Raw genomic sequence first — 43918 nt, 5'->3', positions numbered from 1 at the left:
TTATCCCCACCCACCGCCCATGGCCCGGGCGTGTTTTGCCCGGGGGTGACAGGGGGCCGGGGGCGGTTGTGGCGTGGCCCGGCCGCGGGGCCCCCCCCCGGGGGGGCCCGCCGGGTCCGCAAACCAGGCGGACCGCCGCGGCGTGGCGGGTTCAGCGCGGCTCTCGGGGCAGGCCGAGGGCGCGTTCGGCCACCACGTTGCGCAGCACCTCGTTGGCGCCGCCGGCGATGGTGTAGGCCCGGGCATACAGAAAGGCGTCCTGCCACCAGCCGTTGTCGGCCGCCCCGGGGTCACCCTCGACGAGAACACCGTCCGGGCCCTGGAGAGCGACGCCGGTCTCGGCGGCGGCGAGATTGGTCTCGCTGAAGAAGATCTTCACCAGCGGGGCGTCCGCGGGGTCCTCCGTACCGTGCACCATGCGGGACTGTGCGGCCTTGCTCATCAGGTCCGCGACATGGATGTCGGTGGCCAGGGCTCCCAGTCGCTGGCGCACCGCGCCGTCCTGGAGCGCGGGGCGGCCCGCGAACCGCGCGCCGTCCGCCAGCTCCAGCAGGTCGTCCAGCTGGCGCAGCAGATCCGCGCCTCGCGCGGCGACGCCGCTGCGCTCGTGACCGAGACTGGAGTTGGCGACCCGCCAGCCGTCGTTCACCTCACCGATGACGCAGTCCGCCGGAACACGGACCTGGTCGAGGAAGACTTCGTTGAAGTCCTCGGTACCGGTGATCTCGCGCAGTGGGCGGACATCGACCCCGGGGGTGTTCATGTCGAGCGCGAAGGCGGTGATCCCGCGGTGCTTCGGGGCGTCGGGGTCGGTACGGGCCAGAAGGTAGCCCATGTCGGCGTACTGTCCGTTGGTCGTCCAGACCTTCTGGCCGTCGATGACGTACTCGTCGCCCTCCCGGCGGGCGCGGGTGGCCAGGCCGGCCAGGTCGCTGCCGGCGCCCGGCTCGCTGAAGAGCTGGCACCAGATGTGCTCGGCTGAACGGATGCGGGGAAGGAAGCGCTGCTTCTGCGCATCGGTGCCGAATTCGATGAGGGCGTTGGCGGCCAGCGGCCCCGCGCCGATCGGGTCCCAGGTGCGGGCGCGGGCGATCTCCTCAGCGACCACGAAGGCCTGTTCGAGACTGGCGTCCGGCCGGCCCCCGTACTCCTGCGGCCAGTCCGCACCCAGGTAGCCCGCCTCGAAGAGAGCGGCCGTCCAGCTCCGGATGGCGGGGATCTGTTCCGGCTCGGGCGCCCGTACGCCGGTACGGTGCTTGACGCCCGGCGCGCGCTCCGCGATGAAGGCACGCACACGGTCCCGGAAGGCATCCAGCTCCGGAGAGGTTTCGAGCCGCACCACAGGCCTCCGTCTCATTCGATCCGGTGAAAAGCATTCCCACAACAACGGTAAATCAGTTATACCATAGGGGGATGATCTCGGGACGGAAAGGCGAGTGCAGTGGATTTTGAGCCGAGCGAGGAGCAGGTGATGCTCCGGGACGTCTCCCGGAGCGCACTGAAGAGTCACGCCACCCCCGAGCAGGTAAGGGCGATGGGCGGCGACATCTTCGCCGAGGACGGCGAGTTGTGGCGTCTCGGCGCTGAGCTCGGCTGGCCGGGACTCGTGCTGCCCGAGGAACAGGGTGGAGCCGGCCAAGGGCTGGCCGAGCTGTGTGTGGTGGCCGAGGAGCTCGGCCGGGCCGCGGCGCCGGGGCCCTTCGTGCCCAGCTCCCTGGTCGGGCTCGCGCTGGCCCGTGGCGGCTCGGCCGCCGTGTGCTCCCGCATCCTGCCGGCCCTGGCCGACGGGTCCGCGTCCGCCGCCTGGGCCTTCGCCGAACCCGGCGGCGGGTGCACCCCCGACACGTTGACCACCACGGCGGTCAAGGACGGCGACGCCTATGTGCTCGACGGCCGCAAGACCTCCGTGCAGGACGCCGGAGCGGCCGGCTGGCTTCTAGTCACGGCCCTTCTGGACGACCGGCCCGCTTCCTTCGTCGTCGAGGCCGGCACCGCTGGTGTCTCCGTCCGCAGGCAGCAGGTCATCGATGAGACCAGGGCCTTCCACGAAGTGCGTCTGGAGCGTGTGCGGGTTCCCGCGGACGGACTGCAGAGCGGTGGTCCCGCCGGCGTACGGGCGCTGTACGACGCCGCGATCACACTGACGGCCGCCGACGCCCTCGGAGCAGCCGATGCGCTGCTGGACATGACCGTCGACTACGTCAAGGTGCGCCGGCAGTTCGGCCGTGCCATCGGCAGCTTCCAGGCCGTCAAGCACAAGTGCGCCACCATGCTGATGCAGGTCCACGCCGCCCGGGCGGCGGTGCACTACGCCGCTATGGCGTGGGACGCGGGCGATCCCGGTTCGTCACGGGCGGCCTCGGTGGCCAAGTCCTTCGCTTCGCAGGGTATGAGCCAGGTCGCGGGCGAGGCGCTGCAGACCCACGGCGGGATCGGCTTCACCTGGGAGCACGATCTGCATCTCCTCCTCAGGCGCGTGAAGACCGACGAGCTCCTTTACGGGGGCTCCGCGGAGCACCGGGAGCGCCTGTGCGCGCTGCTTCTCGCGGACCGCGCGGAGGCGGCGCCCGCAAGGGCCTGACACGCTCCGGCCCGGAGTACGACGACGGCGGCTCCTGTACACGGTGGTCACACACCGTGCACAGGAGCCGCCGTCGTCGTACGTCCGGCCGCTCGCATGCGCCGGACGGCCGGGGCTCCGCCGGACGTACGGGGCGTCAAAAGACCCGGGAGTCCGCGGCCAGCCGGCTGACCACATGCCGGCGTATGAGCTTGCCCGTCGGCGTCCTGGGCAGCTCCTCCCAGCACGCGACTCGGTCCGGGGTCTTGCTGCCGCGCAGCGTCCCGCGTACGAAGTCGCGCAGTTCCTCGCCCTCCACATCGCTGCCCGGCCGGATGACGACGGCTGCCTCGATCCGCTGCCCCCACTCGTCGTCCGGCACACCCACCACGACGGCGTCCAGGACCGACGGATGACGCAGCAGGACGTCCTCGATCTCCGCCGGGGCGATGTTCTCCGCGCCCCGGATGATGGTGTCGTCGACCCGGCCGCCGACGAAGAGATAGCCGTCCTCGTCCATGTGACCCTGGTCGCGGGTGTCGAACCACCCCTGCTCGTCCGTGAGACGGCCGGCACCCGCGTACTCGGCCGACACCTGCTCACCCCGTACGCAGATGAAGCCGGTCTCGCCGGGTGCCGCCGGTTCGCCGTCGGGACCGCGGACCTGGACCTCGACAGCGGGAAGGACGCGGCCGACCGAACCGAGCCTGGCTCGCACGGCGGGGTCGTCACTCGCCAGCGCCGTACGGTGGTCCTCGGGGCCGAGGACGGCGATGGTGGAGCTGGTCTCGGTCAGTCCGTAGGCATTGACGAAGCCGACGTCCGGCCAGTTCCGCAGGGCGCGTTCGATGACGGGGGCCGGCATGGGCGCGCCCCCGTAGGCCAGGGACCGGAGGCCGGGCAGCGGTGTTCCCTGGCCGGCCTCGACGATCCGGGCCAGCATGGTCGGGACGACCATCGCGTTGGTGATGCCCTGCTCGCGGACCGTCTCCAGCCACTGCTGGGGCGTGAACCGCTCCAGTACGACGGTTCGGCGGCCCGCGTAGAGATTCGTCAGGACGTTGGCGACCGCGGCGATGTGGTACGGCGGGACACTGACCAGTGCGGCTTCCTCGGCCTCCGCCCCGGCGAACTCCACCGATCCCAGGACGTAGGAGACCAGGTTGTGATGGCGCAGCAGGACGCCCTTGGGTTCCGACGTGGTGCCGCTGGTGTAGATGACCACGGCCGCGCCCTCGTCGTCCTGCGCGTCGCCGTCGAAGGCGGCGCCGCCGGCGGTGGACTCCAGCCACTCCGCGGGGGTACGCGCCGGAATGCCGGCCCGCTCCAGGGCGTCGGCCTGTTCGGGTGCGGCGATGCCCAGGGCCTTGGGATGGTTGGCGAGCAGGGAGTCCAGTTGTTCCCTGCCGAGTCGGTAGTTGACCGGGACCAGCGGAACGCCGGCGCGAGCGGCCGCGAAGAGCGCGACCGGGAACGCCGGGCCGTTGACGTCCAGGTAGATCACGGCGTCCGCGTCGGCCGCCCGGATCGCGGCCGCCCCGGCGGCTGCGCGGTCCCGGAGCCCGGCCGCGGTGAGGCCGTCCTCGTGGCGCCCGACGACCACGCGGTCGCCGAAGCCCTCGACGGCCATGTCGAGCAGCATCGTCACATTCATGCGGGTGGCTCCTGTCCGGCGACCGGGTCAGTCGGATGCGGGGAGCGCCTTGGCGCCCTTGACCGGGAGGGGGTTGCCGTCGACGGCGAGGCTGCCCTTGCCCGGCTTCGTGCAGAGCAGCTCGATGCCGAGCTCGTCATCGGCGTAGCGTTTGCCGAGTTGCGTGCCGTCCATCTGTGCGGAGTCGGCGGTGCCGGGCGCGGCTCCGCTCTTCGGGTCCGCCATCTCGGCGCCGCCGCAGGTGATCGTCACTTCCGTCAGGGGAGCACGCACCACGATGACGGTCGTGTCGTCGACGGTGGAGGAGAGTGTCTGTCCGACTCGTGGTTTCACAGAAGCTCCTTCGCTTCGATGGATTCCTTGACCAGTTCCAGCAGTTCGACCCTGCTCACCTTGGACGAGGGTGTCCGCGGCAGTTCGTCGGCGATGACGATGTGCACCGGCACTTCGTAGGGCGTGAGCGATTCCCTGCAGCAGGCGACGAGTTCGGCTGCCGGCGGTCGCTGCGCTCCGGCCCTGAGCTCGACGGCTGCCACCGGCACGTGTCCCAGACGGGCGTCGGGGAGGCCCGCGACAGCGGCCTCCTGCACTGCCGGGTGACGCTCCAGCGCCTTGCGCACCTGGTCGGGCTGGACCTTGAAGCCGCCTCGGATGATGGCGTCGTCCGCGCGGCCCTCGATCCAGACGAAGCCGTCGGTGTCGACGTGGCCCAGGTCGCTCGTGCGGGTCCACACGTCGCCGCCCAGGGAGGACTGCACGGTGCGGACTTCCAGGTTTCCGGTCTGCCCGTCGGGCAGCGGGACGCCGTCCGTGTCCACGGCCCGCATCTCCACTCCGGGCACGGTACGGCCCGCGCTGCCCGCCTTGCTGTCCCACCACTTCTCGTGCATGGGCAGCGTCCAGGTGGCGACGGCTCCGGCGAACTCGGTGGCCCCGTAGGTCATCAGGACCCGGGCGCCGTACGTACGGAAGAAGCGTTCGGCCAGCTCCGGCGGGCAGAACGCCGTACCACAGGTGATGACCCTCAGGCTGGACAGCTTCTCCGGCTCCACACCCGCGTCCAGCACGGTACGCAGGGCGGCCGGGACCAGGCCGGCGGCCGGTGGCCGGTGACGTTCGATGACGCGGACCCAGGGGTCCAGGGTGAAGCGGGGCAGCAGCGCGATGCGCCGGCCCGCGTGCAGCGCGGACACCGCGCCCCAGAGTCCGCCGATGTGCACCAGTGGCGTGGAGACCACACTGAGCCCCCTGCGCAGCAGGACGCCTTCCTTGGGGACCTGACCGCTGGAGTGGATCGCGGCGTCGAACTGCGTGTCGTTCAGCCGTACCCGCTTGGGCGGTCCGGTCGTGCCCGACGTCAGCATCTCGATGGTGACGCCGGGCGCCTGCCCGGATCCCCGCGGAGCGGTGCCGCCGGCCTCCTCGACGGTGCCGTCGGGACCGAGCCGGAGCGCGAGCCCCGTGCCGGTGACCGCGTCGAGCACCCCGGGACGGTTGAGCACGTCCGGCGAGCCGATGACGACGGGGGCACCGCTGCGGGCGATGTCCGCGGCCAGCCGCTCGGGCGGCTGGAGCGGGCTCAGGGTCACCACGCACCGGCCGGTGGCCAGGATCGCGATGAGCGCGCCCACGTGCTCCGGCCGGTTCTCCAGGACCAGGCCGACGCGAGAGCCCTCGCCCATCGACGCGCCGTCGAGTTTCCGGTCGAGCCGGCGTGCGAGTGAAGCGAGCGCACCCCAGGTCCACCAAGCATCCTCGAACTCCACGGCCTGGGCTTCCGCCGGTGCCTTGCTCAGCAGTTCGGCAAGACGACTGCGAGCCCCCATGAGCCACCTCCTAGAATGTAGATCAAAGATATAACTGATTAAGGTGAGCGAGCAAGGGTTCAGCGCCACGGGCACCCGACCGACACCCGCGCACACACGAAGCGCTCCGCACACCCCTCCCCGGGCGCGAACCTCTACTCATGGGATCTAAGTTAAAACAGTAATACGATAGAGCCTCGGCGGCGAGAGCGCCGCCTGGTCTGAACAAGAGAGGACGGCGCACATGCGGATCGGCATGCCCATGGCTTACAGCGGAGGGTTCACCGAGACGGTCGAGCAGCTCGTCGACTACGAACGGGCCGGGCTGGACGTCGTACACGTCCCGGAGGCCTACAGCTTCGACTCCGTCAGCCAGCTGGGGTTCCTGGCCGCGCGCACCACCACGGTGGAGATCGCGGCCGGCATCCTCAACATCTACTCACGCACACCTGCGCTGCTCGCGATGACCGCGGCCGGCCTGGACTACGTCTCCGGGGGACGCTTCGTCCTCGGGCTGGGCGCCTCCGGTCCGCAAGTGGTCGAGGGTTTCCACGGCTTGCCGTATCACGCACCCCTCGCCCGGACCCGGGAGGTCGCGAGCATCTGCCGTGCGGTGTGGCGCAGGGAGCGCGTGGTCCACGACGGTCCGCTCTACCACCTCCCGCTGACGAAGGAGCAGGGCGGTTCGGGCGTGGGCAAGCCGCTCAAACTGATCAACCACCCCGTGCGTGAGCGCGTGCCCATGGTGCTGGCCGCGCTCGGACCGAAGAACGTCGCCCTGGCGGCCGAGCTGTTCGAGGGCTGGGAGCCCATCTTCTACTACCCCGAGGGTGCCGAGGACGCCTTCGGGGACGCTCTCGAAGCCGGGCTCTCCCGCCGCGACGCCACACTCGGCCCCCTGCAGATCGTCGTCGACACGCATGTAGCGGTCACGGAGAACGACGAGGACCGGGAGGCGGCGATGCAGCAGGTCCGCGAGCATCTCGCCCTCTACGTCGGCGGCATGGGCGCCCGGGGGAAGAACTTCTACAACGACCTGGCTCGCCGCTACGGCTTCGAGGACGCCGCCGACACCATCCAGGACCTCTTCCTCGACGGCCGCAAGGACGAGGCCGCCGCCGCCGTGCCCGACGCCCTGGTGGACGGGGTGTCGATGATCGGGCCGAAGAACTGGATCAAGGAGCGGGTCGAGGCCTTCGCGGCGACCGGCGTCACCACCCTCAACGCCAAGCCGCTGGCCCCCACGCACGAGCGCCGGGTCGCCGACATCGCCACACTCAAGGAGGTCGGAGCGTGAGCCGCGCGTCCTTCACCTTCGTACCGGCCCCGGAGCTCGACGGTCATCCCGGTGACCCGCTGAAGGACCTGCTGGACCTGGAGGAGGTCGAGACCGATCTCTACCGCTCCCGGTTGCTGTTCACCGACCACTACGCGCTCTACGGCGGCCAAGTGGCGGCCCAGGCGCTCAGGGCGGCCGGCCTGACAGTCCCACCGGACCGGCTTCCGCATTCCCTGCACAGCTACTTCCTCCGGCCCGGCGACGCCTCGCGCCCCACCGTCTTCCAGGTCCACCGCGACCGCGACGGCCGCTCGTACTCGGCGCGCAGGGTGGTCGCCGTCCAGGACGGCAAGGCCATCTTCACGCTGTCGGCGTCCTTCCACGCGGCACAGGAGGGTCCCGACGAGCAGGTCACGAAGGCCAGGCCGTTCCCCTCCCCCGAGGAATGCGCCCCCTTCACCCTCCCCCGGCTGTTCTCCATGGAGGGCCGTAGCAGCGGGGTGCGCAGGCCGCACGAGATCGTGCCCATGCGGTTCTGGGCACGATCCACGGCCTCTTCGGCCGAGGACGGCCAGCTGATGCAGGCCTGCGTGCTGACCTACCTGTCGGACATCTCCAGCGGTCTCCACGCGATCGAGGACGACGACGCACGGGCCTCGGCGAGCCTGGACCACGCCGTCTGGTTCCACCGTCCCGTCCGCATGGACGACTGGACCCTGACGGAGGTCGTCCCGCACAGCGCCGCGGGCGGGCGCGGCTGGTACACGGGGTCCGTCTTCGACACCTCGGGACGCCTGGTGGCGAGCTTCGCCCAGGAGGCTCTCTTCCGTCATGTCCGACGAGGATCCCCCACATAGAGAACAGTCAATTAAATCAGTTAGTGAATACATCTTGACCGTCTCCAGCGCATCCGACCACAGTGTGTCGTGTCTTCCGGACGCTTCGTGATCCGGGAATGCCCCAGCAGCTGAACACGCGGCAGAGCCGCGTGCGGCCGAGAACCGGATGGCCTCCGCGAGGCCGACAGGCCCCTGCGGGCCCCGGAGAGAGGACCTGCTGTGAAGAGACGACACCACTGGTGGACCAGGCTTTTCCTTGCCGCCGGGATCGTCCTGGCGAGCGGCTGCGGAGGTGCCGCCGACCGGGCCCGTCAGGACCCCGGCCCGCCGGACCCCTCGGCCACCCTGCGGGTGGGATGGACCCAGGGCCTCACCTCGATCGACCCGCACATGGCACAGAGCGAGATCCTGACGTTCCGTTACGGCCTCGCCTCGGTCTACGACCGGCTCTTCACCGTCGACGCCCGGGGCGAGGTGAAGGGGATGCTCGTCAAGGACTGGGCGTACGGGAAGGGCGGCCGGACGCTCACGTTGAAGCTCCGCGAGGACGTGACCTTCCGCGACGGCACTCCGCTGGACGCCTCCGCCGTCAAGACCAGCCTGGACCGGGCCCGCACCCTGGACAGCCCGGTCGTCAAGAAGCGCATGGCCGTCGTCTCACGCGTGGACGTGGTGAAGGACTACGAGGTGGCGCTCACCCTTGAGCGGCCCAGTGCCACCGTGCCGAACATCCTCTCCGAGGTGTCCGGCTTCATTCTCCATCCGGATCTGATCAAGAACGGTGATCCCTCCAAGAAGGCCGAGGGGTCGGGCGCCTACCGCATCGTGAAGTGGCTCCCCGGCGAGCGCATCGTTCTCGAACGTGACCGGGACGACTACTGGGACGAGAAGGCCGCTCGCGTCGAGAGGATCGAGCACCGGACCGTCTCGGACTTCCAGGCCTTCTCCAACGCTCTCGCCGGCGGCCAGATCGACCTCGGGTCCCTCCTGCCTCACAACGTTCTCGGCCTGGAGGGACGCGGCGGCCTCAAGACCGTGCGTGTGGAGCACGGAACCGGGATGCAGCTCCTGTTCAACCGGAGCTCCGGGGCGCTCAAGGACCTCGGGGTACGCCGAGCGGTCAACTACGCCTATGACCGCAAAGCCATCACCGACGCCATCTTCCCCGGGTCCGTCCCCGCCTACCAGCACACCCGCAGCTCGCTCAACGGCTACGATCCCGGGCTGGAAGGCAGCTACGAGCGGGATCTGGGCAAGGCCAGGAAGCTGCTGGCCGAGGCGGGCCACCCGGAGGGCGTGGACCTGGGCGAAATGCTCGTCCCCGCTTCCAATCCGCCGGGCCTCGGGGATGTGATCCAGGAGCAGCTCGGCGAGGCCGGCATCAAGGTCACCCCCGTGCTGGTCGACTACGCCGAGGCGGTCACCCAGTTCGCCGGTGGCAAGGTGCCGCTTCTCCTGCACTACGTGCAGACCGGTACCGACTTCGGGGCGGGTGTCAGTGCCCGCTGGTACCCGCCGCAGATGAACCCCGCCGGCACCACACCGGAGTTCGACCGGATGTACGCGGCCGCCTCCGACAGCCGGCTGAGCGCCGAGGAGCGCGACGAGCGCTACCGGAAGCTCAACCGTTTCCTCGTCGAGCAGGCCTGGTCGGCCCCCGTCGCCTGGATCAACTACCCCTGGGTGATGAGCGAAAAGGTCCTGAACTTCACCGAGGACATGGACTACAGCACCACCTTCGGGCCGTACGACCTGCGTTACGTCGCCAAGGCCGCCGAGTAGCAGCACCCCGCCCTCGCATCCCGTTGAAAGGCCCGTGCATGCTGCGCTTCATCGCTACCCGGGTGGCCACACTCATCCCGATGCTGTTCCTGCTCACCGTCGTCGTCTTCGCCCTGGTGGAGATCGCCCCGGGCGACCCGGCCGCGATCATCGCCGGACCCGAGGCATCGCCGGAGTCGGTCGCGGGGCTCCGGCAGGAACTGGGACTGGACCGCCCCCTCTACGAACGCTACTTCTCCTACCTCACGAGCCTCCTCCAGGGTGACCTGGGCACGTCGTACCTGACCGACGAGCCCGTCAGTGAGGTCATCGCGCGCAGGCTGCCGCGCACCGCCACCATCTCGGCGTACGCGCTCCTCATCTCCGTCGTGCTGAGCATCCCCTTCGGCCTGCTGGCCGCCCTGCGGCGCGGCCGCTTCACCGACCGTTTCGTGACCGGGAGTTCCGTCTTCCTCCTGGCCGTCCCGCCGTTCGTGCTCGCGGCGCTGCTGGTGAACTACCTGGCTCTCGGCGGCCTGCGGATACTGCCGCCGACCGGCTACGTGCCGATGAGCGAGAGCGTCTCCGAGTGGCTGAGGTTCGCCACCCTGCCGGCCATCGCCATCGCCACCATCAGCCTCGCCGAACTGACCCGCCAGGCCCGCGGATCGCTGGTGGACACCTTGGAGGAGGACTACGTCCGTACGGCCAAGGCCAAGGGGCTCGGCCGTTGGCGGACCGTGGGCAAGCACGCCGCCAAGAACGCGGCGGTCCCCTACATCACGATCCTGGGACTGAACGTGGGCCGGATCGTCGGCGCCGCGGTGATCGTCGAGGCCATTTTCAACCTCCAGGGTTTCGGACAGCTCGGAGTCACGTCCGTACTCACCCGCGACCTGCCCACCATGCAGGGCGTGGTCCTGATCAGCGGCCTGATCGTGCTCGTGGTCAATCTCCTGGTCGACATCAGTTACGGCTATCTCAACCCGAGGATTCGGACACGATGACAACCACGGTTACCCCGCACCAGCCACCGGTTCGCAAGCGGTCGTCGGCCGGCATCGTCACCTACCGCCCGGGCCGCGCCATGCGCCGTTTCCGCCGGGACCGTTCCGGACTGGTCTGCCTGGGCGTGCTGGTCCTGATCCTCCTGGCCGGGGCACTGTCCCAGGTCTGGACGCCGCAGGATCCCGCGGACCAGGACCTGTTGGGCCGCCTCCAGGGGCCCTCCTCCGAGCATCTGCTGGGCACCGACAACCTGGGTCGCGATGTGCTCAGCAGGCTGATGGTCGCCACCTGGGTGGCCATCACCTCGTCATCGCTGGCCGTGGTCCTCGGTCTGGTCACGGGCACCGTGCTCGGGCTGATCGCCGGTTATGCCGGTGGCTGGGTCGACTCCGTACTGAGCAGGATCGCCGACGTCCTGCTGTCCCTTCCGCCGCTGCTGTTCGCGGTGGCCATCGTCGGTGCTCTCGGCCCGTCCCTGACCAATGCCATGATCGCGCTGGGTGTGCTGCTGCTGCCACGGTTCTTCCGGATGGTGCGGGTCAGCACCCAGGAGATCGTCCACGAGGACTTCGCGGAGGCCGCACGCGCCTCCGGAGCAGGACCGGTCCGTATCCTCCTGCGCCATGTGCTGCCGAACATCCTGTCGCCGCTGCTGATCCAGATCTCCTTCGGCGTGGCCGTGGCCGTCGTGGCCGAGTCGGGGCTGAGCTTCCTGGGCCTGGGGGCCCAGCCGCCCACCGCGAGCTGGGGGTCCATGGTCAAGGAGGGCTTCGACAACCTGGCGCGGACCAGCTGGATGATCCTGCCGCCCGCGGCCCTGATCGTGCTCACGATTCTGGTGCTGTCACTGCTCGGAGACAGTCTGCGCGACGCGGTCGGCCGACAGAGCGGGAGCAAGTGATGACGATGACAGCACAGCAGCGACCGCCGACGGGCCGAGGCACCCTGGTGCTGGATGTCCGCGACCTGTCGGTCCGGATCAGGACCGAGCACGGCTGGACCGGGATCGTGGACGGCGTGAATCTCGCCGTGCACGCCGGAGAGACCGTCGGGCTGGTGGGCGAGTCCGGCTCCGGCAAGACCGTCACCTCACTGGCCGTCATGCGGCTGCTCCCGGACAACGCCCGGATCAGCGGTGCGGTGCGGCTCGGTGGCCGGGACATCATGTCTCTTCCCGAGAAGGAGCTGGACCGGGTACGCGGCGTCGAGATGGCGATGATCTTCCAGGAGCCGCGCCGCAGCCTCAATCCGGTCTTCACCGTCGGTGAACAGGTGGCCGAATCGGTCCGCCGACACCGTGGCGCGAGTCGCAAGGAGGCCTGGGCACGGGCGGTCGAACTCCTCGACCTGGTCGGCATCCCCGACCCGGGCCGGCGGGCGCACAACCACCCGCACGAGTTCAGCGGAGGCATGTGTCAGCGGGTCATGCTCGCGATGGCCCTGGCCTGCGACCCGAAGGTGCTCATCGCCGACGAGCCGACCACCGCTCTGGACGTCACGGTGCAGCGTCAGGTGCTGTCCCTGATCCACGACATCCAGCAACAGCTAGGGCTCGGCGTGCTGCTGATCACCCATGACCTCGGTGTCGTGGCCGAGGTGTGTGACCGCGCGGCCGTCATGTACGCCGGGCGCATCGTCGAGGAGGCCCCGGTCACGCAGTTGTTCGACGCGCCGGGCCACCCCTACACGGCGGGGCTGCTGCACGCCATGCCGGACCCCGTGCGGCACGCGGAGCGCATGGCGGTCATCCCCGGACGGGTGCCGCCGCCGCACGAGTTCCCGCAGGCCTGCCGCTTCGCGCCGCGCTGCCCGTACGCCGTCGAGGAGTGCTCGCAGCACGTCGTGCCGCTGCGGCAGACAGGGCCGGACCACTCCGTGCGATGCGCCAGAACCGGAGAGATCGAGCTGGGGGACGCGTTCTATGACTGAGGAAAACCGCCCCGCGGAAGCAAGGAACACCGCGGGCGACGTGCCGGGGCCGCAGCCGGCCCTGGAGATCCAAGGGCTGGCGAAGTCCTACCCGGCCGAACGCAACGCCCTGGGGCGGGTCGTGCGCACGGTGGATGCCGTACGTGGCTTGGACATCGCCGTGGCGCCGGGTGAGACGGTGGCTCTCGTCGGTGAGTCCGGTGCCGGGAAGTCGACGGTGGGCCGGCTCGCGCTGCGGCTGATCCAGCCGGACTCGGGCCGGATCAGCGTGCTCGGCCAGGACATCATGGGTCTGGGCCGCAAGGAGCTCAAGGCCATCCGGGCACGGGCCACCATGATCTTCCAGGACCCGTACAAGTCCCTCGATCCGAAGGCGCTGATCCGCTACTCGGTGGCGGAGCCGCTGCTCGCCCAGGGAGGCACGTCCCGCGACGAGCGGGAGGAGACGATATCGGCGCTGATGGACCGGGTGGGACTCGCGCCGCACTATCTGGACCGCTATCCGTACGAGATGTCCGGCGGCCAGCTCCAGCGGGTGGCCATTGCGCGCGCCCTGTCCACCGGCCCCGAGGTGATGGTGTGCGACGAACCGGTCGCGGCGCTCGACATGTCGATACGCTCGCACGTGATCAACCTGCTGCGGGAACTGCAGCGGGAACGAGGCCTGGCGTACCTGTTCATCTCGCACGACATGTCCTTGGTGCGGGTCATCGCGGACCGGGTGGCCGTGATGCGTCAGGGCCGGATCGTCGAGTGCGCCACCACCCGGGAGCTGTTCGAGAGGCCGGCCCACGAGTACACCCGTGAGCTGCTGTCCGCGATCCCGGCCTCACATCCCTCTCGGCGCACCTTCCGGCCGGTCCCGCGGACGTCGTAGCCGGATGGCACCGCAGGTGGCACGGGCACGGGTATTGCCCGGGGGTATCCGAGGAACTAATCTCCGACCTAGATAACTAGGTCATTTACTTCAAGGGGGTACTCCCCCGGTGAAGGAGACAGCAGTGGCGAATACTGTGAGGCGCTCGGGACGTGGTGCCTGATGGCCACGCGGACACCCGACACGGCGATCGTCGGCATCGGCGCGACGCCCTACTACCGCCGAGGCCGGTCCCACCCCCAGACCATCGACGAACTCGCCGGCAAGGCGATCCTCGCCGCCTGCGCGGATGCCGGTCTGTCGGTCAAGGACATCGACGGCTTCGCCTACTACTCCGGTGCGGGCGCCGGCTACGGGGCGGGCATGGACACCGCCAGCTTCATGGAGACCCTGGGCATCCCCGAGGTCACCTTCACCGCCACGCTGACCTCGGGCGGTGGCGGCGCCGCCGGCTCCATCGGGCTCGCCCGCGCGGCCATCGTCGCGGGCGACGCCACCACGGTGGTCACCGTGATGGCACTGCAACAGCCCGCCGACCGGCGGCTGGGAACCGTGTTCGGCAGGGTCCCGCCGACGCCCGAGAAGGCGTTCCTCCAGCCGTCCGGCCTCGTCGGCCCCGGCCACCTGATGTCCGTGCTGGCCCGCCGCCACATGCACATGTACGGCACTCGGCGTGAGGCGTTCGCCGAGATCGCCCTCTCCCAGCGGGAGAACGCGGCCAACCGTCCCAATGCCCTCATGCGTGAGCCGCTCACCCCGGACGACTACTTCAACGCGCGGATGATCGCCGAGCCGCTCTGTCTCTACGACTTCTGTCTGGAGACCGACGGCGCGGTCGCCGTGATCACCACCAGCCTCGAGCGCGCCCGCGATCTGCGCCAGAAGCCGGTCCCGGTCGTGGCGGCCGCCCACGGCGGCCACCGTGACTGGGGCCGCGCCTTCGGCTGGATGGGCATGCCGGAGGAGACCTTCGCCTCGTCCGGACACGCCGCGGTCGCCAAGCGGCTCTACGCGAAGGCGGGCGTCACGCCCTCCGACATCGACGTCGCGCTGCTCTACGACCACTTCTCCCCGATGGTCCTCATGCAGCTGGAGGACTACGGCTTCTGCCCCAAGGGCGAAGGCGGGGCGTTCGTGGAGAGCGGAGCGATCCGCTACAAGGGCGGTTCGCTCCCCGTCAACACCCACGGCGGGCAGCTCTCGGAGGCGTACATCATCGGAATGACCCACATCATGGAGGCGGTCGAGCAGATGCGCGGCACGGCTGTGAACCAGGTGGCGGGCGCCGAACTGGCGCTGGCCACAGGCGGCCCGGCCGCCATCCCCACCAGCGGTCTGATCCTGGGGCGTGACGCATGAGTACCGGCATCGTGTCCGCCCAGGCGCTCCCCTCCGAGTATGTCCACATCACCACCGACAGCCACACCGAACCGTTCTGGACAGCCGCCCGCGAGAAGCGTCTGACCGCGCCGAGCTGCGGCTCCTGCGGCCATTTCCGGCTGCCCCCCACCCCCTTCTGCCCCGAGTGCCAGTCACAGGAGGTGAACTGGGTCGAGCTCTCGGGACGGGCCACCGTCTTCTCCTTCTCGGTGGTGCGAGGCTTCCCGGGGCTGAAGGACATCGTCCTCGTTCCGGTCGTGGTCGACCTTCCCGATGCGCCCGGCGCCCGGCTCGTCAGCAACGTCATCGACGTCGCACCGGAGGACGTGACCATCGGGATGGAGCTCCAGGTGGCCTTCCACCCCATCTCCGACGACTGGCTGCTCCCGGTCTTCCGCCCGGCGGAAGCCACCGCGGTGGACCGGTGACTCCCAGCGGCACCCGCCCGCTCGACCCACGGCACGGCACCCACGATCCGGGCTCGGGGACGCCACCACGCGCCCCGGGGTCCGTTCGCCGCACCGCGAGTACCTCCATGCTCCGGCCGGACGGTGTGCTCGGGCCGCTCGTCCTGTACGGCCGGGGGCGCGACCTGCGCACAGGACCCGACGGCAGGGCGGAGGTCCTGGCCGAGGCCACCACCCGGCTCGACGTGGCCTTTCTCGACGGACGGAAGGTCACCGGGGTCGCCTCCGACCCGCAACTGCCCGCTCTCCAGGAGCTGATCGGCGTGCCCGCGGCCGGCGGATTCCGGGCCAGGCTCGGCGAGGTGGCGGCGCGGGAACGGGACGCGCGATCACTGCTGCACCTGTTGCTGGACGACGTGCCAGGCGCCGCCCTGGTCTCGGGTTACTCGGTGGGTTCCGCCACCGAGCACCAGAACATCGATCTCAGCGCTCGCTCGTCGTACCGGCCCCGGCCGGACCAGTGCTCCGGATTCCGCTCCGGCGGCACGATCATGATCGAGATCGGACGCAGGGGCCGGGCCCCGGTGGTCACCGGCCCGCCCGCGCCCTCGCTGGACAATCCCGCCGATCCGCCAGCCTGGCACGCCTTGGAACCCCTGCCACCACATGGCATGCGGAGGGTGCGTCGACTGGACGTCGTCCCGGAGGAGGGAGCACTCACGGCGGATTCCTACTTCCGCGACAGCCACGTGGGCGAGGACGGACGCGAGAGCGTCATCCACGAGTACGAGGTCCGCGCGGTGGTCGAGCCGGACAGCTGGCGCGTGCTGAAGGCGTCCGCGACCCCTCGCGTGCTGCCCTGGCGGGAATGCCCGGCCGCGGCGGACTCGGCCGGCCAGCTGGTGGGGCGCAGCCTGCTCGACATCCGCCAAGAGGTCCGTACCGACTTCCGCGGCATCTCCACGTGCACGCATCTCAACGACCAACTGCGGTCGCTGGCGGATGTGGTGGTTCTGGCCGGCGCGGCGTACTGACCACACCCGAATGGCCGCTCCGGCCCTTCCGGACGGAGATAAAGTTTCAACTAGGTTAACCATGAGTGCCTCCGAAGTCTTGACGCTCTCCGGAGCGGGTGTCCAGACTCCAAACGAGAATCCCGTTTTCGACACCGTGTGGGGTGGACCATGTCCAAAGCAGTCCTCGGGCACCACAGCGCTGAAGCGCAGCCAGGTTCCAGCGGCCCACTGGAGGGGCTTACGGTCGTCGACCTGTCGACCACCCTCCCCGGGGCCTTCGCCACGCAGTTCCTCGCCGATGCGGGAGCTGACGTGATCGGGGTGGAGCCCCCGGGAGGCAGCCCGTTGCGCGCCCATCCCGGCTGGCCGGCCATCGGGCGCGGCCGGCGCAGTGTCGTGCTGGATCTGCGTGACGAAGGGGGGCAGGCGGCGGTCCGCTCCCTGGCGGCCTCGGCCGACGTCCTGGTCACCACCTTCCGTCCGGGCACCGCCGAGCGGCTGGGCCTGGCCCCCGGGGCACTGGCCGAACTCAACCCCCGGCTGGTCAGCGCCTCGATCACGGGCTTCGGCGCCACCGGCCCCTGGCGGGACATCAAGGGTTACGAGGGCGTCGTCATGGCCAAGCTCGGCATGTTCAACGTGAAGAAGGCGATCACAGGCCGCGAAGGGCCCGCTTTCCTCTCTGCGCCGTTCGCCTCCTGGGGTGCCGGGCAGACAGCGCTGCACGGCATCCTGACCGCGCTGCTGGAACGGGAATCCACGGGCAGGGGCCAGCATGTCGAAGCCGACCTGGTGCGTGGAGCCACGACCATCGACACCTGGGCCTGGTTCACGGAACTGGTCGGCATCCGCTGGCCCGGCGCGTACGACATCGTGGAAGCCTTCACCGATGACGGCGAGGTCCTTTCCCCGCTGATCTACCCCCTGCTGGCGGCGCCCACCAAGGACGGACGCTGGCTGCAGTTCGCGCAGACCGAGCCCCGCCTGTTCAAGGCCATGATCGAGGAGCTCGGGCTCAGCGGGATGTGGACCGACCCCAAGTGGAAGGGGATGCCCGCGCTGGAGTCCCAGGAACGGCGCACCGAACTCTGGGAGATCATGCTCCGTAAGGTCGGCGAGCGCACCTTCGACGAGTGGGCCCACGTCTTCGAGACCAACGCCAACGTCTCCGCCGAGCCGTACCGCGCGGGCGAGGAAGCTCTGAACCACCCCCAGTTGGTGCACGAGGGCCGGGTCGCCGAAGTCACCGACCCCGAGCACGGAACGGTCCGTCAGCCGTCCACGCTCATCCACACGGCCGACGGTCCGTTGACCCGCCTGCGCCCGGCACCCCGGCTCGACGAGCACGGGGAGCGGATCCGGGCGAGCGCCGGGGAGAACGACCGGCCCGTGGCACCGGCAGCTTCCCAGGCTCCCAGCGGGAAGCTGCCCCTGGAGGGGCTGACCGTGCTCGAGTTCGGCCTGATGTTCGCCGGGCCCTTCGGCTCGACGCTCCTGACCGACCTGGGCGCCCGCGTCATCAAGGTGGAGAGCCTCGAAGGCGACACCATCCGCCGGGTCATGGCCTTTCCGGAGGCCGGCGGCGTCAAGGTGATGCAGGGCAAGGAGAGCATCTGCCTGGACCTGCGCACCGAGGAGGGCCGGAAGATCGTCCACGAGCTGGCGGCTCGCTGTGACGTGGTGCTGCAGACCTTCCGGGCGGGCGCCGCCGAGCGTGCGGGCGTCGACGAGGCCACGTTGAAGAAGATCAATCCGGACCTCGTCTATCTCAGCGCCCCCGGCTACGGCACCGATGGGCCCTACGGGCATCGCCCCGCCTACGCCCCCTCGATCGGCGCCGCCACGGGCCTCGCGCTCACCGACGCCCCGCACGCCGCCGAAGCCACCGGCAGCCTGTCCGAGATCAAGAGCGGTGCCATCAGGCTCAACGCGGCCACGGCCAAGCCGTCCCTGCAGGCGGACGGCATATCCGCGCTCGGTGTCGCCTCGGCGATGCTCCTGGGGCTGCTGGCACGGGCCCGCAAGCGGCCGCTGACGGGCATGACCACCACCATGCTCGCCACCACGTCGCTCGCCCTCATCGACCGCACGGTCGACTACGAAGGCCGTCCGGCGGGTCCCCTCGTCGACGAGGACGGCTGCGGCTTCAGCGCGCTGTACCGCATGTACCGGGCGTCCGACGGCTGGATCTTCCTGGCCGCTCCCGCGCCCGGCGAGTGGGGACCACTGGCAGGTGTGCTCACCGGTGAGGCCGGCCTTGCCGAGGACGAGCGGTTCGCCACGCCGGAGAGCCGGACCGCCCATGACGAGGAGCTCACCGGGGTGCTCGCGGGCATCTTCGCCGGGGGCCCGGCGGCCGGATGGGAGGAGCGGCTGACAGCGGTCGACGTGGGCTGTGCCGTCGTGAGGGAGACGGCGCCGGAGATCCTGCTCCAGACGGAGCGGGAACTGGTCGACGAATACACGCGGACGACGGTCAGCCCCGTCTTCGACGAGCATCTGCGCCTGGCTCCCGCCGTACGTTTCTCCCGGTCGGCCACGCGTGCGAACGGCGCGTGTCTCGCCGGCGACCACACGGACAAGGTGCTGCGGGAGATCGGCTACGACGACACGGCTGTGTCCGTCCTGAGGGAGCGCGGAATCGTCGGCTGACGCCGGGCCGCGACGCGGTCGGCCCGCTGCCGGTAGTTCCGGTGGCGGGCCGCGCGCCGCTGCGGGCCGTACGTCAGCCGGACGCGAACTCCGCGATGCCCTCGACAGCGACCGCACCGGTGTCCGTGGTGAGTCGCAGTTCCAGGACATCCCGCCGTTCGCCATCCACGGTGCGCTCGTCGGCCACCCGCCCCGTGGCCAGCAACCGGTCGCCCCGCCATACCAGTTCACGGAAGCGGCTGCGGAAGCGGCGTACGGAGTCGGGGGCGTATCGGTCGGTGCAGTACGTGGCCAGGTAACCGGCCCCCAGCATGCCCACGCTGAACGCTTCGGGGTACCCCGCGGACCTGGCCAGATCGTCGTCGTGATGCATGGGGTTCAGGTCGCCGCTGGCGCCCTGGTACCGCACGATGTCGGTCAGCGTGACCGGTCCGAACCAGCGTTGCGGGAGGGCGCCCCGGACGGCGCCGGAGCGCGCCGGGCCGATGCCACCGGACGGCGCCCGGGTGTTCCTCCCCGTCACGCCCCCGTCCCCCGTGAGATACGCCGAGGTGTAGCGGCACTCGGCGCGCAGGGCGCCGGTGGCGTCGTGGAACTCGACCGTGAAGTACACGAACAGCATGCGCCCGTGCCGTCCCGACTTCTCCGAGACCCGGTCGAAGCGGAGCGAGGTGAGCAACTGGTCGCCGGCACGGGGCGGCGGGCCGTGGAAGAGGTACTCCTGCTCGGCCGAGAGCAGCCGGCGCACGTCGGGCTGGATACCGAGCTCCGTGAAGGCCCGCTCGGCACGGTGGCTTTGTACCGCCTCGGTGAGCTGTTCCCAGAAGACCACCGTCGCCAGGAACGTCGGCGGTACGAAGGCCCGGGGATCGTCCAGGTACTCCGGGCGGCCGTTCTCCGTGGCCACAGCGTATTCACGGATCTTGCCGCGCTCGATGGGCATCAGCGCCATGGGCGCCTCCTTGCGTTGGGCGGGGCGGAACCGACGCACGGCCGGCCCCAACCCACGACGGGGCGGGGCCGGCCGGTGCTGGGTCAGGCCACCGAACCGGTGTGCCGGCGGGCCAGGGCCAGGCCCTCCTCACGGCCGGGGGCTGTGACCTTCCAGTTCTCGCAGGAGCAGGCGCACACATACGTGCCGTCGTCGCGGGGGATCACCGACTGGGCCACACAGGCGCCGGCGCCGGCGACCTCGTGGAGGAACTCCGTCGGCGAGTCGTACATCACGTTGTCAGACATGTTCTTTCAACCACCTGTCGGATGTGTGGCCCGTTCAGGCGGCCGTGGCGCTGGGCAGTGCCGGGACGTCAGGGAAGAGCTCGGCGAAGGCACCTACCGTGATCCGCTCCTGCAGCTTCGGGTCGACCCCGTCGAAGAGCCCGTGCAGGGTCTCCTGTGTGTGCCCGAAGGTGCCTTCCATGTGCGGGTAGTCGCTGCCCCACATCACATTCCTGTAGCCCATCGAGGCCGCCGCTGCGACCGCGGACTGGTCGTGCTGGAAGGACGCGTAGACCTGGGAGTAGATGATCTCGCGCGGGGAGCGCTTGAGCTTGGGCCGCACCATGGCCGCGTGCTGCCGGTAGCCCTCCTCGATACGGTCGGCGACGAACGGCACCCACGTGGCACCACCTTCGGAGACCAGGACCTTGAGGTCCGGGTGACGGTCCAGGGCGCCGGAGGCGACCATCTTGGTCACCGCGCGCTGACCGGAGTAGGTGGTCTCCGTGTAGTTGAGCACCGCGCCTCCGGGACCGCGGTAGACCACGCCTGCCGCGGCGCCGTCGGCCAGGTCGATCGGGTCCGTGCCGATGTGGAAGGCGATGACGATGCCGGCCTCTTCGGCGGTCGCCCAGAAGGGCTCCCACACATCGTGGTTGTAGTCCTTCTGCAGTGGATGCGGGGTCGTCGGCATGAACACCGCGCGGTAGCCCATCTCGGCCACGCGCTTGAGTTCGTGCACCGCGTCGCCCACATCCAGGGTGGAGACCTGCGCGGTGGCCACCAGGCGCGGATAGGGCTTCTCGATGGTGTCCCAGGCCCAGTCGTTGCTCACGCGCAGGGCCTCGCGCAGCGCCTCGGGCGTACGGAAGGAAGAGCTCCACATGCCCAGCGAGGGGAAGACGAGCTCACCCCAGATGCCTTCGTTGTCGAGGTCCTTCATCCGGAGCTTGAGGTCACGGGCGCCGGGCGCACGGCTGGACGCCTCGTAGAACTCCCGCTGCGCCATGGTGGGCAGTTTGCGGCGGAACGACATCCCGTCGATGTGCACCGTCTCCCACGCGCCGTCGGCGTCCTTCTCGGCGCGGGGCATCAGGTCGGCCAGATGCTTGGGCAGATTGCTGCGCCACAGATCGTCCGGCTCCAGGAAATGCGAGTCGCCTGAGTTTGCCCAGATCTTCTCCACGGGTCGTTCTCCTTCGAACGGGAGTGCATGCACCTCTAGTGAAAATGGCATTTTCATAGTCGCTCTGGTGCGGTGGGGATGTCAACAGGTCCGCCGGGAGGACCACTCGGTCGCCTTCCACCCACCGGATCACGGTCACTACGACGGCGAGGCCTACCGCACCGCCGGGAACTCGGAGTTCGTCGCCCCGGACCGCCGGCCCGCCGACAGATCGGTTCGCGATCCTGGGCCCGTACCTGCCGATCGGCGCGTAGGGGCCGTACCCGGAGCGGCTGCGGCACCAGTTCGAGGGCGTGATCTGGCGGTTTCGGACGGGCGGGCAGTGGCGGGAGATGCCGGAGGAGTTCGGCGCCTGGTCAAACGTCCATACCGTTTCCGGCAGTGGCGGGACGCCGGCGTCTTCGAGGGCCTGCTGGAGGGCCTGACCGCGAAAGCCGCGAAGCGGGGTGAGGTGGACTTATCCCTGGTCAGCGTGGACTCCACCATCGCCCGGCCCCACCACGACGCTGCCGGGATGCACCTCGGCCGGGGCGTCATCACCGCCCTGGAGAAGGCCCGGCAAAATGGGGCGCCCCGGAAGGACGAGTCGGGCGGGACGCCGACAACGATTCGGAGCGGGAAGGGCGATGACGTATCCGGCGTCGGCACGGACTCCGGTTGAAAGCCGCCCTGCTCGGACGCTCACGGGGCGGGCAGACCAGCAAGGTCCACCTCGCCTCCGACCGGAAGTGCCGCCCACTGGCGCCCGTCCTGACCACGGGGCAGGCCGCGGACAGCCCGCAGTTCATCCCCGTGCTCAAGAGAGTACGGGTCCGCGGGCCCGTCGGCCGCCCCCGCACCCGGCCCGACGCGGTCGCCGGGGGGCAAGGCCTACTCGTCCCGCGGCAACCCCGCCTACCTGCGCAAACGCCCCATCAAGGCAGTCATCCCGGCGAAGAAGGACCAGGCCGCCAACCGGAAGAAGAAAGGCAGCAGAAGCGGCCGGCTCGTCAGCCACGACGCCGACCCTCACAAGGAACGAGACACCGTCGAGCGCCTGATCAAGAAGCTGAAAGCGTGGCGCGGCATAGCCACCCGCTACGACAAGACCCCTCAGAGCTACCTCGCGGCCTCCACCTTCGCGCCTCAATGATCTGGATCAAGGACCTCACACGGACCAATCCTTGACAACAACCCAATACCCGCCCTAGCGCACCAGCTGATCCGTGAAGTTGTTGCCGAAGACCCGGTGAGGATCGAGCCGGTCCAGGATGGAGACAGCTTCGGACCACTGCCCGGCTCCGTACGAAGCGGGCACCGTGGACTCGATGATCTGCTCGTCGGCCCAGGCTGTCGTATCTGTATAGCCCCAGCCCTTGGACCATTCGACGCGCGCGAGCGCGTAACCGCCGTCGAAGGTACTCATCAGGAAGCGTTCCAGTTCCCGGTAGAACTCGTGGGCCCCGGGTGAGGTCGGCTGGGTCAGCACGTCCACCCACACCACACAGTCGTACTCCGGGTGGTCGGGGTGCGGGCGGATGACGGAGAGCAGCGGCGGGCGTGCACCCGGCGCAGCGGAGTCTTCGGGCTGGTCGAGGCCGCTGACTCGGATTTCCACCTGCCCGTTGATCGGGAATCTGCCCGCCGCGGCCCAGGCCGCCAGCTGTTGCCGGTAGTAACGGGCGAACTCGGAGACGACGCGCTGGACGTCGGCGCGGCGGGTAAGGATCCCGTACCCGTTGGCGGTCTCCCGAAGTGTTGTGGGGCGCAAGTAGAACTGGAGGGTGTGCGAGGGGCCCCACAGGTCCTTCGCGACGGTGGCGGTCAGTCCGGTCGCCGCCACCGTGTACTGCACGGCGCCGAGCGTCGGCGCGAGGTACCAGGAGCCTGCGACGAGAAGCCCGGCCAGCCGGGCGACCGGGGTCGGGACGACGTCGCTGAACGGGTAGTTGTACGGGGCGTGCACCGGCCTGGAGGTGACCGGGCGCTCAGGGCTGAGGCTCCATACCTTGAGCCAGGGACGGTCGGTGAAGGCGAACCAGATCGCCTCCACCCGCCCCGACGCGGCCATGAAGTCCGCGAAGGTGTTTCCCCGGGCGGCGAGGGCGCTGCCCGGGGCTGCGAACAGTTCGTCGGCGGTGAGGTCGACGCGGCTCTGGCAGCGCAGCGGGATGTCCTCGCCCGCCTGGATCTCGGCCTCCACAATGAGGCCGCGCCCGAGGTGGGTGGCCAGGGCTTCGCACTCCTCGTCGGTTCCTCGGTGGAAGGTCTTCACCACGTAGGCGTCCTGGGCGGAGTCCCAGACGACAGCGGTGAGGGACAGGACGAGGTTGCTGAGGCTGCCGTAGGTGTGGCCGGGGCGGGCGGACTCGCCGTCCGCGGGGACGCTGGTGCCGTGGGCGTCGATGGCCAGTGTGCCGCCCAGGGTCAACTCCCCCGGTGCGGGAGTGTTGGTGACGCCCAATCCGTGATCGGCGAGGAAGGCCATCAGCGTTTCGAGGGTCACTCCGGCCTGCGCACGCACCGCGCCGGGGGCGCCGGCGGGCGGGGTCGTGAGTTCCATGTGTGTCAGATGCTCGGTGGTGTCCAGCAGGAGGACCTGCGCGTCGGGCTCGGTGGCCGGGACGATCGTCAAGGGTGACCAGTTGTGCGACTTACCCCGGGCACGCAGCCGCCAGCCGTTGGCATGGGCCCAGTTGGCGAGGTCGGCGAGATCCTGGCCGGTGCGGGGCGCGCAGGCCCACAGCCCGCTGTGGGTGATCTCGCCCGCCCAGTTGATGTACGGAGAGCGGTAGGGCACGAGTCCGGCGGGAAGTTCGGGTGCGGCGCTCGGAACGACGGCGGGCGCCGCCGCGGCCGGGGAGGCCCCGGCTATGGCGGCACTGAGCGGGAGGCCTAACGCTCCGGCAGCCGCCGCGGCGCGCAGAACACCACGGCGGGAGAGGCCGGACGGCTCAGTGGGGCCGGAGGAAGTGACAGGACGTGGAGAAGACTTCGAGTGATCGGACATGACCTGAATGTATGGGGAACCAGCACGTCACCGAAGCTCCATGACACAGACCGCCGAAACCGGCACCCGAACGTCAAACCGGGAAACTGCACCCGTCCGCAATCATCGCGAGTTCCGTCTCACAGCCTCACAGCCTTCGGCAGGTTCCGCGGCTTCGTTCTCGGGGCGGGGTGCGGCGGGTGGTGATGTACAGATCGCGATGCAGACCCGCCGCTAGGCTTACGACTGGTGAAGAGGCGGGGTTCACACCCCTGTTCGGTCCAGGGCGGCGGCCGCCGCCCTGGACACCGGTGCCGTGCCGACCCGTGCGACTACATCGTGACCGCCGCCCTCGACGCGAACAGGCCGGCAGGACCTACCCTCCTCTTCAGGCGGGGCGGGGCTGCCCCGCAATCTCTGGCGGGACAACCCTTAGGTCCTGGACTGCGCGCGACGTGCCCGGTCAGCGCGACCTCACGCCAAAACCTGCCGTCGCCCGGGCCTCAAGCGTCTGCGGATCCGATCCGGATGATCGTCTTGACGTCAGCGCCCGCCGGCGCATCCGTCCACGCACGGTGCGCCTCGTGCAACGGGAGTGTCCGGGTGACCAGCTCATCCGTCTGGTAGCGGCCTGCGGCGAGCCCTGCAATCACCGTCGGCCAGGTGAACCTGTAGCGCATCACGCCCCGGATCTCGACCTCACGCTCGATCACGGAGGGCATCGGGACCGACGCGTCCTGGGCGCCGACACCCACGAAGACGGCCTTCCCGCCCGGACGGACAAGGCCGCAGCCGGAGTGCCGCACCTGCTGGACGCCGGTGCATTCCATGAGGACGTCGTACCCGTCAGGCACCGCGCCCGCGAGGTCGTCCAGGGAGGAAAAGGTGTCGGCGCCCAGCCTCGCAGCCAGCAGCCGGCGCGATTCTTGGGGCTCGATGACGGTCACAGTCTCAGCGCCGCGTGCCTTGGCCACCTGGAGCGCGAACAGCCCGATGGGACCGCCGCCGGTGATCAGTACCCGGTCGCCGATGGTGATCTCGCCGCGCTGCGAGGCCCAGAGGGACACCGAGATGGTCTCGACCATGGCGGCGGCGTCGTCGCTGACCCCGTCGGGAATCGGGTAGGCGTTGCCGGCCGGGACGACCACGTACTCCTGGAGGGCTCCCTCGGCGCCCGGGACCCCGTGGAAGAGCTGGGTGGGGCAGACGTTGTACTCACCACGGCGGCAGCTGCGGCACGTGCCGCAGGGGACCAGCGGCTCGACGGCGACCCGCTCGCCGATCCGGCCGGGTTCGACACCGGGGCCCACCGCCGCGACGCGTCCGCCGAACTCGTGTCCCATCACGAAGGGTTCGGTCATGACGTCGCTGCTGGCGCGTCCTTCGTGGAAGAAGTGCTTGTCGGAGCCGCAGACTCCGACCGATCCCACCGCGAGCAGGATCTCGCCCGGGCCGGGCGCCGGCACGGGGCGCTCTTCCAGGCGCAGGTCCTCCTTGCCGTGCAGGACCAGGGCCTTCATCGTTTCCGGGAGTACGGGAGTGTCAGTCATGGTGGTCTACCGAAGTTTCTCTACGGGCCGGCGGCCGGTGCCGTCCGGCGGCGCGTGCGGTAAGGAGGACGCGGGGGCGGGCGTCCCGCCCCCGCGGGTCAGGGGGTTCTGGCCGGACGTCCGTGTGAGGCGAATGTGCCGTCGTGCAGGCTGGCCTCGATCTCCTCCAGAGTGCGGCCCTTCGTCTCCGCCATCCTCCGCAGCGCGAACACCCAGGCCAGGATGTTGAACAGGGCGAGCACTCCGAAGACGAGCCCCACGCCGAGCCGGTCGGCGGCGAAGTACAGCAGGAGAGTAACGAGGAAGTTGGTGATCCACAGGACCAGCGCGGTCAGGCTGGTGCCCTTGCCGCGTACCCGCAGCGGGAAGATCTCCGCGAAGTACAGCCATGCCACGACGGAGAGGCTGCCGCCGTTGAAGGCGAAGTAGGCCAGCAGGCAGGTGATCACGACAGCCTGCCCCCCACTGCCCAGTGCCTCCGGGGAGCCGCTGGACCAGGGAAGCATCAGTGCCATCACGGCCAGCGCGACGACCGCGCCGGGGAGGCCGAAGACGACCAGCTTGCGCCTGCCCCAGCGTTCCACCAGGTAGATGCCGAGGACGGTGAAGACGGTGAGGACGACACCGACCCCGACCGAGCCGAGAGTGGAGGCTGACTCCCCGAAGCCGGACAGCTCCAGCAGCGAGGGCGCGTAGTAGATGATGGCGCTGATTCCGGTGATCTGGGAGAACAGGGCCACCCCGACACCGGCGACGACCGCAGGCCGCACGGCGGGTTGGAACAGCTCCCTCCAGGAACCCTGTTCGGCGTGGAACGTTCCCTTGATGTCGGCGATCTCGGCGTCCACCTCGGCGGCCGACGACCGCACCCGGGCCAGCACGGCGCGTGCCTGTGCCTCACGGCCGCGGCTGAGCAGCCAGCGCGGGCTCTCCGGCAGGAAGGCCATACCGATCAGGAACAGCAGGGCGGGCACGGCCGCCAGTGCCAGCATCCAACGCCACGCGTGGCTCGGGCCCAGAAGATGCCCTGAGAGGTACGCGAGCAGGGTGCCGACGCAGATCATGACCTGGAACAACGAGGTCTGGGCGCCGCGAACGGCCGGCGGGGCGAGTTCTGCGATGTACACGGGGACGATCTGCGAGGCGCCGCCGACAGCGAGGCCCAGCAGGAAGCGCATCACCAGCAGCGTGGTCAGGTCGGGGGCCACCCCGCAGCCCACGGCGAAGACGATGAAGAGCACGGCGACCAGCATCGTGGTGGGGCGCCTACCCATCCGGTCGGAGACCGGCCCGGTGAGGAGGGCGCCGAAGATGGCGCCGAGCAGGGTGATCGCTGTGACGGCGGACTGCACGAACGTGTTGTCGGCGATGCCCATCGGGCCCTTGAGGTAGAGCAGGGCGCTGCCGATGATCCCGGTGTCGTAGCCGTAGAGGAGTCCACCGACGCTGGCGCTCAGAGCGATCAGCAGGGTGAAGCCCCGGTTGCCCCCGGCCGTCGGCACGGCGCTCTCTCCGGCCGCGGGCGGGGCGGTGCGGGCGCTCACGGCTGCACCAGCCGGTACTCGGCTCCCAGCAGATCGGCCAGTGCCTCGATGTCCGCGGCCCTGTGTCCTACGCCCATCGCCCAGTGATGGGTGGAACCCGACTGACTCCAAGCGTCAGCCCAGTCTGCCGGATCGCAGCCGAAGTCCACCCGCGAGGTGGTGTTGCCGATGCTCAGGAGGGGACCGTCGACGATCGTGCCCTCGGATGCGATGAAGCGGAGACTGCCGTCGCGGAGTTCGCCGATGGAAAACTGGGTGACGGGCCCCTGGCGGATGTCCACCTCGACGGACACGCCTCCGCCGGACTTTCCGTGGTAGACGTCCAGGCTGCGCAGGAGCGGCTTGCGGGCGGTGATCGCCATATCCGCGGCATCGTTGTGGCCCACTTCGCACACACCGTCGTCGAAATTGAGGGCCTGCCCCTCGGTGAGCGTGCCGCCGGCGCCGAACTGGTCCAGTACGTACATGGCGGCGGCCGCCCTGACTTCGTACTCGGTGACGGTCGGGATGCCCCGGGAGGAGAGGAGGGTGGCACCGATGGCGAAGCCGGCGCCCAGCCGCTGGAGCAGAGTGTCGTTCTCGCCGAAGTAGAAGTACGCGAGCGTGTCGAGGCCGTACTCCTCCACCAACCGGTCCAGCGCGGCGGACACCCGCGCCTGGAACCGGATGTTCTCCCGGTCGGCGCCGGGGTGCACGGTGAAGACCTCCTCGACGGTGGCCAGCACCCGCTCGGTCTCAGCCTCGGTGACCTGGTCGTAGCGGAGCTTGAGGTCGTCGAACTCCAGGACCTCGACGTGGCCGCCGAACGTCCCGGTGATGGCTGTGATGTTGGTGGCGATGTCGAACATGCCCGGGTATAGGTGGCCCATCATGCCGTGTCGCGCGCCGCGCAGCGCGCGTACCACTCCGGCCGCTCGCACCCAGCGGTCGATCTTCGCCCAGGCCCGCTCGTCCGCCAGATGCCCTGAGACACTGCGGATGGGCATGCCCAGGCGCTCCAGAGCCACACCGATCTCCGGGAGCCCGGCGAATCCGGCGTAACCGAGCCAGTCGCCGGTGCCGAACGTCGCGTGGTTCATCGAGGTGCCGGGCTGCAGATTGACCAACAGGATCGGTGCGCCCCCGTACTTGAAAACAGGGAGGACCTGGGCCGAGGCCATGTAGGTGGCGACGAACACGATGATCAAGTCGCAGTCCGCCTTCCTCAGCCGTTCGGCGGCGGCGGCTCCCTGGACCGGGTCGGAGATCACTCCCGCGTACTCGACGTGCGCGCCGCTCGCCTCTACACGTTCGCGGATCACCGCGGCGGACTTCTCGATGGTGGGCAGCAGGTCAGGGAACTGCGGCCAGTAGTTGCCGAGTCCGCCTGTGACGAGGCCGATCCGGGCCGGTGTGGCGGGAACCCGGGCGAGGGGGGCCGGGGGGACTACTGCGGCGAGAGGCATCTGTGGCTCCTGCGGGAGTGGTGGTAGGGGCGGGCCGGGCGCTCCGGCCCCGGGGAGAACGGGGGCCGCCGGTGCCCTTGCCGCCAGGCGGTGGAACTGACCAGCTGTTCCTCGAACCAGGACGGGCTCGGTCTGACCGGTGTGGCGGTTCGGGCGAAGAGGCGTGTCAGAGGATTTCGGTGCCGTCGACCAGGCGGAACCGCAGTCCGAGCAGATCGGCGGCGGCCTTCAGGTCCTTGGCCCGGTGGCCGGTGCACAGGGTCCAGTGGTGTCCTATTCCGGAGGCGGACCATGCGTCGGTCCACTCGCCGGGGTCCACGCCGAAGTCGACCCGGGACGTGGTGTTGCCGATCTCCAGCAGGGGGCCCGGGACCACTTCGCCCTCGGATGCGATGAAGACGAAGCTGCCGTCCGCCTCCTGTCCCAGGCCGAAGGTGGTGACCGGGCCGTGCGTGACGTCGAATTCGACACTGACGCCCCAGCCGCGCTTGCCGTGGTACACGCCGAGTCCGCGCAGCAGCGGGTCCTTGGAACTGATGGCGAGATGGGCAGGCCCGTCGTGCCCCATCTCGACCACTCCGTCACGGAAGTTGAGGGCCTGGAGCTCGGTGAAGGAACCACCCGCGCCAAGGGTGTCGGCGACCAGCATCGCCAGGCTGGTACGCAGCTCGTACTCACCGGCCACGGGCAGGCCGCGTGCGGTGAGCAGCGAGGCGCCGAGGATCATGCCGGCGCCCAGCCGTTCGTGCAGTTCACCGTCGAGGCCGCGGTGGTAGTAGGCGAGGCTGTCCAGGGCGAAGTCCTCGACCAGCCGGTCGAGTCCCACCGAGACCCGGGCCGCCCAGTCGAAGTCCTCGCCGTCCACCGAGTCGTCCAGTGTGAAGACCTCCCGGGCCAGCGCCACGCGCTCGGCGACCTGCTGGTCGGTGACCGCGGCCACCCGGACCCGCAGGTCGTCGAATTCCAGCACCTCCATGTGGCCACCCAGCTGCGCGGAGACCAGGGTCATGTCTGTGGAGACGTCCAGCATGCCCGGGTAAAGGTGTCCCATCAGCCCGTGCCGACCGTGTCGCAGCGCGGCCCGCACCCCGGCGGCTCCGATCCAGCGGCCGATACGCGACCAGGCGTTCTCGTCGTGCAGGTGGCCGGAGACCGAACGGAAAGGGATCCCGCTGCGGCGGAAGACGTTGGCGACCTCCGGCAGCGGGCATTGGCCGCAGTACGCGAGCCACTTCCCGGTGTCGAACGTCGCGTGGTCCATCGCCTCGGTCGGCTGGAGGTCGATGACCAGCACCGGGGCCCCGCTCCGCTGAGCGATCGGCAGCACCATGGAGGAGGTCAGGTACGTGGTGAGGAAGGTGACGATGATGTCGCAGTCCGCGCGCCGAAGCACCTCTGCGGCACCAGCTGCCTCTGCCGGGTCGGACACGAAGCCCGCATCGGTGACCTCGCACCCCATCGACTCCAGACGACGGGTGACGATGCCGGCCGACTCCTCGAGCTGCTCCAGCAGGCCGGGGAACTGCGGCCAGTACGCCCCCAGACCACCGGACACCAACCCCACCCGCGTCGATCGACGGGCGACGCGCTCGAGGACGGCACTGGACGGGACAACGGATGCAGCAACCATGCGAACCTACCTCCAAGGTGTTCTCTTGGTGGGAGATTAAACGGGGAAGTAACACGCAAGCAAGAGTTTGAAACGAATCAATGATTGAGTCCGCAGGCGCGCCGAGCCGCCGTACAGCCAGTGACACCCCCTGCTCCTGGCCTTGTTCAGTGCGTGACGCCGATCCCACGAACCATGTGCGCTGTGATAGAAAATTCGCATGACTGAGGATGTGAACGTGGACAGTCAGGCGCGACGCGCCTCGATCGTCACGGCCCTCCGCGAGGGTGTGCAACGCGTCGACGAGCTGGCTCACTGGTGCGGCGTGAGCACCATGACCATTCGCCGCGATCTTCAGGCACTGGAGGAGCAGAACAAGATCCGGCGGGTGCGTGGTGGCGCGATCCCCGTGGACGCATGGTCCTTCGAGCACCGGCTGGGCCGCACAGTGGCTGCGAAACAGGTCATCGCGGGCAAACTGCGGAGCCTGGTGCCGGCCACCGGCGGAATCGGCCTCGACGGCTCCACCACGGTGCACCAGCTCGCGCTCGCCCTCGGCGACCGCGCTCCGCGAGACATCACGGCTGTCACCACGGGGCTGGAGACGTTCCACCAGCTGAACCGCACGCCCGGCGTGCGGGTGTACTCGACGGGCGGCACCGCCGACGTTCACACGGGCAGCCTCGTCGGACCGATCGCGGCCTTGACTGCTCGCCAATTCGCCCTGCACACCTTCTTCGCGTCCGCCACCTACCTCGACGGGACGCTGGGATCGACGGAGTTCACCGCCGACGAGGCGGCGGCGAAGCAGGCGATGGCCGGAGTTGCCCGGCGGACCGTCCTCGCGGTGGACTCCTCCAAACTCGGGAAGCATGCCGTGGCCAAGTGCTTCGCACTGGACGAGATCGACATTCTGGTGACCGACCTGCCTCCGGGGGCGGCCGAGTTGGCGGACTACGTCGGCAAGGTGGAGATCCTCTGAGGAGGCCGCGTTCAGCGCCGGGAAGAACTCGCGTGCGGTCCTGGGCCGTTCCTGCCGCGACGGCGACAACGGCCCGGTGAATCCTCCCCCGCGGGAGAGAGACCGCCTGGGCCGACAGGCCCCACGCCAGGTACTGCACGCGAATTCCGCCGCGTCCTCTTTGCAGGTGCAGGACCAGGGCTGCCATCGAGGAGAGACGTCGACGGGCGCCGATGCAACAACGTTGCCGGACCGTCGTAGGAACGCTCGATCGTCGCCTCCGCCGTCTGACACCCGGGGGGGGCGCCACCCCTCAGCCGCGGCGACGACCGCGCTCCAGCGCGCACTGGCCGCAGTGCGGGCCATATAACCCTCGAGGACACTCTGCACCAGTTGGCATCGATCCTCGGCGCTGACGATGGCACCCGATCCGCCACCCCTACTTTTTCGGCCCCTCCCGGATACTCCCGGCCCCGAAGCCTCTACCGCCGGATAGCACTGTGCCCTGGACCGCGGACGACACACGCACGAGCGGGCCGCGGAAATCCTGGACGCCGCGCCGACCAGTTCGTCCCAACAGAGCCCACATCCCCGCTCCCACCTCGCGATTCCGCCTTCAGTACCCGCCCGCCTGATTAACCTCGTTCCCCTGCGATGGTGGGGCCGCCGCCCTCACTCCTGACACCCCATCAGCGAACTCAGCGAAAGGTCAGCATCAACCCCGCTGAGCCGGAGGATCGTGGGCCGCACACGGGACGCGGTCACCTCTCGATGTTCGTACGGCTGGTGCCCTGACGCTCCTCTTCGGGCTGCAGCACACCAAACTGCTCGAACTCACCGTGAGCGACGTCATAGACGACGACAAGATGGTGGCCCTCAACCTCGCAGGCCATCGTCTTCCGCTACCGCCCGAAGTCGCCCGGTTGGTCCGTGCCCAACGCGACCAGTGCCAGGCCCGCTGGCACCTCGATCAGACAGCCAGCACAACACCGTGGCTGTTCCCCGGCCAGGAGCCCGCCCGCCCTCTCGGAGCCACCTACCTCAACTTGAAGCTCCGCCGACACGGCATCGCGCCACTCGCCAGCCGCAGCAACGCTCGTCTCGCTCTGGCCACAGACCTGCCGGCATCCGTCCTCGCCGACTTCACCGGCACCAGCATCCACAACGCCACCCGCTGGACCGGATACGCCCGACGCGACTGGCTCGACTACATCGCGTCCCGCACACCGACCTGACCACTTTTGAGAGCAGCGCATGGTCCAGCGGTCTGTCCCGGCCGCATCCTTCACCTCATGGGACGCGATGCTCGGACGTGACCACCGAAGCTCAGGCTGACTGGAATACGGCCGACTCACCGCTGTTCACCGCTGGCGCTCGCGAGATCATTTTCGGCGGAGCACGGTGAAGTAGTTGTCTGCGGAGGAGTCCCAGAGACCAAGGCTGAGGGTTAGAACGGTGGCATAACGGGTTCGTGCGACTGCCACGGTCATCCGGTCCTCTGGCGTGACCGAGCAGCGCCAATAGATCACCTCGGACCCGGTCTCGGGGCATGGGGCGGGCTCCTCAATCCGATTCAGGAGTGGCAGGTCCGGCCGGTCCCAGTCGAGCCGGAGCCCAGGGGCTTCGAGTGCCGGCCCGGGCATCAGGGTGCCGTCCTGGTACTTGCCTCGAGCGCGGTGGTACTTGAGCGCATAAGTCACGGTGCCGGCCGCGTACGGCATATCCTGCCCCTCGTCGTCCTGCGGTCCCCAGGTCGCGATGCCGGCCGCGCGGATCCGGGACAAGACCTCGGTGATCTCTCCGCGGACACCGAAGTAGGCGTCGGCCCGCATGCTGCACGTGAGGACGTACGGTGACCGGTTGTTCTCGAATAGCGAGCCATTTTGGGGACCATGACAGGAGTCGATATAGCGGGTGAGCAGGTGCTCCAGTCCTTCGACAGCGGTCAAGCGCGCAATCAGGGCGCGCATCTTCTGCTCTTCCCTTACCCGACGAGATTCCGCTTCGGATGACGTGGCCTGCGTACGCAGTTCCTTGTCCGCCGGGTCGCGGGAGCACGCCGCAGTGAGTCCCATCAGGGCGAATGCCAGCAGCAGTCCGCCCGCTTGCTTGCACCGCCCGTAGCTCCGGGGCCACCGGGCCGCCATGGTCTTCTTCATTTCCGCACCCCTGCCCCACCTTCCGGTGAGGCAGGGCCAGATGCATGAGTACACGTACTCAGATCCCTGCCCAAGGTTCCAGGGCCCCAATTCGCTCTGCCGACACAGCAGTTCGGCGAGCCATCGGCGGGACTGCGCCCACAGGAATACGACAGCAACGGAACAAGTGCTCTGCGCCAGTAGAAGAGCAGTGACTCCCACCTGGGCCGAGGCGCGGTTCTCTGGAAAAGGCCGGGGTCCCGGCCGTCCACGATTAGGGCCGAACCAGAGCCCGACCTGAAGGAGCACCGTGCGCACAGCGTCTTTGTCCGGAACCGGCGACGCCCCCTGCGGGCGCACAGCCGGTCCGAGCTCCCGGGGAGCCTCCGGAGCGTCAGGTGACCTGACCGCCGCCGCACCGCGTCCGGCGGCGCAGCCGCCCAGGGCCCCGGTCCACGCGACACTGATCCTTGCGATCATCTGTGTCAGCTATTTCATGGTGATCCTGGACAACTCCATCGTGTTCACCGGGCTGCCGCAGATCCGGTCCGACATGGGTTTCTCCGAATCCGGTCTGTCCTGGATCACCAACGCCTACGTCCTGGTCTTCGGCGGGCTGCTGCTCCTGGGCGCCCGGGCCGGTGACCTTTTCGGCCACCGCAGGGTGTTCGTCCTCTCCTTGATCGTCTTCTCGCTGACCTCGCTCCTGGTCGGAGCCGCTCAGAGCCAGTGGTGGCTGATCGTCGCCCGGGCTATGCAGGGCGTCGGGGCCGCGATTCTGGCCCCCTCGGCCCTGTCGCTGCTCACGCGCAGCTTCCCGGAGGGCCGGGCACGGAACCGGGCGATGGCCGCCTACAGCGCGGTCGCGGGTCTCGGAGCCGCAGTCGGCCTGGTCGTCGGTGGTCTCGTCGCGGACCTGATCTCATGGCGGGCCGGGTTCTTCCTGAACGTGCCGGTCGGCATCGTGATGATGGTGCTCGCGGTGCGGTTCCTGCCCGAGACCGGCCGTCGGCAGGGGCGCTTCGATGTTCCCGGCGCGCTCCTGGCGACGCTGGGCTCGACCGCTCTGGTCCTCGGCACCGTCGATGCGCCCGACCCCGGATGGACCGCCCCGGCCACCCTGATACCGCTGGTGGCGGGTGTGCTGATGCTCGTCCTGTTCGTCCGGGTGGAGCGGCGGGCCGCACAGCCGATCGTGCCGCTGCGGCTGTTCGCGAGCCGGGAGCGCAGCAGCGCCTACGTCACCCGGATGCTCTACATGGGCGCGATGATGGGGTTCTTCTTCTTCACCGCGCAGTTCGTGCAGAGCGTCTACCACTGGACGCCGTTGCAGGCAGGTCTCTCCTTCCTGCCGATGACGCTGGTCAATTTCGTCCTCGCCGTCCAGGTGCCGCGGTTGCTGGAGCGGGTGAGCAGGCCGAAGGTGCTGCTTACCGGGGTCGTCCTGACCGCGGCCGGCATGGTCTGGCTCAGCCGCCTCGACCTGCATACCCCCTACATGACGGGAGTGGCCCTGCCCATGGTCCTCATCGGCGCCGGACAGGGGCTGGCCCTGGCACCCATGACCTCGAGCGGAGTCGACGGCGTCGCGCCGGCTGACGCGGGCGCCGCTTCGGGCCTGGTCAACACCGTGCACCAGATCGGCAGCGCACTGAGCCTGAGCATCCTGACCGCCGTGGCCGCCGCTGTCTCCACCGGCCACGAGGCCGCCGACATCGCAGCCCGCTCGGGCGCCGCTCTGACCGGCTCCGCCGTCCTGCTCGCTTCGGCGGTCCTGGCCGTCCTGACCCTCATCATGCCCTCGCGGGCCACCCACACCGAAAGGTCCCTCTGATGCAGACCCTCACCCTCAACAACGGCGTCGAGATGCCCGCCCTCGGACTCGGCGTCTTCCAGACCCCGCCGGAGGAGACCCGGGCCGCCGTAACGGCAGCGCTCGACCTCGGCTACCGGCATATCGACACCGCCGCCGCGTACGGCAACGAACGCGAGGTCGGCCGAGCCATCCGCGAATCCGCCGTACCCCGCGAGGAGATCTTCGTGGAGACGAAGATCTGGATCAGCGACTACGGATACGACGAGACCCTGCACGGCTTCGACAAGAGCGCGGTCAAGCTGGGCGTCGACCGTATCGACCTGCTCATCCTGCACCAGGCCCTCCCGTCGGACTTCGACAAGACCCTCGCCGCCTACCGCGCTCTCGAGAAGCTCCTGGCGGACGGCAAGGTCCGGGCCATCGGCGTCAGCAACTTCATGGTCGAGCACCTGACCGCGCTGCTCGACGCCACGACCGTCGTCCCGGCGGTCAACCAGTTGGAGATCCACCCGTACTTCCAGCAGCGCGCCGTCCTCGACTTCGATGAGGAGCACGGCATCCTCAACCAGGCGTGGTCCCCCATCGGCGGCATCACCTTCTACCCGGGGTACGGGGAGAACCGCAGGAGCGTTCTGGAGGACACCGTCGTCACCGGCCTCGCCGAGGCACACGGCAAGAGCCCGGCCCAGGTACTGCTCCGCTGGGGCCTGCAGCACGGCCGCTCCGTGATCCCGAAGTCGACCAAGCGCCACCGCATCGCCGAGAACATCGACGTCTTCGACTTCGAGCTGACCACGGACGAGCTGAAGGCCCTCGACGGACTGGAGACCGGCCACCGCGGCGGCCCCGAGCCTACGAGCGTCACCCTCGCGGACTTCGGCCGTGCCATCCCTGAAGCCTGACTTCTCAAACGAGTGTCAGTCCCTCGACCTCCAGGTTGCGAGTCCAGGGCCTTCAAAGGGCAACAAGGCGATTGTTGTCGCTGCCCGCGACGCCGTGACCGACGCACACCCGGGCACCTCGTGGCCGTGGTCGCGACCGGCCACGAGACGTTCGGTGGGATCGACGTGCCGGTCAACAAGGGTATGGATCATCGCTGCTGTCGAGGCGGAGGACACGCCCCGACAGTTTCCGGCCGGACTGAACCCGACCACCAGAACAGCAAGGAACGGAGAATCATCATGGCCGAGGTCAGCGTCGTCATCGGGGCAGGGTCGATCGGGCAGGCCATCGTCCGCCGCGTCAGCTCCGGCAAGCATGCGCTGCTCGCCGACGTGCGGCAGGAGAACGCCGACGCCGTGGCGAAGGTGCTCCCCGGTGCCGGGTTCGAGACCAGCAGCGTCGTGGTGGACGTCTTTTACCGTGACTCGGTGCACGCCCTTGTGAATACCGCCACCGGGAATCGGCGAGGTCGCCGGCGTGCTCCACGCCGCCGGCGTCTCGGCCAGCCAGGCGTGGATCGAGTAGATCCTGCACGTCGACCTGTACGGCACCGCCCTTGTGCTGGATGAGTTCGGTCGGGTGATCGCCGCGGGCGGTTCGGCCGTGGTGATCTCCTCGCAGTCCGGGCACCGGTTCCCAGCCCGGTCGAAGACCACAGGCCGGCCCCGGCTGCAGCTGCGGACTTCGGATTGAAGTGTTTCGAAGATGGTCATGCCAGTGTTTCTTTCGGTGGCCCGGCAACTGCCGGGGAACGGGGTGGTGAGGCGTCTGGCGCGTCGGCGAAGTGCCGGAATCCTTCGCAGGCCTCGTGGACGCCCCACAGCTTGCGGGCGAGTACCCCGGGGTCCTTCCTCGGATGCCCTCGGGAGATATGGCCCGGGACGATCAGTTGCGCGACATGAATGTTCGCGTCCGCCAGTTCCTCATGAAGCAACCGGGCGCACACGCGGTGAGGAGAGAGGCGATACGCGGTGGCACCCGGCCATCGCACGTGCCCGCGCAGGCCGCGGGCAGGGTCACTCGTGGTGGTTGTCGTTGCTGTCGTAGTACGAGACCAAGTCCTCGATCAGCAGGTCGCTGTTGACGGTGAAGACGTCGATCCCCGGTAGGACCATGACGCCGGCGTCGGTGGCGGTGCGGGACTCGAACTCGAACGCGCTCTTGTTCAACGCACCGTGCTTACGCGGGGAGCAATGGCACGGTCCAGCTGCTCCAGAATTGCGGTGAAGGTCGCTGCGTTGTTGCGGCTGATCACCTCGGCAAGCACTTCGCCGCTGGTAACCTCCAGGGCCGCGACAAGTGAACCCGGGGTGTGACGCCGGTACTCGAACTCCTGGCGGGCAAACTGACCAGGGGCGGCGGGGCGCCTCGGCCTTCAGCGAGGAGCCGTTCGCATCAACCGCTCGCGGACCTCCCGTTGCAGCAGCACCGGAACCGCCGTACCAACCCGTTGTTCACCCCTCATGACAGATGATCATGGCGGACCGCTGACCCAGCTCGATGTCAGTGTCTGTGGTTACCGTTCCCAAGACGTCGCCGGAAGAGCTGGGGAGTTGTCATGACAGAGGACATCGGGTGGCTGGCGGAACTGAAGGAATGGGATTTCACAGTCGTCTTCGCACGCACCATGGACCCGGATGAACTTGCGCAGCGCCTGAGTGCGGGGGAAGCCTCCCCCGTGGTGAGGCCGCTCACGGAAGCACAGGCGCGCAAGATGGCCTGGTCTGGTCACAGCGAGGACCATGGTGCGGCCAGCGTGGCACGCGTCGGTCAGAGGGCCGGATGGTCCTTTGCGCTGGAGTACGGGGCCCCCGTGGGAAGCTACCGATGGCGTGAACTTTCGCAGGACGGGAGCGAAGCCGTCGTGCTTTCCTCATGGCCTGAGCACCCGCCTGCCCAATTCGAGTACGCGCGCGACGGGCACTTTCTCTGCTCCTTCGGCATCGGCGAGGAGAGGACCAGGCACGGCGAAGACCGCGACCTCCTGTTGCCCGCGCTTGTCAGTGAGGGCCTACTCAGACATGGCGGTACAGAGTACGCGGAGGAGGGCGAAGAGATACCACATCACCGACGACGCTGCCTGACCGTCATCGGAGCCCACTTCGGGCTCTCACTGCCTCAGGACTGGCTCGACGTCACGCCCGTGCCCGCCTACGTTGTCAACGGAACCGCCGATACCTTTCTGTTCGATCGCAGCCCAGAAAACGACGCCGTACGGGCGTGGGCCCGGGCCAGGGGCTACCTCGTCAATGACAACGGCCGCATACCCGCCGCCATCCGCGAAGCGTACGAAAACCAGCAGGACTAGATCGCGGGAATGCCGTCCGACAGCCGCTGGCACCAAAGCAACAGCCACCCTGCGGGCCAACTCGGCCTCTCGATCCCACCACGTCCCTCCACTCCACGAACTTAGGCGGAGCAGCACTGGATGTGCCACCTCATGAGGTTGGTGGCTCCACTGCGAGCAGGAATCAGATCAGTCCCGGCGCAGTCCGCCGGGGCTGATGTCTTCTCCAAGGACTGTCCCGTAAACCCTGGTCATCAGCGCCTGCACAATGCCTGGTTCAAGGCGTGTCGTGTGACCCGTCCAAGGCCACACTGGTCTGCACGATGGCCAAGCCGTAGAAAGTAGTCCTTGACGGTCCCCGCCCGGAGTGGGGCGGGGCCGCTTTGGTCGGTGAACCGGGCTCCAGTGCTCGGGGGCATCCGTCAGCCAGGCCCCAGGAGGACGGTCCCAGATCAGGCAGCCCCGCACGACGCCGGGCACATCGGAGCTCATCAGGTTCGCAGGCCCTGCGTTCGCGCCTCGCCCTGCTCGTCGGCCTCGATGTCCTGGTGCCCCCTCACCACTGGACCGGCCCGGCGATCACAGCCACCGGCGTGAGCGGTGTTCGTGCGAGAGGCACTGTGCATGAGGTGCCGTTCGCCTCGGCGTATGAGTCCGTCCGCCGCCCGTCGCCGCGGGCAGGAAGAACCCGGCGGGCAGCACGTTCACTTCGGCGTCCGTCTCCGCGGCCGGCAGCTCAGCCGGCACCTTCGTGTCGATCTCCCGCGTGCCGTCTCCCGCCCTGTCAACCGGCGTCTTCCCCGGGCCACCTGGAGGACAGCGCACCCGAATCTGTTGGCACTGACAACTCCCGGCCTGGTAGGGGACTTCCAGGCGACGAAGCCCACGGGGTGTTCAAAGTGTCACGCCTTGGACGCTCATCCCGCGTCGGCCCGGCCCCGAGACCTGCCCCAGCCGGCCTGCCCTGGTCCGCGATGCGACCGGTCACCTCAGCTTCGCCGGTTCTGCTGTGTTGCACACCACCTTGACACGCACCCGCAGCCCCTGCCCCGCCCGTCACCGCCCCAGCCCCCGCAATGACCGGTGCAGAGGCCACTTGGACAGGAAAAACGCAACTTCGACATGGCCCGCAGAGGCGGCTACCTTCACCTGGTCCTCGGCAACCGCCCGCAGTCGCCCAGGAGTTCATCCAGGCTGAGCCACCCGCGACGGGATGGGTCGGTCACGCCCCACACACCCTCGCCCCAGGCGTAAGCCACCGAACCGGGTCCACACCAGGCCCCCACCAGGGAGAGAAGCATGCCCCATCTCGCGCTGTACACATTCGGCGTCCTGAAGTCACCTCTCGCTGATCCCACACCTCTCACGCGCGAGTTCTACGACATAGGTGCGACCGTCTACCAGCAGATCAGCCAGCACCCCGGATACCTCGCTCATGCTGAAGCGGCAGGCGGTGACCAGGGCATGCTCTTCGAAGCGGACTGGGGTGCATGGGGAGAGTTCGCCGCACCGACCTGGTACGACAAGGGCCGTACGGTGGAAACCACCGCCCTGGCCACGACCCTCTCGCTCTGGACCGGCCTGCGCCCCGCCTTCGACGCCATCTACACCGGTCTGCACCGTGAGGCGCTGAACAGACGTTACGACTGGTTCGAGAGGACAGGGCACCCGAATTACGTGTTCTGGTGGGTCTCCGACGGCGTGATACCCACCTGGCAGGACGGGGTTTCCAGGCTGGAGCACCTCCGTGACCACGGCTCCGCGCCGCACGCTTTCACCTTCCACCACTCGTTCGCCCCGGACGGAACTCCGGCCAGCACCAAGGGCGTCGGGCCGAAGAGCGACCGGGGCCGCTGACGAGGGAGCCCGAACGTTCGGCGCCGAGGCGAGCAGGCCCACGCCGAGCACGTGCGCTACGGACTCTCCTGGCCCTACCTTCTTGCCGAGGGCCTGCTCGTTCGCGGCGTTCGGCTCCTACGACCTGCCGAATCCGTGGAGCGGAGCGGTACTGTTCCCCTCGCTGCTGCTGGCAACGGGCATGATCGCGGTCTACGTGCGCAAAGCACCCGTCCGCATGCCCCTCACCCACAGGGACGCGCTTTACGGGGTAGCGGCCGGGCTGGGGCTGGTGGGACTGTTCCGCCTGCTCTCGGATTTTGCGGGCGCCGTTGGTGTACTGGTCCCGCACGTGGTGGCGGCCGCGGCTCTGTGCGTGGCGGGGGTACTGGTCGCGCGCAAGTGGGGGGCCGCAGTCGTGGCGCGTGAACAGTGCGGACGTGGTGAGAGCGGGTGTCGCTGATGGACGACGGCTTCAACGAGTTCCTGCATGTCCCCGCGCGCCTTACGATCGCCGCCCTGCTGGCGCCGACAAGCTGGACGGAGTTCGGTTTCTGCGGGACGCGATCCCCACCAGCGACTCCGCGCTCTCCAAGCACCTTTCCTCATTGGCGGCCGAGGGCTACATCGAGGTCCGCAAGGACAAGCGCGTCGGCGGACGCCGCACCCTGGTACGGCTCACGCCTGACGGCCGACAGGCGTTCCGACGCCACGCCGCAGCTTTGGAGCGGATCGTCGCGACGGCTCGCGCCCCGCAGGTCGACGAGCCGGACGGCTGACCACCGCGAACGCGGATGATGACCACACGAGACGGAGTGCATGTCGTGGACTTCATCGACTACGGCGCTTTCGTGGGCAACGTCGCCGACATCGCACTCGTCTGCGCATGCGCCGCGCTGGCGGTGCTCTCCCTGCGTGATGTGCCGCTCACCGAGGCGCAGGGCGAGAAGCCCCCACCGACGCGTCTACGGCAACGTCCGGATCGACATTGCCTGGCGACTGATCCTCTGCGCCGTCTCGGAGGGCCGTACGTCACTGGTCATTTCAGACTGAGGCCCGAAGCTCAGGCACCGTCAGGCCGTCACCCCGTGGCAGCCCATCCGCTCCATGGGCACCTCCGCCCAGCTCACGCCCTTGCGCAGCACGTACACCATCCCGCGCAGGGCAGCCCCGGTCGTCCACCGGAGTTCTGATTCGAACGACCAGTCAGCGCGCCTCGGCCCGTAGGTAGCGGGTCAGGATCAGGCGCAGGGTGGGGAGCTGCTCGGCGGGCTCGAAGGCCGGATCGGTGGCGGCGCTGGTGTAGAGCGAGGCGATTAGGGCCGTGACCCAGGAAGCGGTGGTGTCGGGGTCCAGTCCGGGGTCGATCTGGCCGGCCGCCGCGGCCCTTGCGAGAAGTGTGGCAACCGTCCTCTGCTCGTCGGCGTTGGCCCGGCTCAGCGCCTCTTCGATCTCCGGGTCCCGGTACGCCTGGACCATGGCCTCCATGACCAGGTGCGGGGCGAGCGGCTCCAGCGCGGGGGCCGCGAGCAGGTCGATGACTTCCAGCAGTGCGCTCAACGGGTCGTCGGCGACTTCTGCCGCCGCCATCAGTTCGGCCTTGTCGCTGTCCTCGTCCTCGAAGACTGCGAGGAAGATCGCCCGCTTGTTGGCGAAGTAGTGGAACAGATTGCCCGCGCTCATCCCGGCGGCCCTGCAGATCTCCGCCGTGGTGGTGCGCTCGAAGCCCTTCGTGGCGAACAGCTCCGCCGCGGCATCCGCGATGTGCTGGCGCCGGGCCCTGTGTTTGGCCGGGTCGACCGTCCTCATGCCATGGCCTCCTCCTGGTGTGCCGCCATGATCCCTCACTAATAATAGACCGAGCGCTCGGTTTATGATTCTATTCGTGCTCTCCTCGCATGAAGGAACACAGATGACGTCTCACCAGGCGCCCGCACCGGCGCGCATACGGATCGGAGCAGCCCTGGGGCTGCTGCTCCTGTCGCCGATCTGTGCCGAGTACCTGATCGGCTACGACCAGATCGTCAGCCATCCGGCAGAGATGCTGACCGGGTTACTGGTGCTCGGCCCGCTGTACGGCACAGTTGCTGTGCTGATCCGTGAGGCCGCCCGGCGGACCGGGCGCGGATGGCCGACCATGTTGCTGCTGGGTGCGGCATTCGGACTGATTCAGGCAGGCGTGATCGACCAGAGCCTGTTCCACCCGGACTTCGTGCCCGAGGCGTCCTGGGACCACGACCGGATGCCCACCTTCATCGCCGGGCTCGGGGTCAGCGTGAAGCACGTGGTGGGCTTCGTCGGCGGCCACGTCGTCTGGAGTTTCTGTGCACCGATCGGCATCGTGGAGTCCTGTGCTCCGCGCATCGCGGACCGTCCGTGGCTGGGGCGGGTCGGCGTCATCACAATGATCGTCCTGTACGGGCTGGGCGCTCTGGTCATCTTCAAGGAGCACAGCGAGCGATTCCTGGCGACGCCCGCACAGCTCGGCACCATCGCGCTGTGCGCCCTCGGGCTGATCGTGACCGCCTTCACGCTGCCGCGGAGGTCCCCCGGCCGGGGTTCCGACGGCCGGGTGCCGCCGCCGTGGGTAGTCGGGTGCGGGGCCGTGGTGCTCCTGGGCGCGCACCAGTTGTCGTCACCGGGCTGGGGTGGGGTCGCGCTGAACGTTGCGGCACTGGCCCTGGCCGGCGGTGCGCTGCTGTGGTGGTCAGGGCGCAAGGACTGGGGACCTTCACACGTCCTTGCGGTGTGCGGTGCGGCCTTGGTCGTCAACGCGGCCCTGTCCTTCGTCGTCGAGCCGCTCGGCGACACGTCCCTTGTAGCCAAGTACGGCGCCAACGCCGCGCTCATGATCGTCGTAATGGTCATGCTCGGGTGGGCCAGGCGACGGCTCCGCCACATCTGAGGCCGGTGCTCTTCTTCCCTCCCCGCGTCCTGCGTGCGCCCATGCGTCCCAGACCGTTGGAGGCGCCGTCGCGTCCAGGTTCCGGCCCACGACTCCGTCCCCTTGCGGCCCAGCGCAATCAGGCGGAAGACACCTGATCGGATCGGTCCGCAGCGGTCGGGTGCGGTCGGGGATACTTCAGGCAAGGTGGACATCGAAAGGGGGCCTCGTGATCTCGGTGCTCAATCAACTTGTCGATCTCGTCGAGGAGCACCTCACCGAGGAGCTCGATGTCGACGGACTGGCCAGGGGTCTCGGCACGACCGAGTATCACGTGCGCCGGATGTTCTCGTCGCTGGCAGGCATG

The 43918-nt window shown here is 69.0% G+C and carries 36 protein-coding genes and 4 pseudogenes (1 of these 40 running past the window's edge); 24 read left to right on the top strand and 16 right to left on the bottom strand.

Annotation, left to right across the window (positions count from 1 at the left end):
• Window positions 1-151 precede the first annotated feature (151 nt).
• Entirely contained in the window at window positions 152-1339 is a 1188-nt protein-coding gene (locus ACIQM3_RS17755; RefSeq protein ID WP_401624838.1) for an acyl-CoA dehydrogenase family protein, read from the bottom strand.
• Window positions 1340-1441: 102 nt separating this feature from the next.
• On the opposite strand from ACIQM3_RS17755, the gene ACIQM3_RS17750 reads away from it, so the two are divergent.
• Window positions 1442-2581, top strand: a complete 1140-nt coding sequence (locus ACIQM3_RS17750) for an acyl-CoA dehydrogenase family protein (protein WP_401624836.1) — start codon at window positions 1442-1444, stop codon at window positions 2579-2581.
• Window positions 2582-2717: 136 nt separating this feature from the next.
• Here ACIQM3_RS17750 and ACIQM3_RS17745 read toward each other — a convergent pair whose 3' ends face one another.
• From ACIQM3_RS17745 to ACIQM3_RS17735, 3 genes are read right to left on the bottom strand one after another with little or no spacing between them, the layout of a single operon-like run.
• Entirely contained in the window at window positions 2718-4214 is a 1497-nt protein-coding gene (locus ACIQM3_RS17745) for a class I adenylate-forming enzyme family protein (protein ID WP_401624834.1), read from the bottom strand.
• Between the two features lie 27 nt (window positions 4215-4241).
• Window positions 4242-4547, bottom strand: coding sequence for a hypothetical protein (locus ACIQM3_RS17740; RefSeq protein ID WP_401624832.1), 306 nt, complete (start codon window positions 4545-4547; stop codon window positions 4242-4244).
• A complete protein-coding gene (locus tag ACIQM3_RS17735; RefSeq protein ID WP_401624830.1) occupies window positions 4544-6040 on the bottom strand; it encodes a class I adenylate-forming enzyme family protein in 1497 nt (498 codons plus the stop codon). Before ACIQM3_RS17735 ends, ACIQM3_RS17740 begins: the two co-directional genes overlap by 4 nt.
• A 223-nt stretch (window positions 6041-6263) precedes the next feature.
• Here ACIQM3_RS17735 and ACIQM3_RS17730 point away from each other — a divergent pair, with 223 nt between their 5' ends.
• The 11 genes from ACIQM3_RS17730 (at window position 6264) to ACIQM3_RS17680 (ending at window position 19167) form a co-directional block, all read left to right on the top strand.
• On the top strand, window positions 6264-7316 hold the full coding sequence (locus tag ACIQM3_RS17730; protein WP_401624828.1) for an LLM class F420-dependent oxidoreductase: 1053 nt from the start codon (window positions 6264-6266) through the stop codon (window positions 7314-7316).
• A complete protein-coding gene (locus tag ACIQM3_RS17725; RefSeq protein ID WP_401624826.1) occupies window positions 7313-8155 on the top strand; it encodes an acyl-CoA thioesterase in 843 nt (280 codons plus the stop codon). Before ACIQM3_RS17730 ends, ACIQM3_RS17725 begins: the two co-directional genes overlap by 4 nt.
• 201 nt (window positions 8156-8356) lie before the next feature.
• Window positions 8357-9919, top strand: coding sequence for an ABC transporter substrate-binding protein (locus tag ACIQM3_RS17720; RefSeq protein WP_401624824.1), 1563 nt, complete (start codon window positions 8357-8359; stop codon window positions 9917-9919).
• Between the two features lie 38 nt (window positions 9920-9957).
• Window positions 9958-10905 (top strand): ABC transporter permease, encoded by a 948-nt coding sequence (locus ACIQM3_RS17715; protein ID WP_401624822.1) that lies wholly within the window; start codon window positions 9958-9960, stop codon window positions 10903-10905.
• Window positions 10902-11807: an ABC transporter permease gene (locus ACIQM3_RS17710; protein WP_401624820.1), complete on the top strand. Its 906-nt coding sequence runs from the start codon at window positions 10902-10904 to the stop codon at window positions 11805-11807. The genes ACIQM3_RS17715 and ACIQM3_RS17710 overlap by 4 nt, the downstream gene beginning before the upstream one ends.
• Window positions 11807-12835: an ABC transporter ATP-binding protein gene (locus tag ACIQM3_RS17705; protein WP_401624818.1), complete on the top strand. Its 1029-nt coding sequence runs from the start codon at window positions 11807-11809 to the stop codon at window positions 12833-12835. The genes ACIQM3_RS17710 and ACIQM3_RS17705 overlap by 1 nt, the downstream gene beginning before the upstream one ends.
• On the top strand, window positions 12828-13712 hold the full coding sequence (locus ACIQM3_RS17700) for an ATP-binding cassette domain-containing protein (RefSeq protein ID WP_401624816.1): 885 nt from the start codon (window positions 12828-12830) through the stop codon (window positions 13710-13712). Before ACIQM3_RS17705 ends, ACIQM3_RS17700 begins: the two co-directional genes overlap by 8 nt.
• A gap of 162 nt (window positions 13713-13874) precedes the next feature.
• Window positions 13875-15071 (top strand): thiolase C-terminal domain-containing protein, encoded by a 1197-nt coding sequence (locus ACIQM3_RS17695; protein WP_401624814.1) that lies wholly within the window; start codon window positions 13875-13877, stop codon window positions 15069-15071.
• Entirely contained in the window at window positions 15068-15520 is a 453-nt protein-coding gene (locus ACIQM3_RS17690; RefSeq protein WP_401624812.1) for a Zn-ribbon domain-containing OB-fold protein, read from the top strand. The genes ACIQM3_RS17695 and ACIQM3_RS17690 overlap by 4 nt, the downstream gene beginning before the upstream one ends.
• 107 nt (window positions 15521-15627) lie before the next feature.
• A complete protein-coding gene (locus ACIQM3_RS17685) occupies window positions 15628-16533 on the top strand; it encodes a DUF2889 domain-containing protein (RefSeq protein ID WP_401624810.1) in 906 nt (301 codons plus the stop codon).
• A gap of 150 nt (window positions 16534-16683) precedes the next feature.
• Entirely contained in the window at window positions 16684-19167 is a 2484-nt protein-coding gene (locus ACIQM3_RS17680; RefSeq protein WP_401624809.1) for a CaiB/BaiF CoA transferase family protein, read from the top strand.
• 73 nt (window positions 19168-19240) lie between these two features.
• On the opposite strand, the gene ACIQM3_RS17675 is transcribed toward ACIQM3_RS17680, so the two are convergent.
• The 3 genes from ACIQM3_RS17675 to ACIQM3_RS17665 all read right to left on the bottom strand — a co-directional run bounded on the left by ACIQM3_RS17675 (window position 19241) and on the right by ACIQM3_RS17665 (window position 21571).
• The gene (locus tag ACIQM3_RS17675; protein WP_401624807.1) at window positions 19241-20119 is read right to left on the bottom strand and encodes a MaoC family dehydratase N-terminal domain-containing protein; all 879 of its coding nucleotides are present in this window, start codon (window positions 20117-20119) and stop codon (window positions 19241-19243) included.
• 83 nt (window positions 20120-20202) lie between these two features.
• The gene (locus tag ACIQM3_RS17670) at window positions 20203-20406 is read right to left on the bottom strand and encodes a hypothetical protein (protein ID WP_401624805.1); all 204 of its coding nucleotides are present in this window, start codon (window positions 20404-20406) and stop codon (window positions 20203-20205) included.
• Window positions 20407-20440: 34 nt separating this feature from the next.
• Window positions 20441-21571, bottom strand: coding sequence for an amidohydrolase family protein (locus ACIQM3_RS17665; protein WP_401624803.1), 1131 nt, complete (start codon window positions 21569-21571; stop codon window positions 20441-20443).
• Between the two features lie 221 nt (window positions 21572-21792).
• Here ACIQM3_RS17665 and ACIQM3_RS17660 point away from each other — a divergent pair.
• Together ACIQM3_RS17660 and ACIQM3_RS17655 are read left to right on the top strand one after the other, a co-directional pair.
• Window positions 21793-22134 (top strand): annotated as a pseudogene (locus ACIQM3_RS17660) (transposase); the annotation flags it as partial.
• A 70-nt stretch (window positions 22135-22204) separates the two neighbouring features.
• Window positions 22205-22738: pseudogene (locus ACIQM3_RS17655) on the top strand (IS5 family transposase); the annotation flags it as partial.
• A gap of 19 nt (window positions 22739-22757) precedes the next feature.
• On the opposite strand, the gene ACIQM3_RS17650 reads toward ACIQM3_RS17655, so the two are convergent.
• From ACIQM3_RS17650 to ACIQM3_RS17630, 5 genes are all read right to left on the bottom strand, one after another.
• Window positions 22758-24560: a cholesterol oxidase substrate-binding domain-containing protein gene (locus ACIQM3_RS17650; RefSeq protein ID WP_401624801.1), complete on the bottom strand. Its 1803-nt coding sequence runs from the start codon at window positions 24558-24560 to the stop codon at window positions 22758-22760.
• A gap of 482 nt (window positions 24561-25042) precedes the next feature.
• Window positions 25043-26089, bottom strand: coding sequence for a zinc-binding dehydrogenase (locus ACIQM3_RS17645; protein ID WP_401624799.1), 1047 nt, complete (start codon window positions 26087-26089; stop codon window positions 25043-25045).
• Between the two features lie 98 nt (window positions 26090-26187).
• Window positions 26188-27633: a sugar porter family MFS transporter gene (locus ACIQM3_RS17640; protein ID WP_401624798.1), complete on the bottom strand. Its 1446-nt coding sequence runs from the start codon at window positions 27631-27633 to the stop codon at window positions 26188-26190.
• On the bottom strand, window positions 27630-29078 hold the full coding sequence (locus ACIQM3_RS17635; protein WP_401624796.1) for an arabinose isomerase: 1449 nt from the start codon (window positions 29076-29078) through the stop codon (window positions 27630-27632). Before ACIQM3_RS17635 ends, ACIQM3_RS17640 begins: the two co-directional genes overlap by 4 nt.
• 166 nt (window positions 29079-29244) lie before the next feature.
• On the bottom strand, window positions 29245-30708 hold the full coding sequence (locus ACIQM3_RS17630) for an arabinose isomerase (RefSeq protein ID WP_401624795.1): 1464 nt from the start codon (window positions 30706-30708) through the stop codon (window positions 29245-29247).
• Between the two features lie 199 nt (window positions 30709-30907).
• Here ACIQM3_RS17630 and ACIQM3_RS17625 point away from each other — a divergent pair, with 199 nt between their 5' ends.
• Both ACIQM3_RS17625 and ACIQM3_RS17620 read left to right on the top strand, forming a co-directional pair.
• Window positions 30908-31669 (top strand): DeoR/GlpR family DNA-binding transcription regulator, encoded by a 762-nt coding sequence (locus ACIQM3_RS17625; RefSeq protein WP_401624793.1) that lies wholly within the window; start codon window positions 30908-30910, stop codon window positions 31667-31669.
• 818 nt (window positions 31670-32487) lie between these two features.
• The gene (locus tag ACIQM3_RS17620; protein WP_401624791.1) at window positions 32488-32883 is read left to right on the top strand and encodes a hypothetical protein; all 396 of its coding nucleotides are present in this window, start codon (window positions 32488-32490) and stop codon (window positions 32881-32883) included.
• A gap of 147 nt (window positions 32884-33030) precedes the next feature.
• On the opposite strand, the gene ACIQM3_RS17615 is transcribed toward ACIQM3_RS17620, so the two are convergent.
• The gene (locus ACIQM3_RS17615; protein WP_401624789.1) at window positions 33031-33807 is read right to left on the bottom strand and encodes a hypothetical protein; all 777 of its coding nucleotides are present in this window, start codon (window positions 33805-33807) and stop codon (window positions 33031-33033) included.
• 289 nt (window positions 33808-34096) lie between these two features.
• Between ACIQM3_RS17615 and ACIQM3_RS17610 the strand changes: the two genes are divergently transcribed.
• The gene (locus tag ACIQM3_RS17610; protein WP_401624787.1) at window positions 34097-35620 is read left to right on the top strand and encodes an MFS transporter; all 1524 of its coding nucleotides are present in this window, start codon (window positions 34097-34099) and stop codon (window positions 35618-35620) included.
• On the top strand, window positions 35620-36504 hold the full coding sequence (locus ACIQM3_RS17605) for an aldo/keto reductase (protein ID WP_401624785.1): 885 nt from the start codon (window positions 35620-35622) through the stop codon (window positions 36502-36504). The genes ACIQM3_RS17610 and ACIQM3_RS17605 overlap by 1 nt, the downstream gene beginning before the upstream one ends.
• Before the next feature lie 15 nt (window positions 36505-36519).
• On the opposite strand, the gene ACIQM3_RS17600 is transcribed toward ACIQM3_RS17605, so the two are convergent.
• Together ACIQM3_RS17600 and ACIQM3_RS17595 are read right to left on the bottom strand one after the other, a co-directional pair.
• The gene (locus ACIQM3_RS17600) at window positions 36520-37257 is read right to left on the bottom strand and encodes a hypothetical protein (RefSeq protein ID WP_401624783.1); all 738 of its coding nucleotides are present in this window, start codon (window positions 37255-37257) and stop codon (window positions 36520-36522) included.
• Between the two features lie 303 nt (window positions 37258-37560).
• Window positions 37561-37713: a hypothetical protein gene (locus ACIQM3_RS17595; RefSeq protein ID WP_401624781.1), complete on the bottom strand. Its 153-nt coding sequence runs from the start codon at window positions 37711-37713 to the stop codon at window positions 37561-37563.
• A gap of 389 nt (window positions 37714-38102) precedes the next feature.
• Between ACIQM3_RS17595 and ACIQM3_RS17590 the strand changes: the two are divergent.
• The 4 genes and pseudogenes from ACIQM3_RS17590 to ACIQM3_RS17575 all read left to right on the top strand — a co-directional run.
• Window positions 38103-38546 (top strand): annotated as a pseudogene (locus ACIQM3_RS17590) (DUF6461 domain-containing protein); the annotation flags it as partial.
• Between the two features lie 141 nt (window positions 38547-38687).
• Window positions 38688-38852, top strand: coding sequence for a histone-like nucleoid-structuring protein Lsr2 (locus tag ACIQM3_RS17585; RefSeq protein ID WP_401626440.1), 165 nt, complete (start codon window positions 38688-38690; stop codon window positions 38850-38852).
• A 1278-nt stretch (window positions 38853-40130) separates the two neighbouring features.
• The gene (locus ACIQM3_RS17580) at window positions 40131-40688 is read left to right on the top strand and encodes a DUF3291 domain-containing protein (RefSeq protein WP_401624780.1); all 558 of its coding nucleotides are present in this window, start codon (window positions 40131-40133) and stop codon (window positions 40686-40688) included.
• Between the two features lie 441 nt (window positions 40689-41129).
• Window positions 41130-41446, top strand: a pseudogene (locus ACIQM3_RS17575) (transcriptional regulator).
• Between the two features lie 427 nt (window positions 41447-41873).
• Here ACIQM3_RS17575 and ACIQM3_RS17570 read toward each other — a convergent pair.
• Window positions 41874-42476: a TetR/AcrR family transcriptional regulator gene (locus tag ACIQM3_RS17570; RefSeq protein WP_401624778.1), complete on the bottom strand. Its 603-nt coding sequence runs from the start codon at window positions 42474-42476 to the stop codon at window positions 41874-41876.
• Window positions 42477-42579: 103 nt separating this feature from the next.
• Here ACIQM3_RS17570 and ACIQM3_RS17565 point away from each other — a divergent pair, with 103 nt between their 5' ends.
• Window positions 42580-43572: a hypothetical protein gene (locus ACIQM3_RS17565; protein WP_401624776.1), complete on the top strand. Its 993-nt coding sequence runs from the start codon at window positions 42580-42582 to the stop codon at window positions 43570-43572.
• A gap of 208 nt (window positions 43573-43780) precedes the next feature.
• Window positions 43781-43918: the beginning of a GyrI-like domain-containing protein gene (locus ACIQM3_RS17560; RefSeq protein ID WP_401624774.1), read on the top strand. It continues 732 nt past the right edge of the window; only the first 138 of its 870 coding nucleotides appear in the window; the start codon lies at window positions 43781-43783; the stop codon falls past the right edge of the window.

The sequence above is a fragment of the Streptomyces sp. NPDC091271 genome, from assembly GCF_044757505.1.
In the GTDB taxonomy this organism is placed as follows: Bacteria; Actinomycetota; Actinomycetes; order Streptomycetales; family Streptomycetaceae; genus Streptomyces.
Note: the sequence above shows the minus strand (reverse complement) of the source record. Positions and strands in the feature narration are given on the sequence as shown.

Coding starts and splice junctions, on each gene's coding strand:
- ACIQM3_RS17625 (WP_401624793.1), top strand. CDS start 30,908: ATGACTGAGGATGTGAACGTGGACAGTCAGGCGCGACGCGCCTCGATC.
- ACIQM3_RS17635 (WP_401624796.1), bottom strand. CDS start 29,078: ATGCCTCTCGCCGCAGTAGTCCCCCCGGCCCCCCTCGCCCGGGTTCCC.
- ACIQM3_RS17715 (WP_401624822.1), top strand. CDS start 9,958: ATGCTGCGCTTCATCGCTACCCGGGTGGCCACACTCATCCCGATGCTG.
- ACIQM3_RS17650 (WP_401624801.1), bottom strand. CDS start 24,560: ATGTCCGATCACTCGAAGTCTTCTCCACGTCCTGTCACTTCCTCCGGC.
- ACIQM3_RS17675 (WP_401624807.1), bottom strand. CDS start 20,119: ATGGCGCTGATGCCCATCGAGCGCGGCAAGATCCGTGAATACGCTGTG.
- ACIQM3_RS17690 (WP_401624812.1), top strand. CDS start 15,068: ATGAGTACCGGCATCGTGTCCGCCCAGGCGCTCCCCTCCGAGTATGTC.
- ACIQM3_RS17600 (WP_401624783.1), bottom strand. CDS start 37,257: ATGACCATCTTCGAAACACTTCAATCCGAAGTCCGCAGCTGCAGCCGG.
- ACIQM3_RS17735 (WP_401624830.1), bottom strand. CDS start 6,040: ATGGGGGCTCGCAGTCGTCTTGCCGAACTGCTGAGCAAGGCACCGGCG.
- ACIQM3_RS17710 (WP_401624820.1), top strand. CDS start 10,902: ATGACAACCACGGTTACCCCGCACCAGCCACCGGTTCGCAAGCGGTCG.
- ACIQM3_RS17605 (WP_401624785.1), top strand. CDS start 35,620: ATGCAGACCCTCACCCTCAACAACGGCGTCGAGATGCCCGCCCTCGGA.
- ACIQM3_RS17565 (WP_401624776.1), top strand. CDS start 42,580: ATGACGTCTCACCAGGCGCCCGCACCGGCGCGCATACGGATCGGAGCA.
- ACIQM3_RS17645 (WP_401624799.1), bottom strand. CDS start 26,089: ATGACTGACACTCCCGTACTCCCGGAAACGATGAAGGCCCTGGTCCTG.
- ACIQM3_RS17685 (WP_401624810.1), top strand. CDS start 15,628: ATGCTCCGGCCGGACGGTGTGCTCGGGCCGCTCGTCCTGTACGGCCGG.
- ACIQM3_RS17700 (WP_401624816.1), top strand. CDS start 12,828: ATGACTGAGGAAAACCGCCCCGCGGAAGCAAGGAACACCGCGGGCGAC.
- ACIQM3_RS17745 (WP_401624834.1), bottom strand. CDS start 4,214: ATGAATGTGACGATGCTGCTCGACATGGCCGTCGAGGGCTTCGGCGAC.
- ACIQM3_RS17670 (WP_401624805.1), bottom strand. CDS start 20,406: ATGTCTGACAACGTGATGTACGACTCGCCGACGGAGTTCCTCCACGAG.
- ACIQM3_RS17680 (WP_401624809.1), top strand. CDS start 16,684: ATGTCCAAAGCAGTCCTCGGGCACCACAGCGCTGAAGCGCAGCCAGGT.
- ACIQM3_RS17570 (WP_401624778.1), bottom strand. CDS start 42,476: ATGAGGACGGTCGACCCGGCCAAACACAGGGCCCGGCGCCAGCACATC.
- ACIQM3_RS17630 (WP_401624795.1), bottom strand. CDS start 30,708: ATGGTTGCTGCATCCGTTGTCCCGTCCAGTGCCGTCCTCGAGCGCGTC.
- ACIQM3_RS17730 (WP_401624828.1), top strand. CDS start 6,264: ATGCGGATCGGCATGCCCATGGCTTACAGCGGAGGGTTCACCGAGACG.
- ACIQM3_RS17580 (WP_401624780.1), top strand. CDS start 40,131: ATGCCCCATCTCGCGCTGTACACATTCGGCGTCCTGAAGTCACCTCTC.
- ACIQM3_RS17695 (WP_401624814.1), top strand. CDS start 13,875: ATGGCCACGCGGACACCCGACACGGCGATCGTCGGCATCGGCGCGACG.
- ACIQM3_RS17615 (WP_401624789.1), bottom strand. CDS start 33,807: ATGAAGAAGACCATGGCGGCCCGGTGGCCCCGGAGCTACGGGCGGTGC.
- ACIQM3_RS17705 (WP_401624818.1), top strand. CDS start 11,807: ATGACGATGACAGCACAGCAGCGACCGCCGACGGGCCGAGGCACCCTG.